Origin of the sequence: Enterococcus sp. AZ035, assembly GCF_050548325.1 — a bacterium.
GTDB classification, from domain to species: domain Bacteria; phylum Bacillota; class Bacilli; order Lactobacillales; family Enterococcaceae; genus Enterococcus; species Enterococcus faecalis.
Genome location: NZ_CP172958.1, coordinates 1915758 through 1973428 on the forward strand (window position 1 = coordinate 1915758; position 57671 = coordinate 1973428).

Annotated in this window: 55 protein-coding genes and 1 riboswitch (2 of these 56 cut by a window edge); of the genes, 6 read left to right on the forward strand and 49 right to left on the reverse strand. The window is 37.8% G+C overall.

Annotated features, from left to right (window positions below; genetic code table 11):
* The 7 genes from IGL32_RS09155 to IGL32_RS09185 all read right to left on the reverse strand — a co-directional run.
* On the reverse strand, positions 1 to 148 hold the beginning of the coding sequence (locus tag IGL32_RS09155; protein ID WP_002382764.1) for a diacylglycerol kinase family protein. It extends 254 nt beyond the left edge of the window; the window shows 148 of its 402 coding nt (coding positions 1-148); the start codon lies at positions 146 to 148; the stop codon falls past the left edge of the window.
* Positions 132 to 611 (reverse strand): rRNA maturation RNase YbeY, encoded by a 480-nt coding sequence (gene ybeY / locus IGL32_RS09160; protein WP_002356745.1) that lies wholly within the window; start codon positions 609 to 611, stop codon positions 132 to 134. The genes IGL32_RS09155 and ybeY overlap by 17 nt, the downstream gene beginning before the upstream one ends.
* Complete coding sequence (locus IGL32_RS09165; protein WP_002356744.1) at positions 611 to 2809, reverse strand: HD family phosphohydrolase; 2199 nt, start codon at positions 2807 to 2809, stop codon at positions 611 to 613. The genes ybeY and IGL32_RS09165 overlap by 1 nt, the downstream gene beginning before the upstream one ends.
* Positions 2810 to 2837: 28 nt before the next feature.
* On the reverse strand, positions 2838 to 3752 hold the full coding sequence (locus IGL32_RS09170) for a PhoH family protein (protein WP_369810298.1): 915 nt from the start codon (positions 3750 to 3752) through the stop codon (positions 2838 to 2840).
* Between the two features lie 243 nt (positions 3753 to 3995).
* On the reverse strand, positions 3996 to 4445 hold the full coding sequence (locus tag IGL32_RS09175) for a GatB/YqeY domain-containing protein (protein ID WP_002356741.1): 450 nt from the start codon (positions 4443 to 4445) through the stop codon (positions 3996 to 3998).
* 25 nt (positions 4446 to 4470) lie between these two features.
* Positions 4471 to 4647: a 30S ribosomal protein S21 gene (rpsU, locus tag IGL32_RS09180; protein ID WP_002356740.1), complete on the reverse strand. Its 177-nt coding sequence runs from the start codon at positions 4645 to 4647 to the stop codon at positions 4471 to 4473.
* Positions 4648 to 4812: 165 nt separating this feature from the next.
* Positions 4813 to 5253 carry a Fur family transcriptional regulator gene (locus IGL32_RS09185; protein ID WP_002387080.1) on the reverse strand — a complete coding sequence of 147 codons (441 nt, stop codon included), beginning with the start codon at positions 5251 to 5253 and terminating at the stop codon, positions 4813 to 4815.
* A gap of 98 nt (positions 5254 to 5351) precedes the next feature.
* On the opposite strand from IGL32_RS09185, the gene IGL32_RS09190 reads away from it, so the two are divergent.
* Positions 5352 to 6209 (forward strand): pyruvate, water dikinase regulatory protein, encoded by an 858-nt coding sequence (locus IGL32_RS09190; RefSeq protein WP_002382760.1) that lies wholly within the window; start codon positions 5352 to 5354, stop codon positions 6207 to 6209.
* A gap of 42 nt (positions 6210 to 6251) precedes the next feature.
* Here IGL32_RS09190 and thrB read toward each other — a convergent pair whose 3' ends face one another.
* The 12 genes from thrB to guaD form a co-directional block, all read right to left on the reverse strand.
* Positions 6252 to 7115, reverse strand: a complete 864-nt coding sequence (gene thrB / locus IGL32_RS09195) for a homoserine kinase (protein WP_002379671.1) — start codon at positions 7113 to 7115, stop codon at positions 6252 to 6254.
* Entirely contained in the window at positions 7112 to 8167 is a 1056-nt protein-coding gene (gene thrC / locus IGL32_RS09200) for a threonine synthase (RefSeq protein WP_002356733.1), read from the reverse strand. Before thrC ends, thrB begins: the two co-directional genes overlap by 4 nt.
* 2 nt (positions 8168 to 8169) lie before the next feature.
* Positions 8170 to 9462, reverse strand: a complete 1293-nt coding sequence (locus tag IGL32_RS09205) for a homoserine dehydrogenase (RefSeq protein WP_002356731.1) — start codon at positions 9460 to 9462, stop codon at positions 8170 to 8172.
* A 51-nt stretch (positions 9463 to 9513) separates the two neighbouring features.
* Positions 9514 to 9822: an ArsR/SmtB family transcription factor gene (locus tag IGL32_RS09210; protein WP_002356730.1), complete on the reverse strand. Its 309-nt coding sequence runs from the start codon at positions 9820 to 9822 to the stop codon at positions 9514 to 9516.
* Positions 9823 to 9938: 116 nt separating this feature from the next.
* On the reverse strand, positions 9939 to 10721 hold the full coding sequence (gene proC / locus IGL32_RS09215; protein WP_002362189.1) for a pyrroline-5-carboxylate reductase: 783 nt from the start codon (positions 10719 to 10721) through the stop codon (positions 9939 to 9941).
* Positions 10722 to 10827: 106 nt separating this feature from the next.
* Entirely contained in the window at positions 10828 to 12552 is a 1725-nt protein-coding gene (locus IGL32_RS09220; protein ID WP_002356727.1) for a phospho-sugar mutase, read from the reverse strand.
* Between the two features lie 120 nt (positions 12553 to 12672).
* Entirely contained in the window at positions 12673 to 14124 is a 1452-nt protein-coding gene (locus IGL32_RS09225) for a PLP-dependent aminotransferase family protein (RefSeq protein WP_033917866.1), read from the reverse strand.
* A gap of 134 nt (positions 14125 to 14258) precedes the next feature.
* Positions 14259 to 15287 carry a permease prefix domain 1-containing protein gene (locus IGL32_RS09230; RefSeq protein WP_002397145.1) on the reverse strand — a complete coding sequence of 343 codons (1029 nt, stop codon included), beginning with the start codon at positions 15285 to 15287 and terminating at the stop codon, positions 14259 to 14261.
* Positions 15284 to 15616, reverse strand: coding sequence for a PadR family transcriptional regulator (locus tag IGL32_RS09235; RefSeq protein ID WP_002397144.1), 333 nt, complete (start codon positions 15614 to 15616; stop codon positions 15284 to 15286). Before IGL32_RS09235 ends, IGL32_RS09230 begins: the two co-directional genes overlap by 4 nt.
* Positions 15617 to 15777: 161 nt before the next feature.
* A complete protein-coding gene (guaC, locus tag IGL32_RS09240; RefSeq protein WP_002362192.1) occupies positions 15778 to 16755 on the reverse strand; it encodes a GMP reductase in 978 nt (325 codons plus the stop codon).
* Between the two features lie 141 nt (positions 16756 to 16896).
* The gene (locus tag IGL32_RS09245; RefSeq protein ID WP_156210122.1) at positions 16897 to 18228 is read right to left on the reverse strand and encodes a nucleobase:cation symporter-2 family protein; all 1332 of its coding nucleotides are present in this window, start codon (positions 18226 to 18228) and stop codon (positions 16897 to 16899) included.
* A 3-nt stretch (positions 18229 to 18231) separates the two neighbouring features.
* Positions 18232 to 19617: a guanine deaminase gene (guaD, locus tag IGL32_RS09250; protein ID WP_002388316.1), complete on the reverse strand. Its 1386-nt coding sequence runs from the start codon at positions 19615 to 19617 to the stop codon at positions 18232 to 18234.
* A gap of 219 nt (positions 19618 to 19836) precedes the next feature.
* Between guaD and IGL32_RS09255 the strand changes: the two genes are divergently transcribed.
* Both IGL32_RS09255 and IGL32_RS09260 read left to right on the forward strand, forming a co-directional pair.
* The gene (locus IGL32_RS09255) at positions 19837 to 20463 is read left to right on the forward strand and encodes an MBL fold metallo-hydrolase (protein WP_002356716.1); all 627 of its coding nucleotides are present in this window, start codon (positions 19837 to 19839) and stop codon (positions 20461 to 20463) included.
* A gap of 40 nt (positions 20464 to 20503) precedes the next feature.
* Positions 20504 to 21214, forward strand: a complete 711-nt coding sequence (locus tag IGL32_RS09260) for a histidine phosphatase family protein (protein WP_002359733.1) — start codon at positions 20504 to 20506, stop codon at positions 21212 to 21214.
* A gap of 49 nt (positions 21215 to 21263) precedes the next feature.
* Here the strand turns inward: IGL32_RS09260 and IGL32_RS09265 are convergent, their stop codons facing one another.
* From IGL32_RS09265 to IGL32_RS09285, 5 genes are all read right to left on the reverse strand, one after another.
* Positions 21264 to 22112, reverse strand: coding sequence for a MurR/RpiR family transcriptional regulator (locus tag IGL32_RS09265; RefSeq protein WP_002385762.1), 849 nt, complete (start codon positions 22110 to 22112; stop codon positions 21264 to 21266).
* An 87-nt stretch (positions 22113 to 22199) separates the two neighbouring features.
* Positions 22200 to 23654 carry a PTS transporter subunit EIIC gene (locus IGL32_RS09270; RefSeq protein ID WP_002356713.1) on the reverse strand — a complete coding sequence of 485 codons (1455 nt, stop codon included), beginning with the start codon at positions 23652 to 23654 and terminating at the stop codon, positions 22200 to 22202.
* Between the two features lie 22 nt (positions 23655 to 23676).
* Positions 23677 to 24567: an N-acetylmuramic acid 6-phosphate etherase gene (gene murQ / locus IGL32_RS09275; RefSeq protein WP_002362196.1), complete on the reverse strand. Its 891-nt coding sequence runs from the start codon at positions 24565 to 24567 to the stop codon at positions 23677 to 23679.
* Positions 24542 to 25651 carry a MupG family TIM beta-alpha barrel fold protein gene (locus IGL32_RS09280; protein WP_202569291.1) on the reverse strand — a complete coding sequence of 370 codons (1110 nt, stop codon included), beginning with the start codon at positions 25649 to 25651 and terminating at the stop codon, positions 24542 to 24544. The genes murQ and IGL32_RS09280 overlap by 26 nt, the downstream gene beginning before the upstream one ends.
* Before the next feature lie 150 nt (positions 25652 to 25801).
* Positions 25802 to 26362, reverse strand: coding sequence for a PTS sugar transporter subunit IIA (locus IGL32_RS09285; RefSeq protein ID WP_002389987.1), 561 nt, complete (start codon positions 26360 to 26362; stop codon positions 25802 to 25804).
* A 115-nt stretch (positions 26363 to 26477) separates the two neighbouring features.
* Between IGL32_RS09285 and IGL32_RS09290 the strand changes: the two genes are divergently transcribed.
* Positions 26478 to 27308, forward strand: coding sequence for an undecaprenyl-diphosphate phosphatase (locus tag IGL32_RS09290; protein WP_002356708.1), 831 nt, complete (start codon positions 26478 to 26480; stop codon positions 27306 to 27308).
* A gap of 38 nt (positions 27309 to 27346) precedes the next feature.
* On the opposite strand, the gene IGL32_RS09295 is transcribed toward IGL32_RS09290, so the two are convergent.
* From IGL32_RS09295 to IGL32_RS09305, 3 genes are read right to left on the reverse strand one after another with little or no spacing between them, the layout of a single operon-like run.
* Entirely contained in the window at positions 27347 to 28132 is a 786-nt protein-coding gene (locus IGL32_RS09295; protein ID WP_033786435.1) for a ChbG/HpnK family deacetylase, read from the reverse strand.
* Positions 28133 to 28151: 19 nt separating this feature from the next.
* Positions 28152 to 28775 (reverse strand): DUF47 domain-containing protein, encoded by a 624-nt coding sequence (locus IGL32_RS09300; protein ID WP_002356705.1) that lies wholly within the window; start codon positions 28773 to 28775, stop codon positions 28152 to 28154.
* A 12-nt stretch (positions 28776 to 28787) separates the two neighbouring features.
* Positions 28788 to 29822, reverse strand: coding sequence for an inorganic phosphate transporter (locus tag IGL32_RS09305; RefSeq protein ID WP_002356704.1), 1035 nt, complete (start codon positions 29820 to 29822; stop codon positions 28788 to 28790).
* Positions 29823 to 30032: 210 nt separating this feature from the next.
* On the opposite strand from IGL32_RS09305, the gene rpsT reads away from it, so the two are divergent.
* A complete protein-coding gene (rpsT, locus tag IGL32_RS09310; protein ID WP_002356703.1) occupies positions 30033 to 30284 on the forward strand; it encodes a 30S ribosomal protein S20 in 252 nt (83 codons plus the stop codon).
* Between the two features lie 86 nt (positions 30285 to 30370).
* Here the strand turns inward: rpsT and IGL32_RS09315 are convergent, their stop codons facing one another.
* Positions 30371 to 30928 (reverse strand): acyl-CoA thioesterase, encoded by a 558-nt coding sequence (locus IGL32_RS09315; protein WP_002382741.1) that lies wholly within the window; start codon positions 30926 to 30928, stop codon positions 30371 to 30373.
* A gap of 168 nt (positions 30929 to 31096) precedes the next feature.
* Here IGL32_RS09315 and IGL32_RS09320 point away from each other — a divergent pair, with 168 nt between their 5' ends.
* Entirely contained in the window at positions 31097 to 32038 is a 942-nt protein-coding gene (locus IGL32_RS09320; protein ID WP_002391574.1) for a ketopantoate reductase family protein, read from the forward strand.
* 51 nt (positions 32039 to 32089) lie between these two features.
* Here IGL32_RS09320 and holA read toward each other — a convergent pair whose 3' ends face one another.
* The 21 genes from holA to IGL32_RS09425 all read right to left on the reverse strand — a co-directional run.
* Positions 32090 to 33118, reverse strand: a complete 1029-nt coding sequence (gene holA, locus IGL32_RS09325) for a DNA polymerase III subunit delta (protein WP_002362655.1) — start codon at positions 33116 to 33118, stop codon at positions 32090 to 32092.
* A gap of 57 nt (positions 33119 to 33175) precedes the next feature.
* Positions 33176 to 35440, reverse strand: a complete 2265-nt coding sequence (locus tag IGL32_RS09330) for a DNA internalization-related competence protein ComEC/Rec2 (protein ID WP_161633476.1) — start codon at positions 35438 to 35440, stop codon at positions 33176 to 33178.
* Positions 35441 to 35474: 34 nt separating this feature from the next.
* A complete protein-coding gene (locus IGL32_RS09335; protein WP_002378554.1) occupies positions 35475 to 35978 on the reverse strand; it encodes a ComE operon protein 2 in 504 nt (167 codons plus the stop codon).
* Between the two features lie 122 nt (positions 35979 to 36100).
* Positions 36101 to 36778, reverse strand: a complete 678-nt coding sequence (locus tag IGL32_RS09340) for a helix-hairpin-helix domain-containing protein (protein ID WP_430600034.1) — start codon at positions 36776 to 36778, stop codon at positions 36101 to 36103.
* A 62-nt stretch (positions 36779 to 36840) separates the two neighbouring features.
* Positions 36841 to 37911 (reverse strand): SepM family pheromone-processing serine protease, encoded by a 1071-nt coding sequence (locus IGL32_RS09345; protein ID WP_002394720.1) that lies wholly within the window; start codon positions 37909 to 37911, stop codon positions 36841 to 36843.
* Entirely contained in the window at positions 37898 to 38389 is a 492-nt protein-coding gene (coaD, locus tag IGL32_RS09350; RefSeq protein WP_002356693.1) for a pantetheine-phosphate adenylyltransferase, read from the reverse strand. Before coaD ends, IGL32_RS09345 begins: the two co-directional genes overlap by 14 nt.
* 1 nt (position 38390) lies before the next feature.
* Positions 38391 to 38984, reverse strand: a complete 594-nt coding sequence (gene rsmD, locus IGL32_RS09355; protein ID WP_073339922.1) for a 16S rRNA (guanine(966)-N(2))-methyltransferase RsmD — start codon at positions 38982 to 38984, stop codon at positions 38391 to 38393.
* A 59-nt stretch (positions 38985 to 39043) separates the two neighbouring features.
* Positions 39044 to 39394, reverse strand: coding sequence for a YlbG family protein (locus IGL32_RS09360; protein WP_002359714.1), 351 nt, complete (start codon positions 39392 to 39394; stop codon positions 39044 to 39046).
* Positions 39384 to 39818 carry a YlbF family regulator gene (locus IGL32_RS09365; protein WP_002356689.1) on the reverse strand — a complete coding sequence of 145 codons (435 nt, stop codon included), beginning with the start codon at positions 39816 to 39818 and terminating at the stop codon, positions 39384 to 39386. The genes IGL32_RS09360 and IGL32_RS09365 overlap by 11 nt, the downstream gene beginning before the upstream one ends.
* Entirely contained in the window at positions 39815 to 40939 is a 1125-nt protein-coding gene (locus IGL32_RS09370) for a CAP-associated domain-containing protein (protein WP_002356688.1), read from the reverse strand. Before IGL32_RS09370 ends, IGL32_RS09365 begins: the two co-directional genes overlap by 4 nt.
* Before the next feature lie 16 nt (positions 40940 to 40955).
* A complete protein-coding gene (locus IGL32_RS09375; RefSeq protein WP_025193359.1) occupies positions 40956 to 44384 on the reverse strand; it encodes a pyruvate carboxylase in 3429 nt (1142 codons plus the stop codon).
* Positions 44385 to 44416: 32 nt separating this feature from the next.
* On the reverse strand, positions 44417 to 45625 hold the full coding sequence (locus IGL32_RS09380) for an FtsW/RodA/SpoVE family cell cycle protein (protein WP_002356686.1): 1209 nt from the start codon (positions 45623 to 45625) through the stop codon (positions 44417 to 44419).
* 3 nt (positions 45626 to 45628) lie between these two features.
* Entirely contained in the window at positions 45629 to 45934 is a 306-nt protein-coding gene (locus IGL32_RS09385; protein WP_002356684.1) for a YlaN family protein, read from the reverse strand.
* Between the two features lie 226 nt (positions 45935 to 46160).
* A complete protein-coding gene (gene recQ / locus IGL32_RS09390; RefSeq protein WP_002356683.1) occupies positions 46161 to 47930 on the reverse strand; it encodes a DNA helicase RecQ in 1770 nt (589 codons plus the stop codon).
* Between the two features lie 317 nt (positions 47931 to 48247).
* Entirely contained in the window at positions 48248 to 50083 is a 1836-nt protein-coding gene (gene typA / locus IGL32_RS09395) for a translational GTPase TypA (RefSeq protein WP_002356682.1), read from the reverse strand.
* Positions 50084 to 50303: 220 nt separating this feature from the next.
* Positions 50304 to 51086, reverse strand: a complete 783-nt coding sequence (locus IGL32_RS09400; RefSeq protein WP_002379684.1) for an inositol monophosphatase family protein — start codon at positions 51084 to 51086, stop codon at positions 50304 to 50306.
* Positions 51087 to 51365 (reverse strand): UPF0223 family protein, encoded by a 279-nt coding sequence (locus IGL32_RS09405; protein WP_002356679.1) that lies wholly within the window; start codon positions 51363 to 51365, stop codon positions 51087 to 51089.
* A 49-nt stretch (positions 51366 to 51414) separates the two neighbouring features.
* Positions 51415 to 52680: a voltage-gated chloride channel family protein gene (locus tag IGL32_RS09410; protein WP_002356676.1), complete on the reverse strand. Its 1266-nt coding sequence runs from the start codon at positions 52678 to 52680 to the stop codon at positions 51415 to 51417.
* 76 nt (positions 52681 to 52756) lie between these two features.
* Positions 52757 to 52826, reverse strand: a riboswitch (Fluoride riboswitch).
* A gap of 50 nt (positions 52827 to 52876) precedes the next feature.
* Positions 52877 to 54127: a glycosyltransferase family 2 protein gene (locus IGL32_RS09415; protein WP_002379685.1), complete on the reverse strand. Its 1251-nt coding sequence runs from the start codon at positions 54125 to 54127 to the stop codon at positions 52877 to 52879.
* Positions 54124 to 54267 carry a hypothetical protein gene (locus tag IGL32_RS09420; RefSeq protein ID WP_002356674.1) on the reverse strand — a complete coding sequence of 48 codons (144 nt, stop codon included), beginning with the start codon at positions 54265 to 54267 and terminating at the stop codon, positions 54124 to 54126. The genes IGL32_RS09415 and IGL32_RS09420 overlap by 4 nt, the downstream gene beginning before the upstream one ends.
* Before the next feature lie 28 nt (positions 54268 to 54295).
* A protein-coding gene (locus IGL32_RS09425) for a SpaA isopeptide-forming pilin-related protein (RefSeq protein WP_156210121.1) crosses the window boundary here: on the reverse strand, positions 54296 to 57671 show its 3' portion. 1160 nt of this gene lie beyond the right edge of the window; the window shows 3376 of its 4536 coding nt (coding positions 1161-4536); the start codon falls outside the window, past its right edge; it ends in the stop codon at positions 54296 to 54298.

A 57671-nucleotide genomic window follows, 5' to 3' on the forward strand; every position in this document is an offset into this window, starting at 1 on the left:
AACCAAACACAATGGCCGTGACGCCAAACGCTACATGTTTGCGCATATTACGTTCTTCTCGAAAAACTGTTTTGATTCCTTGCCAGGCAAATTCTAATGAATTAATAAAATGTTTATTTTTTCCTGTTTGCTCATCTTTTAAGGCCATACGCATCTAAAATCTCTTTCTGTAAACCAAACATTTCTTTTTCATCTTCAGGTTCCATATGATCGTACCCATTCAAATGTAAAAAGCCATGTACTGCCAAAAAGCCCATTTCTCGCTCCAATGTGTGCCCATATTCAACTGCTTGTTCTGCTGCTCGCTCTGTTGAAATAATTAAATCACCTAGATTCCGTGGTAGCTCTGCCAACTCTTCATCATCAAAAATAATTGGCAATTCGTCTTCCCCTTCATCCTCTAAAGCAAAACTGATGACATCTGTAGGCATATCTTTGCCCCGATAGTCACGATTAATCACTTGGATACCTGCGTTATCTGTAAAAGTCACCGACATCTCCGTATCTTCGGCAATTTCTAGAAAACCCGCTGCAAATTGCAGCAAGTTTTCGATTTCTTTGATTTCTTCTGTTGGTACTTTCTCGGTTTCATCAATGAAAGTAATATCCATTAGTCATCTCTCTTTTCTTGTTCATCTTTCATTTCTTCTGCTTCAGCTTTCATTTTTGGATACTTAATCCGTGAATGGAAGGTACTGCATAATCCATTAATTAATGATTTTTCAATGATGCGAATCTCTTTCATCGTTAACCCGCATTCATCTAATTGGCCATCTGAAATTCTATCTTGAATCACATTATGCACAAAGGCTTGAATTTTTTCGTTGGTGGGATGATCCATCGCCCGCACAGCAGCCTCACAAGTATCAGCAATACTCACAATCCCTGCTTCTCGTGTTTGCGGACGTGGTCCAGGATAACGGAAGTCTGATTCTTTAATTTCAGGATTGCGTTCTTTTGCTTTCACATAGAAAAATTTCATCAATGTTGTGCCATGATGTTGACGACAAATGTCAATCACCATTTGCGGCATATTGTACTCTTCTAAAATTTTGGCGCCATCAATTACGTGGCCAAAAATAATTTGTTTACTATCTTCTGGTAATAAAAAGTTATGTGGATTTTCTGCACCAGCAGGTAAGTTTTCCACAAAGAAATTGGCGTGTTTAATTTTGCCAATGTCATGGTAATAACAAGCAACTCGTGTTAATAGCGACCGCCCGCCAATCTCAGCAACAGCGTTAGCGCTCAAACTAGCCACCATCATGCTATGATGATAGGTACCTGGCGCTTCTTCTAACAGTTGTTTTAACAACGGATGGTTCGGATTACTTAATTCATTCAAGACAATCATACTATCATCGGTCACTAATAATTCGATATATGGATGCAAGCCCATTGTTGCTAAAAATGAAAGTACCGTTCCTGCACTTGCACAAATTAAAGCTGTCCACGTTTTACCATCTGTTAAACTCATCCCTTGATAAATCATTAAGACAACCGCCATGAAAACAGGAAAGACCACTACCCACATTAAAGCTGGGAAAACTTGCTCACTCATCCGTTTCCGTTTAACAACTGTTGCTAGAAATCCTGAGAATAAGTACATAATCAGAATAACCGTCAACGAGTTTGTGCCAATAGAATTATAAAAGATAAATAACGCAAAAACGACTTGGAAAATGGCAGCGATTATCCCTGAACGACGATTCACAAAATGATTTAGAATTAGCGGTGCAAAGGCTGCTGGATAGAACAAGGGAATATACATCAACTGCTCTGTTTGGAAAATCTGGAAGAATTTCATTAAAATAACACTGATTAGCATAGCACCCGTGTAAAAGATAATAAACGAGCGTTGTCGCGAAGGCTCAGTCACTTGTTTTGTAAAGAAAATCAACACTTCAACTTGAAGTAAAATAGCCAATGCTAATGCCACCATCGGAAAAATAGAGGTATTTTGACTAGTCATTCCTAGTAGCTCAAGTTTTTCGACCGCTTTTGCATCAATTTGAGTACCTTCACGAACAATAATTTCGCCTTGATAAATCATTGCGGGTTGAACAGCATTCATCGCTTTTTGGCGTAGCTCTTCTGTTCGTTTTTCATTGGCAATATCGTTTACCACAATCCCTTGGTTAACAATGTAACGAATGACTTGTTGCATGGTACTCGTAATGTCTAAGTATTGAATTTTACCGTTAGCTTCTTGGCGAATTTTATCCAAATCAGATTCTCGAACGTGATTTTGCATCGCATCATCCACCAACATCAAACTTTCTGAACGAACCTTATCTAATTGCTCAGAGGTTAATGTAAAGATTGTTTGATAAAAAACATTAGGAAAACTTTGATAAAACGTAACTTCATCTTGCGGTAAAGATTCAAACAATGATTTTAAGCTAGCTACTCGTTCTTCCACGGTCGGCGCAGGAATCGTTTCTTCCTTTTTGGCCTTCGCTTGCTTGTTGCTGTACTCTTTGTCTACTTTTTCATTCGCAGAATCAATCAATTTAAATAATTTATCAATACGATTATGTTGGACAGATGCCGTATCTTCTTGATAAATATATTCGGGTGTGACAGCTTCTGCTGCCAATTTTTTTCTTTGTTCTGTTTCGTAGGTATTCTCGATATTTTTATTTGCACGAATGGTTTTCTCGGCCAGTTGACCTTCTTTAATTTCTACTCTTTTCTGATGGACGCTGCCAAACATAATCATAAATAAAAGAAGAGAAAAAACGGCTAATAAAATAGGTAAATAGGCTTTACCTAAACGATCCCCTAACTTTGTAAGTACTTTTTTCAAAAGGCACTTTCACTCCTTCCCTAACTGCTTAGGAATGCTTTTGTTGTTCTTTTTCATAGGCTTGAATAATTTGTGCTACAACAGGATGACGCACAACGTCACTGGCTTCAAAATTTACAAAGGCAATTTTTTCAATGTCTTTTAACGTACGCTCGGCGTTAACTAAACCACTTGTTACACCACGTGGCAAGTCAATCTGACTAGTATCTCCATTAACAATCATTTTTGAACTAAACCCTAAACGAGTTAAAAACATTTTCATTTGGGCAACCGTGGTATTTTGTGCTTCATCTAGAATGACAAAAGCATCATCCAATGTACGACCACGCATATAAGCAAGCGGGGCAATTTCAATAACGCCGCGTTCCATTAAACGATTTGTATGATCCATACCAAAAATTTGATACAAGGCATCGTAAACTGGACGTAAATAAGGATCGACTTTTTCTTTTAAGTCACCTGGTAAAAAGCCCAAGCTTTCGCCAGCTTCCACCGCTGGACGAGTTAAAATAATTTTTTGTACTTCGCCTTTTTTTAAGGCTGCTACTGCCATCACCACGGCTAAAAAGGTTTTTCCTGTCCCCGCAGGTCCCACCCCGAAAATGACGTCATGAGTTTTAACTGCATCGATATATTTTTTTTGACCAACATTCTTAATTCGGATGGCCCGACCATGATGGTCCTTCATAATTTCTTCTTCATACATGGCAATAAACGCCTCTAAATTTCCAGCTTTGGCCATTTTTAAAGCAGAAACGACATCTGGCGTATGCACTTTGATGCCTCGTTGAATTAATGTTTGTAGCGCTCTTAACACGGAAGCGACTAACTCTACCTCTGATGATTCGCCAATTAACTGAATAACTTCGCCACGACTATTAATCGTTACGTGAGTATTCTCTTCTAAAAATTTGATATGTTTATCATGTGTTCCTAAAAGCATGTGTGCATCATCAGAATCAGTAAGTATTAATTCCAAAGATTTTGACTGATTATCTGTCAAAAAACGTCCATCTCCTTTATTATATAGTCCTTTACAATGATACCACATTCTTATCTGTTTAAAAAGAAGTCGTACCTGATTTGACTTTGAAAGTCAAAAAAGAGAAAACCGTAAAAAGCTACCGGTTTTCTCTTTTCATAAAAAAAACTAGGACAGTATCCTGTCCTAGTTTCGATAACGCTCTTAGTTTTCTTGTAATAATTCTTTCACAATTGCGTTAACTTGGTTGCCATCGGCTTTGCCTTTGACTTTCGGCATCATAGCGCCCATCACTTTACCAAAATCTTTTGGTGAAGTGGCGCCAGTTTGCGTCATTACCTCTTGAACTAGTTGACGAATTTCTTCCTCCGTTAGTTGTTGAGGCATATATTTTTCAACAATTGCTATTTCAACTTTTACTTTTTCAACAAGATCGTCGCGTCCCGCCTTTTCAAACTCTGATAAAGAATCTTTTCTCTGTTTCATCTCACGAGACAATACAGTGAGTTCTTCTTCTCCGTTCAATTCACGGCCCGCTTTAATCTGATCATTTTGAATGGCAGTCTTTAACATACGAAGTACGGCTAAAGTTTCTTTGTCTTTAGCTTTCATCGCTGTTTTAATGTCGTCATTCAATGTGGTTAGCAATGACATACCACCAACTCCAATTCATTCAAAACTAGAATTTTTTACGTTTTCTAGCTGCTTCAGATTTTTTCTTACGCTTTACACTTGGTTTTTCGTAGAATTCACGTTTACGTGATTCTTGTAAAGTACCCGCTTTTGAAACGGAACGTTTGAAGCGACGAAGAGCATCATCAAGAGATTCGTTTTTACGAACGACTGTTTTTGACATGTTATTCCCTCCCTCCGAGCTTAAAAAGTAACCGTTTTTCTTATTTGTGGGAAAAACCCACAAATTAAAATACTGTCCTTGTTATATTATAGCTAAAGCATAAATAACCGTCAACCACTCTACTGATAAAATACGAAATTTTTGTTTGATTTTTCGTCTTATTCGCTATTTTTCGCAACAATCGGCACAACGACCAAGTATTTCAAAGCGATGTCCTTCAATTGAACAACCTTTTAACTGTTCTTCAAAAAAATTCATCGGACACATGTGAATTTCTTCCGTTTTGCCACAAACCGTACAAATAAAGTGATGATGATGTTCCACCTCTTGGCAACAACGGAAGCGAAACTTTTGCTCGCCATTTAATTCTGTTTTTTCCAGCAATTCTAAGCGCTCAAAGTCATGCAAGTTACGATAAACCGTATCATAACTGACTCCTTTAAAGGTTTCATTCATAAATTCATATACTTCACGTGCAGAAACATACCGATTTCGCTTAATCAAATAGCTCATCAGTAATTCTCGTTTTTTAGTATATTTTAATCCACTGGCTTTCATGGTTTCTAAGGCTTGTTCAATATTGGTTTTTACTGGTGCCATCGCCATTTCCTCCCTTACCAACCTAAATCAGAATCATTACGAAATAGATTCTGGACTTATGGTATAATAAAATTATTAAAAATGCAAGAAAGGACTTACCCTCTATGACTATTTCTGAAGAAAAAAAATGTGTGACGATTTTTGTCATCTCAGATTCTGCTGGCGAGACCGCTTCAAAATTGGCGGCTGCTTCAATGGCCCAGTACCCCACTGTTGATTTTACTTTGATTAGACGAACATTCGTTAAAGACGAAGATAAACTGGTGCAAGCGTTAGAAGATGCCAAAAAAGCAGAGGCCATGGTACTGCATACTATTATTAATGATCATCTCGTGGCGATTGCTAATCAATTTTTCAATGAGCATCAATTGTTCCATTTTGACATTTTGACACCACCAGTTGCGGAAATCGAACGATTAACAGGTGTCGCACCCATGCGAGAACCTGGTGCCTTACATCATCTGAATGAAAATTATTTTAAACGAATTGAAGCAATGGAATTTGCTGTCAAATATGACGATGGCAAGGACCCACGAGGCTTTTTAGAAGCGGATGTGTTACTTCTTGGCGTTTCCCGAACTTCTAAAACACCGCTAAGTCTCTTTTTAGCCAACAAGAACTTAAAAGTTGCTAATTTGCCACTAATTCCTGAAGCACATTTACCGAAACAATTATTCGAAATGGACCCTAAAAAAATTGTTGGCTTAACCAATGATCCCAATGTTTTAAACGGGATTCGTAAAGAACGAATGCGCGCATATGGATTGCCTGAAAATACTTCTTATTCAGATATTGAAAAAATTCGGCGAGAACTGGCTTTTGCTAATGATCTTTATCAAAAATTAGGTTGTATCGTTATTGATGTCGCTTCTCTTTCAATTGAAGAAACTGCCTCAATGATTCTTAATGCTTTGAACTTAGAAGATCATAGCTATTATTCCACGGAAACATCCGAGGATTAAAAAAAACGAGAAAAAATCACTAGTGATTTTTTCTCGTTTTTTTTAAAAGACTTGAACGCCTTCTTGATCAATATTGAAAATTTGGATGCTCGCTTTGGTAGATAATTTCTCCAAACTTTGAACAATTTCGTTGGTTCGTTCTTCTGGCGACAAGATTAGCACAGTAGGTCCAGCACCGCTTAAGAAAGAGCCATAAGCACCTTTTTGCTGAGTTAAACGACGAATTTCTTTTAAATGAGGAACCAATGAACGACGATACGTTTCATGCCATTTATCTTGTTCCATCATTTTGCCTGCTAAAGGTAAATCCCCGTTTAAAATTGCGGCAATCATAACATTGGCAATTGAGCTGGCCGCGACCGCTTCTTTATAAGTCAATTTTTCGGGCAAAACAGCGCGACTTTTTTCGGTAAATAACGGTTTCTCTGGAATAAATGCAATGACATCACACATTGGAAAGTGATGTTTGACATGGTAGACTTGGTTTTCTACATGGCTAGCCACCACGAAATCTCCTAAAATAGCTGGGGCCACATTATCCGGATGCCCTTCCATCTCTGTGGCCAAACGAACTTTTTCTTTAGGGGACAAATTTAAATGTGCTAGTCGGTTAGCTAATTCAATGCCTGCTACAATCACACTTGAGCTACTGCCTAGTCCTCTTGCAAGGGGAATGTCAGAAACCATCCGAATAACTTTTGGTGTTAATTCTGGTGCAATTTTCAATGCCGTTTGAATTAATAAATTCTCTTCATTAGTAGGAATCTCTTCTCCCAAAGTATGTTGAATTTCCCAAAATTCACTTTCACCTAAAACGTTGATTGTTAAATAAGCGGATAATGCAATGCCACATGAATCAAAGCCAGGTCCTAAGTTGGCACTAGTGGCAGGTACTCTTATTTTCATAGTGTTGCGACTCCTTTTCGTAAGTGCAGACGCATTTCTTCCACGTCACTCATTTTTGAAATAGCTACTTCTGTCTCCATTGCTGTATCAGGATCTTTCAGTCCGTTACCAGTAAAGACTGCCACGACGGTTTCACCTGCTTTGATTTTACCGCTTTTAACATGTTGAATAACTCCAGCTAATGAAGCTGCCGAACCAGGTTCAATGAAAACCCCATCTTGAGCAGCAATTTTTCGGTAAGCCGTTAAAATTTCTTGATCTGTCACGGCATCAATGAAACCACCGGATTCATCCCGTGCCTGTTCTGCTAGTTGCCAACTAGCAGGATTTCCAATCCGGATCGCTGTTGCCACGGTTTCAGGTTGCTCAATCACTTGGCCTTTCACGATTGCTGCGGCACCTTCTGCTTCAAAACCATGCATTCTTGGTAAAGTTGTTCCTTGTTTTTCATGCCATTCTTTAAAGCCTTTCCAGTAAGCGGAAATATTGCCGGCATTTCCAACTGGAATCGCTAAGACATCGGGCGCTTGACCTAATTGTTCACAAACTTCAAAAGCTGCTGTCTTTTGCCCTTCTAAGCGATAAGGATTCACTGAATTAACTAGCGCAACTGCCTCAGTTTTCGCAATCTCTCGCACCGCTTTTAATGCTTCATCAAAGTTACCTGGAATCGAAATAATGTCCGCCCCATACATAATAGCTTGCGCCAATTTTCCCAGTGCGATTTTTCCTTCTGGAATCACTACATACGCTTTAATGCCTGCTCTTGTGGCATACGCAGCAGCGGCGGCACTAGTATTTCCTGTAGAAGCACAAACAATCGCTTTGGCACCTTCTTCTACCGCTTTTGCTACAGCCATCACCATCCCGCGATCTTTGAATGAGCCGGTGGGATTTAATCCTTCGTATTTTCCATATAATTGAATACCTAATTCTTTGGATAAATTAGGTAAAGGAATCAGTGGCGTATTTCCTTCGGCTAAAGAAATCATTGGTGTTTTTTCTGTTACGGGCAAATACGCTTGATACTGTTTTAACAAACCTTCATACATGTTTACTCATCTCCTATAACCTTCATTACATTCAATAACTGAAAGGCTTCCGTATTTTGAATAGCTGTCACAACTTGTTGCATTTGTGCTTTTGATATCTGGTGTGTAATGGCAACAATTCTTGCTCGCTGTCCATCTGATTTCTGTTGAACTAATTGATCAAAGCTGACTTCTGCTTTAGTCATTAATTGCGTCAACTGCAAAAATTGTCCTGGTGTATCTGGAACATCTAATGAAAAATAGTACTGCCCAAATACATTTTCGGAACTCGTCAATTGGGTTTTATGTTGATACGAATTGAACATATGGCCAGTCGTTGCCAAGCGAATGTTTTTAGCAATCGTAATTAAATCACTGACCACACTGGTTGCTGTCGGTTTAGCGCCAGCTCCTGGACCGTAATACATTGATTCCCCCACGCCTGCACTTTTTATAAATACTGCATTGTACTCATTCCGAACAGATGCAATAGGATGCTTTTGATTGACTAGCATAGGCGCCACTTCCACCGAGATACTATTCTCATTTTGTTCAGCAGAGCCAATCAATTTGATTTCATACCCCAGTTGTTTAGCCATGGCGACATCATCTAAAGACAATCCGCGAATTCCACGAATATCAACTTGTGGTAATGAAACATTCATCCCAAAAGCAAATTGACTTAAAATAACCATTTTATAGGCTGCGTCAATTCCATCGACATCATTTGTCGGATCCGCTTCAGCAAAGCCCAACGCTTGCGCTTCTGCTAAAGCTTCTTCATAACTTTTATCAGCAGAAACCATTTGCGTAAGCATATAATTCGTCGTACCGTTCACAATCCCTAAAACTTGTTGAATATTGTCTGCCGCTAAGCTATTAGCAATTGTTCTTAAAATTGGAATCCCGCCAGCAACACTTGCTTCATAATATAAATCACAATGATGTTTTTGGGCTAACGCTACTAATTCACTCCCATGTTGCGCCAGTAAATCTTTATTGGCAGTCACAATATGTTTGCCCTTTTCTAAAGCTTTCATGATATACGTTTTGGCTGGTTCAATGGTTCCCATTAATTCCACAACGATTTGAATCTCTTTATCTTCTAAAATATCATCAATTGAAGTTGTTAAAGACAGACCGTATTCTTCCGCTTGCGCTTGTTTCGTTTCAAGATTTCGGACAAATGCTTTTTCAATGACTACATTCATTCCTGTCACTTGTGAAATTTTCTCTTGATGTTCTTTCAAGAGAGTTAAAACGCCAGTGCCTACAGTCCCTAATCCTAGTAACCCGATCTTTAAGGTATCCTTCATTTTTACCTCCATCAACAGCGCTATTCTAGTTACGCTATTTTTTCCTACTTTTTATCGATGTTCAATATGCTCAAAGGTCTGATTTAAAATATCTATTACATGATGATCATCCAATGTATAAAAAATCGTTTTTCCTTCGCGACGTGCCTTGACAACACGGCTATCTCTTAATAATTTTAGTTGATGAGAAACGGCGGACTGTTCCATTCCCAATTGTTCACTAATCGCCGTTACATTATGCTCGCCTTCTTTTAAAAGTAGCAAAATTCTTAAACGTGTTGGATCACTTAATACTTTATATAATTGACTTACTTGTTTGATTTCTTCCATTTGTTTCATTATAGTCGCCTCACTTTGCACTCATTATAACACAGAGTTTTTTAAAATAAGAACTGCGATTGTTCTTTCCTACGAAAAATATGGCACAAAGAAAGTTGGAAAAATGACAAACTTGTCGATTTTCCAACTTTCTTCATCTATTCGTGGTTGGCTTGCTGAACTGCATCCATCACGGCATAACGGAAGCCATTTTTTTCTAGAGCTACGACACCGCGAATCGTACTTCCTCCTGGAGAAGTCACTTCATCTTTCAATGCTCCTGGATGTTTTTTCGTGTCTAAGGCTAAGGTCGCCGTTCCTTTTATCATTTGAGCGACAATTTCATAAGATAAGTCTCTTGGTAACCCTTCTAAGACTGCTGCATCTCCCAATGCTTCCATAAAGATATCAACAAAAGCTGGACTACAACCAGCCACAGTACCAAAAGTTTCCAGTTGCGCTTCACGAATTTCTTTGACTAACCCTAAAGTAGCAAGAAGTTCCATTACCAGGTCCTTCGTTTGGCCTTCAATTGTTGGTGCCAAGGCTACGCCAATCACGCCCTGATTCACGCTAACTGGTGTATTAGGAATGGCATGAACAACTTTGGCTTCTTTATTGCCAAGAGCCATTTGTGCTTCTTGTATGGTATGACCTGTTGCAACAGAAATCAATAAACTTTCGTTGGAAAAATGAGGGGCTAATTCCTGAAGGACAGGTAACACGACCTTTGCTCCTGTCGCAATAAAAATAACCTTACATTCTTGGAAAAGTGCATAATCTGTGACAAGTTGAAAGCCCCACTCTTTTTGAAGTGCTTCTGCTGTTCCACTTGAGCCGCCTTTCACATATAAATGTTCCTTCTTGACTGCCTCAGCTTTCAGTAACCCTTTAATCATGGCACCGCCCATACTGCCAGCACCGATAAAGCCAATTTTCATAGCATTCCCTCCTTAGTTAAATAAAGTGTTTGCGCCAAAAGTCAATTGACTTTTGACACAAACACTAACATTCGTACTTTTTTCCGTACAGCCTGTTTCGTTTATTTTATTTTGTTAATTCATTAACGACTGCTTCAAACGCAGCAATTTTTTCAGAAGCTTCTGAACTACTTGTTGCTTTTGTTGCTAGATAGAATTTAATTTTTGGTTCTGTTCCTGATGGTCGGATAGCAATCCAACTGCCATCTTCTAAATGATATTTCAACACATCAGAAGGAGGCGTTTGTAATTGTTCTGTTTGACCATCTGCAAAAGTGCGTGTTAATTCTTTAAAATCTTCCGTTTGAGCAACTTGAATCCCGGCAAACTCAGTTGGCGCTTGTTCACGACATTTTGCCATTAAAGCTTTGATTTTACCGCTTCCTTCAATTCCGCTCATTGTTACGGAAATAGTTTTTTCTTCAAAGTAACCAAATTCTTCAAAGATATCTTGTAAGCCATCGTATAATGTTTTTCCTTGTTTTTTATAGAAAGCCGCTACTTCTGCTAATAAAACTAACGCTTGAATTGCATCTTTATCACGAACAAAAGGTTTCACTAAGTAACCATAACTTTCTTCAAAACCAAACATAAACGTTTGACTGTGGTCTTCTTCGTATTGTTGAATTTTTTCAGCAATAAATTTGAAACCTGTTAAAACATTAAACATCTTCGTATTATATTTCTCAGCAATCGCTGTAGCAAGTTCACTAGAAACGATTGATTTTAGAACCGCAGCATTTTGAGGCAACGTGCCTGCTTGTTGATGGGCTTCTAAAATATAATGAATCATAATTGAACCTAATTGATTTCCTGTTAATACTTGGTAGTCTCCGTTTGGCATCCGCACAGCAGCACCTAAACGATCAGCATCTGGATCTGTTGCAATCAATAAATCAGCGCCTTCTTTTTCCCCTAAACGAATCGCGTATTCAAAAGCTGAATGTTCTTCAGGGTTTGGTGACTTAACTGTAGTAAAGTCAGGATCAGCAACGGCTTGCTCAGGTACTAAAACAAATTTTTCAAAACCGGCTTGTTTTAATGCCTTTTCTCCTAACATTTTCCCAGTTCCATGTAAGGGAGTGTAAACTAATTTTAATTCTTTACCCATTTCGTTAATTAATTCTTGATTAATCGTAACTGTTTTAATTTCTTTCAAATACGCGTTATCGACTTCTTCACCAACAATGTTAATTAAACCGCTGTGGGCAACTTCTTCATCTGATAAGACATCAATTTTCAAAGGATTTTCGATACTACGAACATATTTAGTTAATGCATCTGCATCAGCTGGCGGCATTTGACCACCGTCTTCACCATAGACTTTGTAGCCATTATAGGCAGCTGGATTGTGAGAAGCCGTAATCATGATTCCCGCAAAAGCTTTAAAGTAGCGGACCGCAAAAGATAATTCTGGTGTTGGTCGTAAGCTTTCAAACACAAAAGAAGGAATATCATGTTTAGCTAATGTTTTAGCTGCTTCCATTGCAAATTCTGGAGACATATGACGTGAATCATAGGCAATAGCTACACCGCGACGTTTTGTTTCAGGATCTTGCGTATCCATAAAACGTGCAAGTCCTTCTGTTGCTTGACGAACCGTAAAGATATTCATCCGATTAATACCGGCGCCTAAAATCCCGCGCATCCCGGCAGTCCCAAATTCTAATGGTGCGTAAAATGCATCTTCACATTTTTCAGGGTCTGTATTTAAGTCCTTTAATTCATTTTTTAAATTTTCTGGAATATTTTCTTCATTTAACCATTGTTGGTAAACTTGTTCCCAAGACATGGAAAACACCTCATTTGTTTTTTTGTTTTTACTTTTTAAGTATAGCATTGGATATTCGTTTAGAAAAGGGAAGTTGTAGCGTTTTCTCTCAGCAAATGATTTTTATAAGTAAAATCTTACTTACTGTTCTATTTTTGTTTGTCTATTTTCAGAAAGCTGTCGTGTAATCCGTACCATTCGCTCACAAAAAAGAGGAATTTCTTCTGGTGAAATTCGGGAACAGTTCAAGCGAATACTTCCACGTTTTTCACTAAAAGCTACACTCGGTGCTACCAAAACACCTTCTCGTAAAAACACTTGCCAATCTTCTGGCTTAAGTGCCCCTTGACGCCAATGTGCCCATAAATAAAAGCCGCCTTTTACTGGCGAAACTTCCCATTCTGGCAACGATTTAAATACTTGATATACAGCTGTTGCTCGTTGTTCCACTTGTTTATTTAATAACGTAATTTTTTCAGAAAAAGAAGGATCTTCAATCGCCATTTTAGCGAGCATCTGCGGAAAAATACTCAACGAAACATCCATCATTTTTCTGGCTTCTGCAATTTGTTTCGTCACGGAGGTAGGCGCACTTAACCAACCAATTTTCGTGGTCGAACCTAAAATTTTTGACAACGAACCGATATACAAGACATTATCTGGATCTAATTTTTTTAAAGGAGGAATTTCTGTTTTCGGGATAAAACTTAGCTGCCCAAAAACATCATCTTCTAAAATAGGAACTTGATACGTTTGACAAACTTTCACGAGCTGTTCTCTTTTTCTTAAAGGCATCACTGTCCCAGTCGGATTTTGAAAGGAAGGATTAACCATAACCATTTTGATGCGATGTTGTCGGATTGTTTGTTCTAGCGCTTCAAGATCAATCCCTTCCTCTGTCATGGGCACACCAAATAAGCGCACACCAGCAGCTTGGAAAATTGGTAAGGCATAGAAGAAAGATGGATCTTCTACGGCAACACTATCTCCTTGTCTCAATAAAACTTGCAAAACTAAAAAAAGTGCTTGTTGCGCACCTGAAGTAAGCAATAAACTTTCACTTGGTAAATGAAGCTGATATTCCGTTGCTGTAATGGCTTGGATTTCTTTTCTTAACGGCAAATAACCTAATTCATCTTGTGCTTCCTCTTTTAAAAATTGTTTCCAATTTAATGCTGGAAAATCGAAACTGGGAATTAAGTCTAACGGCAACTCGCCTGTATACATATCTAAGTCAGTCGGCAAATTTTGTTTAGCACGTAACTCAATCTCTGCCACCAAGGGATGAACTTGTTTGAACACATTTTGTTCTAAATAACGATGCCAATCCGTTCGTGGCGTCATCATTACCCCCCATTTTCCTTCGTTGACAATCGTTCCGCTCCCTCTTTTTCGCACAATCCAGCCTAAGTCCACCAGTTCGTCTAATGCATGAACAACGGTTGAACGATTGACAGACAAGTACTCTGCCAGTTTACGTTCTGAAGGGATTTTTTCGCCTGGTAATAATTCGCCTGTTTGAATCTTTTGAACAATCATTTCCATAATACTGCGATAAATGGGAACATTTTGTTCTTTTTTAAGTTGCCACATAGCAATCACCTCAACAATTGGATGAGTTAAAAGTAATCCAGTTTAATGCTTTTGTCAATCGAAAATACAAGAAAAGTGAGACAGCCGTTTTGACGAATGTCCCACTTTTCTGTTTTACTATTAACAGGTTTGTCTCAATGTTTGTGTAAAAATGCTTGGATGGTGTTATAAAAGATTCCTGCGAACATAAAGATTAACCAACTAAACCGCCAATCCCCTAAAACAAAACTAATAAATAGATAGAGTGCAACAACTAAGGGCCAATAAACGGATGCAATAATTGCACCGACAGGATTTCCCACAGGTCCTTCCTCTGTTTTTGTTTGTTGAGGGGCAAAATCAGGATGACCAACATGTTCTGAATAAAAATAAGTTTCATTTAACAATTTATTAAAACTTCCTTTAATTACTCCACCAAATATAAACAAGAAGACGCCAACCGATACTAAAAAGAAGAGCCAACTAATCCCCATCGTTCCATTATAATATTGTCCGCCCATCATTTGATGCATGGAACGGCGCATCATCAGATGAAGGCCACTACTAAAGACAACAACTGGGATTAAACCCAAAATACAAAAAACTACGCCCGCTGCCATACAAAAAATAAATGATCGTTGAAAACTTTGTTCTCTTTGTGCAACTTCTTTTTTTAACTTAATCGGAATCAATCGTTGCCCCAGCTGTTTGTCCATTGCAACAAAACGATTACCAGCAACAATAAATAATGGAACGCCGATTGCCACACCTATGAAAAGACAAACTAAACCAAGACCGTTAGAAAGAACACCACGCATACCAACCAGCAAGCCAACACCCACCATGATTGCAACAACACCAAGACCAATTTGAATAGCACCTTTACGTTGGACAGCTAAATAGTCAAGTCCTTCCTCCACTGAAATTTCTGGCAAACCGTTCATTGAATCGTTTGTTTCATCCACTTGTTTATTTTCTAAATTCAATTCTTCCATTAATTCATCAATAGTACCAAATTCAGAAATAATTGTACCAATTGCTTCATTTTCCGATTTTCCTTGGCTGAGCAAATCTTCATAACGATCCTCAGCATTTGCTAATAAGTCCGCCTTTAATTGTTTTGTTTCAGGTGTTTCAACAACGCCTGAAAATAAGCTATCAATAAATTCTTCTATAATTTTCATTTTCCCATCTCCTTTACAAATGCTTCGACGACGTCTTTTGTTACTTCCCATTCTAGTAACTTTTCCTCTAAATAACACTCTCCTGCATGGGTTATTTGATAATAGGTCCGCTTTTTGCCATGCGTTATTTCTCCTGGAAATGATTCAATGTAGCCATTTTTCTCTAAACGTGTAAAAGCAGAATAAAGTGTCGTTTCTTTAATCGAATATTGTTCTTTAGAAATTTCACGAATGCGTTTAGAAATCGCATAACCATATGAAGCGCCGGATTGTAAGATTGAGAGAATAAAGGTATCGTTGTATCCTCGAATTGCATCACTACCAATCACATAAATTCCTCCCTCAAGTACTTCAACTATCGTACTACGTCTGTCGTTGTAATTATCTTAACACGATTACTACGATAGGTAAAGTAAAAAAAGCACGTAATGCAGAAATCATTTTAATTTCTGCACTACGTGCTGTCTTCTTTTCAGTCTATAGTTGAATGTTAAATGGTATCACCATTAAAAATAGAATTTTTTACAATCACATAATCAACTTTACGAATCGCTTCTAAATCACGACCTCCCGCGTATGAAATGGAAGATTGTAAATCTTGTTGCATTTCGACTAAAGTATCTGCCAACTTCCCTTTATGGCGTAACCAGATTTTTTTGCCTTCAACGTTTTTCTTTTCGCCTTTTTGGAATTCAGAGGCGCTACCAAAGTATTCTTTGTAAACAACACCATCTTCCACTTTGGTTTCACCTGGTGATTCTTCATGTCCAGCAAATAATGAACCAATCATGACCATAGTTGCCCCAAAACGCACAGATTTTGCAATGTCTCCATGGGTCCGAATTCCACCATCTGCAATAATTGGTTTCCGAGCAGCTTTGGCACACCAACGTAAAGCCGCTAACTGCCAGCCACCTGTCCCAAAGCCAGTCTTAATTTTAGTAATACATACTTTTCCTGGTCCAATCCCCACTTTGGTGGCATCGGCTCCAGCGTTTTCTAATTCGCGAACGGCTTCTGGCGTTCCAACATTGCCCGCAATAACGAACGTTTCTGGTAAAAATTTTTTCAAGTGTTGAATCATATTAATCACCGCATTTGAATGACCATGGGCGATATCAATTGTCACGTAGTCAGGAACTAAACCTTCTCGGGCTAACGTTTCAACAAAAGCGTATTCCCCTTCTTTCACACCCACACTAATTGACGTGATTAAGCCCTTTTGTTGCATTTTTTTAATAAATGGCACTCGCGCCTCTTCATCAAACCGATGCATGATATAAAAATAACCATTTTCAGCAAGGGTTTCCGCAATCGTTTTATCAATAATTGTTTGCATGTTCGCTGGAACGACAGGCATTTTAAACGAATGTTTTCCTAAAGTTACTGTAGTATCACATTCAGAACGACTATTCACGATACATTTATTGGGAATTAATTGGACATCTTCATAATCAAAAACTTTCATACTTACTGCCTCCTAGTTATTTACAAAAATAACGTAAAAACCGAACATTCGGTCATTTAACGTTCGTGTTTACAAACACCATTGTTAATTTACACTATTTACCGCCACTTGTCAAAGGCGTTTTAACGAAAATTAATCTTTTTACCCTTCTTGAACGTTTGGTAAAATGGCCTGCAATAAAATAGCAACAATTGAGGCAGTTGCCACGGGTGAACTAAATAAATATTGTAAAAATTGTGGTAGAGTTTCCAAAAACTCTTTTGGTAACAATGTCAACGCTAATGTCATAATAATCGGAACGGCAATTACATACATCTCTTTTTCATGAATTGTTACATCACTCATGACTTTCATTCCACTTACAGAAATGATGCCACAAACAACCACAAAAACACCGCCGATAACTGGTGCCGGAATGGCCGAAATCAAGGTGGAAAGTTTTCCAGATAAGCCAAATAAGACAAACCACGCACCTGCAGCCACAAAAACCTTGCGACTAGCAACTCCAGTGATTGAAATAATCCCAGCATTTGTAGAGTAACTAGTTACTGGCGTGCCGCCAATAAATGAAGAAACTAAGCAACCTAAGCCTTCACCAATTACGCCACGATTAATTTTTTCTTCGGTCAAAGGTTCAGCAACAACATGACTCACAGCAAACCAAGTGCCTGTTGTTTCCGCCATTAAAACCAGATAAATAACTAACATCGTGGCAATGGCTGACCAATCAAATTGGAAAGAAAAGTTAATTAATGGTAACTGAGGCAAACTAAACCAAGCCGCTTCACTAACGGCCGATAAATCAAGTACCCCTAATAATTGTGCCGCGATGCTCCCAAATAATAATGCCAAAATGACAGAAGAAACGCGGAAAATCCGCCCTTTTTTCAAAGCAGAACCTAAGAGTGCAAAGAAAATCAACGTACCCGCTGCTATAAATGCTAATAAAATATTTTGTCCTAATTCCCCTTTTGCGTGGTAAATATTATCCGATAAAGCGACTGGCATTAACGAAAGCCCCACCACAAAAATAATTGTTCCTCCCACAATTGGTGGAACAAATTTAGTGATTAAACGATTAAAGATACCAGTAAATCCTAATATAATAACAACAATTGCCCCCACTAAACTAGCACCTAAAACTGCGCCCCAGCCATTTCCTTGTTGGTTATTGGCAAAATAAATTCCTGCAATTGCCCCGATTGGAATAAATGAAGGGCCTTGCGCAACTGGTAATCTCATACAAAAATGAGATTGAATAATCGTGGCAAGTCCTGCTGCTATGAATGTTGCTTGGATTAAAGAAGACGTTTGTGCTGTGCTAATCCCAATAATTGAAGCAATGATCACAGGCACGACGTACACGTCCATTGCTAAGACATGCTGAATCCCTAACATAGTGGCCTGCCCAAAAGATACTGAATCTTCTGGCCCCACTGTTAAATGAAGATTATTTTGTTTCTTTTCACTCATTTTTTATACTCCTTTAGTTGCTGACATTAAATTTTTATCATGTACTTTTTCACCTTGTACCCAGACTTCTCGAATATTTTCTGGTCGTGCTAAATATAAGATTTTTTGGAAAATATCAAGCAATGATTCCCCTGGATTTTTAGGGATTCGTGCTTGTGACAAGCTTGTATTAATAATTTGAACATCCCAAGCATACCCTTTTTCTAATTTTCCAATTGGCAAACTTAGCGCTTGGCCACCGCCAGCAGTAGCTAAATAAAACGCTTCATTTACGGTAATCCTTGCTGTTTTGACACCTCGTACTTCTGGTTTTTTTGTAGCATCGACGCCATCTTCTAACATTCTAGAAGAAATAACTGCTTGCTTTAAATTATCAAAAAGACTTGGTGAAAAACCACCTGAAAGATCACTACCTAAACCAACTTCTACTTGATGTTGATGTACTAATTTTGCAATCGGTGTTACTGCATTACCAAAATAAGCATTAGAGATTGGGCAGTGCGCCACAGCCGTCCCTGTTTCATGGAATAAATTCATATCTGCTTCTTCTAAAAAGCCTGCATGTGCCATCACTGCTTTTTCTGTCAATAAACCAAAATCATTCAATGCTTGAGCATCATTTTTTCCAAAACGTTCTTGAACAAATTGATGTTCCCAATCACTCTCACTACAATGACTTTGAACATGGACTTGATATTTCGCTGCTAATTCTCCTAATCCTTTAAGTGCTTCCTCTGTACAACTAGGAATGAAACGCGGAGTTACAACGGGATACACGCCTTGTTTTGTTTGCTGCGCTAATGTTTGAATTTCTTGAATAAACCGTTCCGTTTCTTCTAATGCTTGTTGCGTTGTTTGATCACGATAGTATTCTGGATTCTCATTAAGATCATCCATTACAACTTTACCAATTAAGCCACGCTGCCCTTTTTCCGCACAAATCTCTGCCAAACGACGGCTAGCTTCATAATGAATGGTTGCAAAATAAAGGGCTGTTGTTGTCCCATTAGCTAACAATTGGGTTACCAATTCATCATAGACTTGTTGGGCAAATGCTAAATCTGCAAACTTGGACTCCAAAGGAAACGTGTACGTATTCAGCCATTCATACAATGGAATATCCAAGGCGGTCCCTGATTGTGCCCACTGAGGTGCATGGACATGTAAATCAACAAAGCCGGGTAAAAGATAAGAATCTTGGGGCAATTCTTGAAAACGTTGCGCCTCTTTTTGTTCTGCTAGCACAGTTTCATACGCTTCAGCATCTGGTTCAATTATTTCCTGAATTACTCCGGCCTCATCTATACAAAAAAGTGTTTCTTCATAAACTTTAATCTCTTGCAAATTTTTACTAGAAAAACCTGTTCCTTTTATTACAAAATGAAACATTTAATACTCCTCCTTACTATCACATGAAGATTATACATAAACTTTCGCTTAATAACTATAAAAATGTGATTTTTTTAAAAAAAATACGTGTTAAAACAAGCAAAAACCGAACATTCTAAGAATGATTTATTTTTTCTTTGAATAAACAAGAAAACTTTCTATTCTTAAGATTCTTCGGTATACTTGAAGAGAATCGTTAGAACTTTAGGAGGTCCTGAGATGATACAGATCGAACAAATTAGAACAGGTGTTATTCAAGAAAACTGTTATCTTGTTTATAATGAAGAAGCATTATTAATTATTGATCCAGGTGCAGAAGGAGCAAAACTAATTCAAGAAATTACCCGTTTAGGGAAGAAACCAGCCGCTATTTTATTAACACATACTCACTATGATCATATTGGTGCGGTAGAAGAATTGCGCCATCATTATCAAATCCCTGTTTATGTTAGTCCATTAGAACAAGCGTGGCTTTCCAATCCTATTTTGAATCTTTCAGGATTAGGCAGACATGATGATATAGCAAATATTATTGTTCAACCCGCCGAACATGAATTTAAACTAACCGATTATGAAATTGGCGGCATGAAATTTTCCGTAGTCCCAACACCTGGTCATTCAATTGGTAGCGTCAGCTTTGTCTTTGATGATTTTGTTGTTGTTGGGGATGCATTGTTTAAAGGTAGTATTGGTCGTACCGATTTACACACTGGTGATATGCAACAATTATTACACAGCATTACGACCTATCTATTCACTTTACCAGAAGAATTTCCTGTTTATCCAGGCCATGGTGATGCCACGACCATTCAACATGAAAAAGCCACAAACCCATTTTTTAATTAGAGATTTATTCACTATTTAAAGAAACTTAGGAGGAGTAGCAATGACTGAAGCAACGACACTTTATATTATTCGTCACGGAAAAACGATGTTTAATACGATTGGCCGTACCCAAGGCTGGTCAGATACCCCCTTAACCAAACAAGGAGAAGAAGGCATTTATCATTTAGGCTTAGGTCTTAGGGACATAGACTTTAAGGAAGCCTATAGTAGTGATAGTGGTCGTGCCATGCAAACCGCTCAGATTATTTTACAAGAACATCAAAACCACCAAAAGATTCCTTACCTAACCGATAAACGGATTCGTGAGTGGTGTTTTGGTTCTTTAGATGGTGGCTATGATGGTGAACTTTGGGGTGTGGTGCCACGCATTTTAGCTTTTAAAAGTTATGAGGACATGATGACCACAAAGATTACCTATCGTGAGCTAGCAAATGCTATTATTGAAGCCGATACGGCTGACTGGGCGGAGCCTTATGAAGTTATCCGTGATCGTGTTTGGTCTGGTTTCGAAGATATCGCTCATCATCGAGAAAAAAATGGTGGCGGCAAAGTCATGGTGGTTTCCCATGGACTAACAATTTCCTTTTTACTTTCCTTAATTGATGCAAGTTTGCCTATGCAGATGGCGCTGGAGAATGGTAGCGTGACGACCTTAACTTACGAAAAAGGAACATTTACCATTCAAGGAATTAATGATATTTCTTATATTGAAAAGGGAAAAAAGATCGCTGAAAAGCGCCGTTTATTGTAAAAAAAGAGAAGGTTATCTGTCAAAATGACAGATAACCTTCTCTTTTTATTTATTCTTTTAAACGTTCTACATTTTTTCTTGAGATTTGAATTTTTTCTAAGGTTTCCTTATAGTTTTTTGCTGCATAAGCAAAAAATAAAACATCAACTACATACAATTGTGCCACCAAGGAAACAGTAGCCGCACTTCTCAATGGCACGTCTTCCCCACTAGAGGTTTGAAGGACGATATCACTTTTTTCACCAATCACTGATTTTTCATCTTGTGTGATACTAACAATAGGAATCCCTTGCTGCTTCGCTAAATCAGCTAAAGTACTTGCTTCTTTATTCGTTCCAGAATTAGAAATAACAATAAAAACACTAGGCTTTTCTGTTGAGCCTAACATGGAAGCAAATAAATGATGATCCAATGTTGTAAATACCGTTCGGCCTAATCGCGTAAACTTTTGATAAATATCTTGAGCAACCAACGAAGAGGCGCCCAACCCATAGACAAAAATTACTTCTGTTTTTTCCAACAAATCAACGGCTTCATTCACTGCGACATCCTCTAATGTCTGACCGCTTCGCTCAACCACATGAACAAAGCGCGCCTGTAACTTTTGTTTAATATCAGCTGTTGATTCCCCTTTAGTAACTTCAGTGTACATTTGCTGCTTCATTTGACCAAGATTTGCAGATAATAAAAGTTTCAACTCTGTGAAGCCATTCACATCCATAGAATGACAAAAGCGAATAATTGCCGCTGGACTTGATCCTGCTTGTTTCGCTAGCTCTTGCGCATTCATTGAAATAACTGTTTCTGTATTTTTTAAAATATATTCTGCGATTTTTCGTTCTGATTTTGGTAATTGTTGTAGACGATCTTGGATAGATAAGACAATATTTTGTTGCATAAACACCCCTCCTGATACACCATTTCCTACGCAATTAAATTTTAACAAAGAAAAAGGGAGAAGCCAAGTTCTCCTTTTTTCTATTTATTATTTAGTTGTTTGCATATCTTTAGGAATCCCAAAGAATAACGTTGCTACAAAACCACCTGCGTAAGCAGCCAATAAACCTAATACATATGCAAGCCATTGGTTGTTGGCAATTAATGGAATTAAAGCCACCCCACTTGGTCCAATAGCAATTGCACCAACATTACCGAAGGCCCCAATCACCGCACCACCAATACCACCGCCGATACAAGCAGTAATGAATGGACGTCCTAATGGTAAAGTAACTCCGTAGATTAATGGTTCACCAATACCTAAAATCCCAACTGGCAAGGCACCTTTAATCATTTCAACTAATTTTTTATCTGATTTACAACGAATCCATAATGCTAAAGCTGCACCGACTTGTCCCGCACCAGCCATGGCCAGAATTGGTAATAACAAAGTCATCCCTGTTTGATTAATCATTTCAATGTGGATTGGCGTCAAAATTTGATGTAAACCAAACATTACCATTGGCAAGAAGGTTAAACCAAGAGTAAAGCCAGCAACCATGCCACCTTTTTCTAAGACAACATTGATAATACCAACTAAGCCATTAGAAATAGCTCCGGCTACAGGCATGATTAAGAAAATAGTTGCTAAGCCAATCACTAAAAGTGAAATGGTTGGCGTTACAATAATATCAATTGATTCTGGGACAATTTTATGCAATTGTTTTTCTAACAATGATAATAACCATACGGCAAAAATAACACCGATAATTCCGCCTTGTCCTGCAGATAATGTTCCCCCAGTGAAAATATTACTGATTGGTGCATCTGGATTCATTCCTGTTAACATTGTGACTGCCCCAATAACACCACCCAACGCTGGCGTTGCACCAAAAACGCTGGCACTGTTAATCCCAGTGTAAAGAGCTAAATAAGCAAAAATCCCATTTTTAATGATATTTAAGACATCAATATATTGTTGCCATGAAGCTGAAATATCACCAGCAACAACTAAGTTAGACATAACAGCTGCAATCCCGCCAATAATACCAGCCCCAACAAAGGCAGGAATCATCGGAACAAAGATACTAGAAATGGCTTTTAACACTTTTTTAAATGGTGAAGTGTTATTTTGTTTCGCTTTTTGTTGTGCTTTCATTTGAGCGGCTTTTTCTTCTACTAAATCTTTTCCAGATTTGCCTGCTGAAGCATCAGTTGCGGTGTCATGATTAAATGGTTCTCCCAATTTGACACCTGCTTGATCTACCATTTCTTGTGCAACCTTGTTAACAGTCCCTGGACCAACAACTACTTGCAACGTATCATCTTCTACGACGCCCATAACGCCATCAATTTTTTTCAATCCCTCAATATCCACTTTGTCATAATCGCGGATATCCATACGAACACGAGTCATACAATGAATGACTTTGTCCACGTTTTCTTGACCACCAACTTCTTTATAAATCCCATCAGCAATGCGTTTAATTCTTTCTTCTGCCATGTTAAAACACCCTCCTAATTCCTTAATTTAATGTATTCTTGATAAATTGATTCCCGTCAATTAATTTTTGTGTTGCTTCTTCTTTAGTACTATCAGTTAAAATCATTACAATTGCTAACTTCACATTTTCTTCTGCTTCTACAAATTTTAGTTCGGCAACTTCATAACTACAACCCGTTGCTTCCATAATAATCCGTTTGGAACGCTCCACTAATTTTTCATTGGTTGGTTTTACATCAACCATTAAGTTATTGTAGACTTTCCCAATACCAATCATGGAAATAGTTGATAACATATTTAAAATTAATTTTTGAGCTGTCCCAGATTTCAAGCGAGTCGAACCTGTTAAAAATTCAGGTCCTGCATCTACTTCAATCGGCATTTGTGCATACTTACTAATTTCGGCATCTTTATTACATGCCACAGTTGCGGTAGCTGCTCCCACCGTTGTAGCATATTCTAAACCGCCAATTACATAAGGCGTCCGACCACTGGCTGCAATCCCAACAACAATGTCATTTGCTGATAATTTTAGATCAACTAAATCTTGACGACCTAGTTCTTTTGAATCTTCAGCACCTTCTACTGCGACAGTCATTGCTTTTTGACCACCAGCGATGAGGCCTTGAACCATCTCTGGCTCGACGCCAAAAGTTGGTACGCATTCGGCTGCATCTAAGACACCTAACCGACCACTCGTACCAGCGCCCATGTAGATCAAGCGGCCGCCTTGATTGAAGCTTTTGATGATGGCTTCTACCACTGGTTCAATGGCTGCTAATTCTTGACCCACTGCCATTGCAACTTTTTGGTCTTCTTGATTCATTTTTTGTAAAGCTTCTTTGACACTCATCTCATCTAAACCCATTGTATTTTCATTTCTACGTTCAGTTGTTAAGTTTTCTAAATTCATTCTCTATCGTTCCTTCCGTGACTAGCGTAAATTGATTTCCTGCCTTGATTAACGGCAATATCGTTTGATCTTTTTCAATAATTCGTGTAATCGTATTGACTTTTTCATCTTTCGGCAAGTCCACAAGTGTGACTTGAATTTCTCCCATATAGCGACCATATTTTTCATTATCAATCGTTACGGTTCCCACTGGACGTGCTTCAGTCTGCTCTGACTCAATCGTTGCAATTTCATCTTTTCTGAACATTTCACTCGTTCTTGATAATTCACTTCGCAAAACATCTCTTGCAGCATCTAAACGATTGGTATGAGTCCCAAGTATTCGCTTCAAATAGCGGCTCTTGCTAGGTGCTACTTCTAACAGAAATTGATTGGTTTGGTGATAATAACCAAATTGAGCCATGGTTCGCTCACTAATTGTAGGATCACCAATATAAACAGCATCGACATAAGGATCAGCCATCAAACCAACGGCAGCGGCGAAAGGATTTTGCCCCCGATGTTTTTCTAATGTTGGTAAACCAGCAAAAATTGGGCCTCTTGTTTGCCCATCTCCTGGCACAAAAGTAAAAACTTGTAAGCCTAATTCTTTAAGCCAGCGGTTCTTTTCATTAAAAAATGTTGTTCCAATGCCGGTTTCAGGTCTTGGATAATAATTATGCCAAGCTTCTAAGCGAGAAAAGTCCGCTTGGTGAGCCTTTAACTCAGCCACTTCTTCCAGTGTAATGGTACTAGCATTCAATCCTATATCAATCTTATGTGAAGCATGAGCCATTTGTTCTATCGTAATGCCGTAGTCCATCCGGAGGCCAGTTACACCCAACTCGATTAAAGGCTCTAATTCATCGAAAGAAAAACCCGCTCTTTTTAACGCTTCACCTGAAATATCTACCATAATTTTCATTTTTTCTGCCTTAGCAATTGCCCCTAAATCAGTCAAGCGTTGGCGGTAAAGGGAAGTATCATCTTCTGGAATGTGTAAAGAAGTGAAAATACCATCAAATCCAAGCGCTTTCATCTTTTTGATATAAATAATTGTATCGTTTGTAATCTCTTCACTAAGAAAAACTGAAATACCATACATCTTTTTAGCTCCTCTCTAATACGCTTTCATTATAACTTGTTTGAAATAAAATTTCAACTATTTTTCTAAATATTTTTTAATTCCAAAATAAAATTTTATTTCTGTTCAAAAAAAACAGATATTCCTTTATAGAAATATCTGTCTAATGCATTAATTGGCTGTGGCAGAGCCAACTGGTGTACCAGCTGTAACCACGCCAGTTTTCTCTAACGAAAATTGTGTTACTTTATCCATGTTGGTAATAATGACAACCATTTCAGTTCCTTTACCAGCTGCTTTAATTGCTTCTAAATCAGCAATTGCGACCACCGTATCTGCAGTCACTTGGTCGCCTTCTTTCACTTTAATAGTGAACGGTGCCCCGTTTAACTCCACCGTATCGATACCCATGTGTAATAAAATTTCAAGACCGTTTGTCATTTTTAAACCAATGGCATGTTTTGTTTGGAAAACGCTTAAAACTTCTCCTTCAATAGGTGCATAAATTTCACCATTTTCTGGAACTACTGCATAGCCATCTCCCATCATTTTTTGTGAAAAAACAGGATCATTCACTTCACTAATTGGGATAACGGTTCCATTGGCAACGGCATACATTGTATTATTTTCGACAACTTCATTCTTTTTCTTCAAAAATCCAAACATTTCTCTTCCCCCATTTTTTAAAGTATCACTAGTATAGAAAAAAGTTTCATGAATTACAAGTGGCACCTTTGTATAATTCTAAAATTTATTTTAAAATAAGAATTTGCATTGGCATTTACTTTGTCAGCGGGTATACTTATACTTGATGTATTTTGCATTTATTTCAGAAAGGAATGGTGACATGCTTTTTGCTAACCTATGGAAAGCAATTATTCTTGGTATTATCGAAGGAATTACCGAGTGGCTTCCAATTAGTAGTACCGGACATTTAATTTTAGTGGATGAGTTTATTAAACTCGATCTAAGTAAAGATTTTATGGAAATGTTCAACGTCGTTATCCAATTGGGAGCGATTATGGCGGTTGTTATTTTATACTTCCACAAATTGAATCCTTTCTCACCAAAGAAAAATGGCGAAGAGAAAAAAGATACTTGGATTCTTTGGTCTAAAGTCTTAGTCGCTTGTTTACCAGCGGCAGTTATTGGTCTAAAATTTGATGATTATTTAGATGCACATTTTTATAACTTTTTAACAGTATCGATTATGTTAATTGTTTATGGGATTGCTTTTATTATCATTGAAAAACGAAATAAAAATGTTGCACCGAAGTGTACTAATCTAAAAGACTTCACTTATAAAGCCGCTTTAATCGTTGGTGCTTTCCAAGTACTGGCATTAATTCCAGGAACTTCACGTTCAGGAGCGACCATTTTAGGGGCAATCTTAATTGGGGCCTCACGTTTCGTTGCAACAGAGTTTTCATTTTTCTTAGGAATTCCAGTAATGTTTGGAGCAAGTTTTTTAAAAATCTTTAAATTCTTGGCCAAAGGAAATACGTTTGGGTCAGAAGAAATCATTATTTTATTAACTGGCTCTATTGTTGCCTTCGTTGTTTCCATCATTGCGATTAAATTCTTATTAAATTACTTGAAGAAAAACGATTTTACAGTTTTCGGTTGGTATCGTGTAATTTTAGGTGCGATTTTAATTGGCTACTGGTTATTCTCATAAAAATAAAACCGTTGCTTTCAACAGTGAAAGCAACGGTTTTATTTTTTTAAATCGCCAAACGTTATTCGCTCAATCCCCTGTTCTTCAAACCACTGACGAACACGAGGATCACAAATCGTTGCTAATTCTTTGCAGCGTAAAGTGGTATATGAAGAATTATCTAACACAAATTGATCCAAATACCCAACATCAAAATGCATCTCAGCAATTGCCGATTCCGGCATCCGTAATAAACCAAAGTCATCTTCTAAAAAATTCTCCACTGATACGCCTTCGTGAATATAAGATAGCGCCCCAGACTCTAACAAATGTGTTACCTTGAAATAACCTTGTTGCGGTGGATATTCTTTTTCCCCACTATATTTCAGGGTTGTATGAAGTCCATACTCTTCTGCTAATTCTAAAAATACTTGATCAACCACTTCATCACCAATCGAATGGCAATCAAAATGTTCAGGATAATGTCCAGTTAGTTCCTTAAAGCGCGTCAATTGCGCAATCGTTTCAAGTCGTACTTCTTCATATACGAAGGTTACTTGCTTTTGTTGACGATAATAAGAAGAGCGATGAAAATTGCCTTGTTCATCTACCAGTGAAGGAATCACACATGGGTCCGCACAAGGTTTCCCTAATAAAAAATTCGTATGCTGACCTACAAATAAGCCTGGATAATTTTTTGCTAACGCAACGGCGTGTTCTGCTGTTGGTAAATTGGGCATCAAAAGTGTCGACGTTGTTAAACCATCGACATAACTTTTGATAATGCCATGATTAATCGCTTCTGACATCCCAAAATCATCAGCATCAATAATTACTTTAACCAACAGCTCCCCCCTCTTTTCTTTACGTATTTTTGATGACAATTCCGACAATAATATTAACAGCTGATTCACAATCATTAATCGTGCGCTCAAGCTGATCATAAACATCTTTCCACTTGATAACTTTCAATAAATCTTTTTCGTTAGTCATCAAATCTTTCATGGCGCTACTGTATAATTTATCGCCTTGAGATTCAATCGTATTCACTTCATCAATCAATGAAACTAACGTTTTAGAATTCTTAAATTTTGCAAATTCCTTCGTTGCTGATTTAACGCCTTCTGTCGCTTTAACAATATAAGCAGTTAATTCTAGCGCGGGCGCAATCATTTCTTCGACAACTAAATGATCAAGTAAATAAGACAAACTATTAATGCTATCGATAATGTTATCTAAGTGATCCGTAATATCGACAATATCTTCTCGATCAATTGGCGTAATAAAGGAAATATAGAGTTCATTTAAAATTTTGCGAACAATTTCATCATTCTCTTTTTCCAATTGATGAATCGCTTCTGATTTTTTTACTAAGTTTTCTAATGAATAATTGTCTACAATTTCTTGCAAAACCTTTGCCGCTTCATAAGCATTTGTTGCTAACTGGTTTAATTCTCCAAAATAATCAAATTGTTTTTTACGTGCCATGTTTTTCTCTCCTTAAAAAATTGCAATAAATAATTTTGACATCACATAAGCGATCAGCCCACATCCTGGGAAAGTTAAAATCCATGCTATCAGCATTTCTTTCACGATACGCCAGTCAACACTTGAGATTCGCTTAGAAGCACCTACTCCCATAATCGCTGTTGTTTTTGTATGAGTAGTTGAAACTGGAATCCCAAAAGCCGATGCTAAAAATAAACAAATAGCCGTGCTTAAATCTGCAGTGAAGCCTTGATAGCGTTCAAGTTTTACCATATCCATCCCGACTGATTTAATGATTCTCATGCCGCCCACAGAAGTTCCAATGCCCATTGTAATGGAACACAGAACCATAACCCATAACGGAATCACAAAACCGCCACCTGTTTTTTCGACTAAATTATTATAAAAAAGCACTAACATGAACACGCCCATAAATTTTTGCCCATCTTGCGCACCATGTAAAAAAGCATTAGCTCCTGCACCAAAGGCTTGTCCAACTGTAAAAAATTTGTTGGCTTTTCTTCTAGGCACAGCCGAGAAAGCTTTCACAACAAGTTTGGCAATTAAATAACCGCCGCCAAAGCCCATAACGGTAGAAACAACTAGACCAACAAGCACTTTGATCCATTCCGAGCCATTGACTGCACCCAAACCACCTAATGCCATTGCCGAACCAGTCAAGCCGGCAATTAACGCATGGCTTTCACTTGTGGGAATACCAAAATACCACGCAGCAACTGCCCAAACCACAATTGAAAAAAGCGAAGCAGCCAAAGCCACCTGTGAAGCGTTTCCATTTGCGTCAAAACTAACAATGTTACTAATCGTTTCAGCTACTTGGGCATTAAAAAAGGTCATGACTAATGCACCTAAAAAGTTCATCACAACAGCCATCCAAATTGCGACATTCGGTTTTAACACCCGAGTCGAGACAGCGGTTGCAATTGCGTTCGGCGCATCCGTCCAACCGTTAACAAAAATTACACCCATTACCAAAGTAATCGTTACCAATAATGCAATACTCACAAAGACACCACCATTTTTCATTTATCTATTTTATCATAGCATGTTTTAAAAAAAATGTATGCTTTTTTCTTAAGGCTCTGGCAAATTTTCTTATTTTTTTCTTGAAATTGTCTGTTAAGGAAAAAAACTTGTCGTCTTTTATTGCAATGGAACAATGGATTAGGTATAATGATTACTGTTGAATTACATTGGCTGACCAGTGTAAAACCTAAATCATCGGAGGTGAAACAAATGCCAAATATCGAATCTGCAATCAAACGCGTACGTACAAGTGCTAACGCGAATGCGAAAAATTCATCTCAAACAAACGCAATGCGTACAGCAATCAAGAAATTTGAAGAAGCTGTAGCTGCTGGAGCTGATAACGTCGATGCTTTATACAACGAAGCTGTTAAAGCTGTTGATATGGCTGCAACTAAAGGTTTAATCCATAAAAACAAAGCTAACCGCGATAAAATTCGTTTAAGCAAATTAGCTAAATAATGTGAGATAGAAGTTAGCATTCATGTTAGCTTCTTTTTTCATCAAAAAATGTCCAAGTCTGTTTTCACAAAGACTCGGACATTTTTTTATAAAGGTGAATCAATCCACGGTAAATCCGTTGTGAGATGTTGACTAAATAATTTAGTCTCTTCTCGCAAAGCTAAACGTTGTTGTCGTCTCGTTTCATAATTGGAACAAATCAACTTTTCTTCTGCAGTTTCTGGGACGACTGCCGCTAATTGGAAGTCACTTTCGGGATTCATATGAGACGGAATGGCTACAAAAGTTGTAAAACAAGTCGCCGCTAAATAACGCTCGCCAGTTGTTAAATCTTCTCCTACAACTTTAACAAATACTTCCATCGATTTATGATGCACGCCAGAAACAAAAGTTTCAACACACACTGAGTGATTTTCTTTTAAAGGTTTTAAAAAATTCAAGTTATCTAAAGATGCTGTAACTGCCCCTCTCCGACAATGTCGTGAAACGGAAATGGATGCGGCGTCATCAATTAAAGACATTAATTTCCCACCAAATAGTGCACCAAAGGGATTTAAATCAAAGGGAAATACACGATGTGTTTGAATAACTCGTGATTCTCGACAAAATTTTTCTTTCGTCATTAACGATTCCTCTACTTTCATTTATAAACTTTTCCACGCTTTACTTTAGCTTACTTTACCATTTGATGCAATCCTTACTTTTTAGGAAACATTTAAAAAATAACAAATTTGCAAGTCCCATTTATTCATTTTTAGGAAAGTTGCTGTATAATAATAACGGTTAAAGAACTTTTAAGGAGATGGATACACATGAAAATTGCAATTGCTGGTGCCGGCGCTATGGGCAGCCGTTTAGGAATTATGTTGCATCAAGGCGGAAATGATGTAACTTTAATCGATCAATGGCCCGCGCACATTGAAGCTATTCGTAAAAATGGTTTAATCGCTGATTTTAACGGAGAAGAAGTTGTCGCGAACCTACCAATCTTCTCACCAGAAGAAATTGACCATCAAAATGAACAAGTGGATTTAATTATCGCTTTAACTAAAGCACAACAATTAGATGCAATGTTTAAAGCGATTCAACCAATGATTACTGAAAAAACATATGTACTATGTTTATTAAATGGCTTAGGTCATGAAGATGTACTAGAAAAATATGTACCAAAAGAAAACATTTTGGTTGGCATTACCATGTGGACAGCTGGTTTAGAAGGACCGGGACGTGTTAAACTTTTAGGTGATGGCGAAATTGAATTAGAAAATATTGATCCTTCTGGTAAAAAATTTGCTTTAGAAGTCGTTGATGTCTTTCAAAAAGCTGGTTTAAATCCAAGCTATAGTAGCAATGTTCGCTACTCTATTTGGCGGAAAGCCTGTGTCAATGGCACGCTAAACGGTTTGTGTACAATCCTTGATTGTAATATTGCCGAATTTGGTGCACTACCTGTTAGTGAATCCCTTGTTAAAACATTAATCAGTGAATTTGCAGCAGTCGCAGAAAAAGAAGCCATTCATTTAGATCAAGCAGAAGTCTATACACATATTGCTCAAACTTATGATCCAAACGGTATTGGCTTGCACTATCCGTCTATGTATCAAGATTTAATTAAAAATCATCGTCTCACAGAAATTGATTACATCAATGGTGCCGTTTGGCGCAAAGGACAAAAATACAACGTAGCAACACCTTTCTGTGCCATGTTGACACAGCTTGTTCACGGAAAAGAAGAACTATTAGGAGCTAAATAATAAGAAAGTACCAGAGACAATCGTTGTATGACGATTGTCTCTGGTACTTTCTTATTTTGCTTGCGCAGTCAATTTTAAAATAAATAATTGGAATAGTAATTCTTTATCCATTTGGCCCGTTTTCATGCGGTAATCATTTTCAACTAATTCATCATAAAGTCTTTCTAATCGAGACAATTCAAATCGTCGGACTTGTTGTAACGCTAACTTGACTCGATAAGGATGAACCTTTAATGTATCAGCGATATTCGCTTGTTGATAGCCCATCTTAGCCAAAATTTTTGTTTGTAGAAAAAGGCGAATCTGATTCAATAAGATTGCATTTAACTTAATGGTTTCTTCTCCTTGTAAAAGTAAATCTTCATACAATTGAACAGCTTTTTCACTGTTTCCAGAAAGTACTTCATTGGTTAAGTCAAAAACATTATGTTCCAAAGACTTAGGGACTAATTCTTGAACCGCACCTCGTGTAATTGTCTTCGTCTCAAGGGCATATAAATACAGCTTCTGTAATTCTCCCATAATTTTTGATAAGTTCAAGTCTGTCAATTGAAGTAATAAATCAAAAGCATCGGAGCGAATAGTGTACCCTTCGCTCTCAATCGTTTGAGAAATGTACTGACGAATAGCCTTTTCATCCATTGGATTGACGTCAACTACTGTGGCATTTTTTTTCAATGCTTTGGTAATTTTTTTGCGTTCATCTAATTTTTCATATGAGGCCATAAAAACAAGAACAGTTGTTGGTGATGGACTTTCCAAATAATTCAATAAAAGATTGACATCATGTTCCACACCGTTTGTTTTTCTTTCGGCAGTTAAAAAGTAAGGATTTTCCACAAAGACAAGGCGATAATCACCAAAAAACGGAATTGTTTCCGCTTCAGCAATCGCTGCACTTAAAGGTGTTTCCTCCATATCAAATGAGAAAAAGTTAAATTGATCATCCTCTTCCGTCAACAATTCTTTCATCAATGTTGTTTTAAATAATTCAGTTAAATAAAGTTCTGTTCCTATTAATAAATACACTGGAGCGATTTTTTGCTCTCGCACTTCTTTCAAAGCTTTTTGTAACTCCATTGGCTCGCTCCTTTTCTCGTTTCTCTTGTTTATCCTATCATGTTACTTCTGGAAATACTAGTCTTGTTCTTTAACAAATTTGGCTTTAGAAAGCCCTTGCCAAGGTAACCATTGATAATAAATCATTCCTTGAATATCGGTCCGATAATAATTTATTTTTTGCTCCTCCAGCGTCGCTAATGTCTCCTGATGAGGATGTTTAAAACGATTATTCAGTCCAGCTGAAATCAATGCTTCTCGCGGATTAAGCTGTTTGATAAATCTTTTAGTAGACGACGTTTTACTACCATGATGACCGACTTTCAAGATGTCGATTTTCAACTGGGGATAGCGAGCCAACACTTGTTCTTCTCCTTCGGCTTCCAAGTCACCAGTAAATAAAAAATGCCGTCCGCCTAATTGTGTGGAAAACACTATCGAGTCATTATTGCCCCCAATACTGCTCTTATTGGGCGATAAAATTTGAAGAGAAATGGGCCCATTAATTCGCTTGGGCGCTAAAATCGGCCGACAGTCTGTTCCGCTTTTTTGGAGTTGTTTCAAGACTTGGCGAAACGAAAAATTGGCTTCAGCTGCTCCTTTAGGGAAATAAAGAACAGAAATTGGAACCTTCTGCGCAATGGCTAATAAATCGCCAAAATGGTCTTCATGTGCGTGTGTGATGATCACTTCATCTAAACGTTTGACTCCTTGACTTTTGAGAAAAGGAATCACTGAATATTCCGCTCCTGATCGACTATTTTTCCGTTGCCGCCAAGCTTCTTTGTCAAAAGACAACCGACCACCTGTATCGATTAGTGTATTTTTTCTGTGAAAAGGCGCTTGGATAAACAAACTATCCCCTTGGCCTACATCGATCATTGCAACAATGCCAATTGGCGAAAGGTATTTACTATTTATCAAAACAATTAGTAGTCCGATTGAGAAAAGAATTTTTTTAGACTTGTCTGCTAAATAAATCATTGAAAGTCCGATTAGTAATAACAAACTAATTTGTATCCAAGAATTTAAATAGCCGATGGTCAGCTTCGGATTTAAGTGAACTAGCACCCACTCAAATAAGCCATTCATTGTTAAAAATAGTGGTTCGAGCAAGGCTGCTAAATAACGTGCTGGCATAATAATCACTAGAAAAAAGCTCAACGTCAAAAGCGGTAACAAGAACCGTTCAAAAATTGGTAACAAGAGAAATGTTAAGAAACTTCCTAACAAGGGCCATTCATAAAATGATTGGACTAAAATAGGTAAGGAAGCCACAGCCAATAGGAAAGAGCCTAAACAATTTTTAATGAAAGGCGAAGAATAACCAACCAATGTTTGCTCTAAAAACAGCAGAACAAAGGAAAGTAAATAACTAAATTGACCGCCGACTGAAAAAAAGAGGGTTGGCTGAACAATCAAGTGCACTAAGAGAGTTAAACTCCAACAATCGAGAGCCGGAACCTGCCAATTAAACCGTCGATTGAACGTATTGAGGTTTGTTTGTAAAAGCGCCCGCATGACACTAACTGAGAATCCTGTTAAACCAGCATATATCAGTGAAAAACTGCATTGCCACAAAAAATAACTTTCTTGCGTTCGGCGAGCAATTCTTAGCATTAGCAAGCGAAATAAACGAAGGAAAAAAGAAACATGCATCCCTGACAAACTAAAAAGATGCAAAATACCTAATGCTGAAAATTTATCGCTTATTTCAGCAAATTCTTCATTACGAAAACCTAAGAGCAACGCATTCATATACATTGCACTAGTATCAGCAAAATTTTTCTGAATATGTACCATCGCCCATTTCCGCCAGCCGCTAATGATTTCTTTAAACCGCCAAGAAAAAAAGGAACGCGGTTGTCCTATCTCCTCAATGAATAAAATAGCTTCGATTCCTTGATTCTTTAAAAATAGTTGATAATTGAAGCCATTTTTGTTGGTTTGACCTTGGGGCGAGTCTAAAATACCTACAGCGGTTGCCTGAATGGTTGTGGTTAGTTGTTGCCATTGCTGTTTTTCTTTCACACTTTTTAATTGATAAAATGCCATCACTTTCTGCCTTTTGCCTTTTACGATCCAATTGGCAGGAAATTTTACTTGATCACCATCGACTTGTATTTCATCTGGTAATATCGTTAGCTGTCCTGACAAGCGAACTTCTTTAGGCAACAAAGAGACTGGCTTTAACCACTGGAAAATCAATATGCCCCCTACTATTAAAAAACTGCACAAAAAACCTCCCAATATAACAGGAAAACTTTTTGTACAGACAATACGGATAACAGTGATAGAAAGAAGAAGAGCTCCTAATAGACTAGGTGCGAAAAAACACCACAGCCCACAACTAGTCAGCAGAGCTATGAAGAACCAATTATTCCTCAGCTGAGGAAAGATTGTCCTCAAGTGTGGCAAATTCTTCTCCCCATTGTAATTCGGCAAAATATTTTGGTACTAAAGTCACTTTTTCAACCGTGGCTCCTACTTGTTCAATTAAATTTAGGGCGTACGCATCATTACGGTAATCCTTTAAATAATAAATCTTTTTAATCCCTGCTTGTAAAATCATCTTTGTACATTGCAGGCAAGGGAAATGTGTCACATAAATTTCTGCCCCTTCTGTAGGGACGCCAAACTTCGCACATTGTAAAATTGCATTCATTTCTGCGTGGATTGTTCGAACGCAATGATTATCAACAACATAGCATCCTTCATCAATACAATGCGTTCCGCCACTGACTGAACCATTGTAACCTCCTGCAATAATTCGTTTGTCGCGAACAATGGTTGCTCCGACAGTTAACCGTGTGCAAGTACTTCTTAATGATAATAAGACGCTTTGTCCCATAAAATATTGGTCCCATGGAATTCGTTCCATAATAAACCTCCTTTATTTTTAATGACTCCTGTGTTCGATTTGCCAAATCATTTAATCTTATTACAAATAGTATGTTATCCGCATCCCATAGTCAAGAATTCTCAGGAATTTTCTGTTAAAAGTTAGCCAGTCACTGTCAACATGTCTTTTAAACGTTCTACTGTTTTCTCTCCAATACCTGGAACATTTTTCAGTTCCTCGACGGTTTTAAACGGTCCTTGTTCGTCACGAAAGCGAATAATCTCTTGTGCTTTTTTCGCACCGATTCCTGAAATCGTTTGTAGCTCTGCTTCTGTTGCCGTATTAAGGTTGATTTTTTCCTCCTGATTTTGCTGAGCAGGTGCTGATTCCTGCAGCGTTTCTAATGACTGTGGCACTGATTCTCCTTTTTTGGGCACGTAAATAATCATTTGATCTTTTACTTTTTGAGCGTAATTGACCTGGGTAGTATCAGCTTCCTCGCTCACACCTCCAGCTAAAGCTAAAGCATCCCAAATCCGCTGCTGATTTTTTAGTTGATAGATTCCTGGTACTTTCACTGCGCCTTTAATATCAACATAGATCATTGTTTCTGCCCTTTCTTTTGTAGCATCTGTGGCGACCTCTGCCGTAGTGGTCAAACTTGTCTCCTCCCACATTGTGGTGTCTACTTGTGCCTCCTTATTAACCATCAAATAAATGCCCACTAATAGAGTTATCAAAATAACTATAGACGCGCCACTACCTAGCAATAGCCATTTTTTGGGTAACTGTTTCAACCAATCCATCGTTTGTCCTCCCTTCAAAATATAATAACGCATTTTTTAACAAAAAAATGCGCCTGGACCAAAACTCACTAGTAATTTTTGGTCCAGGCGTACTTTTATTTTAATTTCTCTAGATAGTTCAAGGCATCTTGAACCGTTTTTACTGGGACAATTTTCATTTTTGTCCCAATTTTTTTCGCAGCTTCTTGTGCTTCTTGATAATTCGATTTGATTTTCGGTTCAACTTTTTTCATTTCTGAAGTTATTTCATCATCGGGTGCAAAGAAAATTTCTGCGCCGTTCTCACTGGCAGTTACAACTTTTTTGTCAATGCCACCGATTCTACCAACGATTCCTTGACTGTTCATCGTACCTGTTCCAGCAATTTCATGACCTTTACGTAAATCTTTATGACTTAATTGTTCATAGGTCTGCAAAGTAAACATTAAACCAGCCGATGGCCCACCAATATCACCCGCTTCAATAGATACTGGGATAGAAGAATCAATTTCTGTATGATCAGTCAAACCAATACCAATCCCCGCTTTTTTATCTGTTGGCAATTCAATTAATTTGCCGGTCGCTTCTTTTGTTTTGCCATCTTGAATAAATTGAACAGTGACTTTTTGATTCACTTTTTGTGCTTTAATGTAATTCATTAATTCTTCACTGCTTTTAAAAGATTTACCATCCACGCCTGTCACGGTATCGCCAACTTCAATTTTTCCTTTAAAACTTGAGTTGTCTTCCATCGCTAACACATAGACGCCTTTAAATTTCATCTCATATGGAACCTTCGCTAATTTTAAGGCTTGCTCAATTGCGGCGTTTTTTGAGGAATCCATATAGTATTGTTGAATTCGATTATATTCGCTATTACTACTATCTCCCATTAATTCTTTTTTGGACATGACTTCTTGAAAATCCGAAAAGTTTGCTTTTATGGCAGAAAAAATAGTGGCCGAACGAATGCCCACCGTTGTTAAATAAAAAGCACCTGACTGCGTATCTTTTTTTCCATCAACAGTTACAAACTCTTTTAAATTTTCTGTCGTTCCTGGTCCTTCAATATAATAAGGAATTGGGACGATAAACAAACCAATTAGCAGCAATGCCAATACCATTGGAATGAGTGATTTAAACGAAAATTTTTCTGTTTTTTTATTCATTATTTTAGCTCCAGTCATTCTTCTTTTGTTTTAACGCATGATAAATATTGGGAGGAAGATAGTCAGACACATCGCCTCCAAAACGTAAAACTTCTTTTAGTAAACTGGAGCTTACATGTGCATATGGTTCTTCTGCTAATAGAAAAACCGTTTCAATTTCTGGCGCCAGATGTTGATTCATTTTAGCAATGTCTTTCTCGTACTCGTAGTCTTTGACGTTTCTAATGCCACGAATCAAAAAATTAGCCCCTAATGATTTTGCACTTTCCACAGTTAACTGGGTTTCTTGCATGATAACACGCACATTTGGCATTTCTTTAGTTGCTTCTTCAATTAAATATTTTTTCTCTTCTGGCGTAAATAATGTTTGCTTACTTGTATTTATAAAAACGCCAATGATGACTTCGTCAAATAACTTCGCACTGCGTTCAATCAAATTTAAATGACCATTTGTCATCGGATCAAAACTTCCGGGAAATAGAGCAATTTTACGCATCTTACGCCTCCTGACGATAAATCGTTACTTGAGTGATTCCGTAAACGGTTTCTCTTGTTTTTTCTAGTGTACCAATCGTTTCCGGTAATTTGACAGTTTTATCTGTTTCACAAACGATAACGGCTTCGTTTGTTAATAACTGCCGTTCTAACATCTTTTCTAATTGTGAAACAATTTCTTGTTTGGCATAGGGCGGATCCAATAAGACCAAATCAAATTGTAGCTTCTCTTCATAAAACTGTTCTAAGGCACGATTAGCATCCATTTTTCTAACTTCAAATTTTTCTGGTTCTTTTGTAATCCCAATATTTTCTTTAATTACTTTTAGTGCAGCAAAATTCTTTTCAATACAAATACTTTTGTCCATTCCACGAGAAACGGCTTCAATCGCTAACCCGCCACTTCCTGAATATAAATCCAGCGCCATTCCACCTTCGAAATATGGACCAATCATATTAAAAATAGATTCTTTTACTTTATCTGTTGTGGGCCTAGTATTGTCGCCATCTAACGCTTTCAGGCGCCGGCCACCATATTCTCCAGAAATAACACGCATTGTTTCGACTCCTTTATCAATCATTCTTTTATAATTCATTATAACAAAAAGAGTGAAAAATGTTTGAAATTTCTCATAACATTTCTCACTCTTTTGCATTAGACATTCTCTGCTAAGCGAATCTCTGTAGATAATTCCTCTACTACATAGCCGTCGTCTTCTTGTTCTTGATAAGCCGCTTTGGTACCAATTTTTTCAGCAAAATTCATTTCGACATCTGGTCGATACGATTTATCGACACTACGAACAAAATGTAACTGATTAATTTTTTCCATGTTACTTTCAATATTTTCTTCATTCATGTAAATCACCACATATTTCATTTTTCGTGAAACATAGTGAATCAGTCCATATCGGCGTAACTGTTTTAACGGTTTTAATGTGTATACCCAAACAATTAGGCAACGACGCTCTTGAAGCGTAAATTCTTTTTCTTCTTTAGCTTGCATGGCAGCTTCCTCCACAACCTGAATGTTTCTTTCCTCGTTCAAAGAAAGGATTTCCAGCATCTACTTTAATATCTTCAGAAATTAGTTGCGCAATCTTTAAACCAATTGTATCTAGCAACGTTTGAACGTTTGTCTCAGCAAAACGATAATTTGCAACGATTTCATTTAAATCAAGCGCCCGCTTCGCTTTACGTAGGGCTCGCTGTTTCTCCCGAAAATCGGGTGCATGAATTCCATAAGCCTCTACTCGTTCAAAGGCTGACTTAGCTTCTAAAAATGCTTTTTGTAACTGAGCAACTTCCGCCGAAGCATACATAGCTTTTTTTGTTTCTTTATAGTTTTGAACAGCATCACTTTCTAAAAGTGCTGAAATTAAACATTCTGTTTGATCTTCAATTGCAAATAAATGTTCTGTTACAATCATAACTTTTCACTACTCTCCGTGATTTGCCTATTTTCTGGTCGTTTCTCTAATAAGACTAACACACCTTCATTGGAAAAGGCAACGCCCAATTCTGTCGTTTCTGACTCAGCAAAATAGCTATCATATTGCGGGTCCGAAAACCATGACAAAATAGTAAAGGTACTATCATAAACAGGTTCTTGGAAAATACCTGCTGGTTCTCTCAACGAAAGTTTGCTCGTTTTAACTAATAAAGAAAATTCGTCCTTAGTCAACTGAAAGGGATGGATGGCTGTATGTTCCTCTCTCGTTTGTAACAATTCTGCTTGTCGATTTGCCGACAAAATTGTTGGTGTATGATTAGCCAGCGTTTGATACAATGTTTGGGCATCTTTTTGGCTTTGTGTAGAAACTGAAAAAGCAGCTTGATTTTCTTGCTGTTTAACCAGATTCATGACATAAATCGCTTGGTTACTTTGAACAGGATCGAAGGTCATTGACTGCGTTATATCAACTGGCAAAGGAGAACCTTCATTTAATTGATACGGCATTTCCGTGAGCAACGTTTCTTTATTGACATAATTAACTGCCATTAAACCGCCCGTCCGCTGATTAAAAAATAACACCGCAAAACTGCCATTATCAAAAGCAACCAGTGGTCGATAGTTCATATCTTCTTCCATCAGCTCGACATCGTAAGCTTCATGATGAAAATTAAATGCAAAATTCGAATAAATCGTCATTAAATCAGACAAGTCAGCAAGCTTCATATCTATTTTAAACGGTTCTATCATTTTGTCATTGTTAAAGGCCTTAATTGCGATGACTTTATTTTCTCGAACGTTGACTTCTAAGTAATCATTCATCGTCAAACCGAACGTCCATAATTCATACGTACGACCTGTTTTAATTTTTTCTTTAGGATTGCCAAACTGGCGGATAAAGGTTTCCACATCTTTCCCTATGTATGCTGCGTAGCCAGAAGCTGGCAATTCTTCATGAGGAACAGCGGTGTGAGCGCTGGATAAGCGCCCACTTTGAGCTGTTTCGGTTGGTTTTTCAGCAGGGAAAAAAACTGGCTCTAAATATCCGATGAGTAGAACTGTTAAAAAAACAGCAGTAAAGGCCCAAAATCGCTTCATTTTTTCCCCTCTCATCTTATTTTTCTTTCACTTCTAATAACAAATCACCTGAGCTGATTGCTTCGCCTTCTTCAACATAAATGTGATCTACCGTGCCCGCAAAACGTGCTTCGATAGTCGTTTCCATTTTCATGGCTTCTGTAATCAGCAACGGCTGACCTTTTTCTACTTTATCGCCACGTTTGACCAATACTTGTAGAACAGAACCAGACATCGTTGCGCCGATTTGTTCTTTATTAGTTGGTTCCGCCTTTTGTTTAACTTGAACAGCTGACTTAATAGAGGCATCTTTAACTAAAACCTCACGACGTTGCCCATTCAAATTGAAGAACAAGACACGGTTTCCGTCAATATCAGGTTCGCCAATTTCATCTAAACGAATAATTAACGTTTTTCCTCGTTCAATTTGAACTTCCAATGTCTCTCCTTGACGAATACCATTAAAGAATGTTGGCGTATCTAATAAGGTTATATCTCCAAAGGTTTCGTATTTTTGACGATACTCTAAAAATACTTGTGGATACATTAAATAACTTAAAACTTCTTCCAATTTAGGTTGATACCCAATTTTTTCGGCTAATTCTTCTTGTACTTTCGCAAAATCAACAGGTGCTGCTAAGTCACCTGGCCGCTCTGTGAAGGCTGGTCGACCTTTTAGAATAATTCGTTGGAGCTCTTTCGGGAACCCACCAACTGGTTGACCTAAATCACCTTGGAAAAAAGTCACAACTGATTCAGGAAAACTTAGTTCTTCACCACGCGCATAAACATCTTGTTCTGTCAGATTATTTTGAACCATGAAGAGTGCCATGTCTCCCACGACTTTTGAAGATGGCGTCACTTTTACAATATCGCCAAACATCAAATTCACTGTGTGATATATTTTTTTGATTTCATCCCAACGGTGCCCTAAGCCTACCGCTTTTGCTTGCTGCTGTAGATTAGAGTATTGCCCACCAGGCATTTCATGCATATAGACTTCTGTTTGCGGGGCATTTAACCCATTTTCAAATGGTTGATAATACATGCGCACATCTTCCCAATAATGATTGATTTTCTGTGCATTATCAATGTTAATAGTTGGCGTCCGTTCACCATTGACTAAAGCATAATATAGACTGTTCATACTTGGCTGGCTAGTTGCGCCACTCATCGCACTCATTGCGACGTCAACAATATCAACGCCCGCTTTAGTAGCTGCTGAATATGTGATGATCCCATTGCCACTAGTGTCGTGAGTGTGGAGATGAATTGGTAAATCCGTGGCTGCCTTTAATTCACTAATTAAACGATAAGCAGCTTGTGGTTTCAATAAGCCAGCCATATCTTTAATCGCAATGATTTGTGCACCTAAATTTTCCAATTCTTTAGCCATATCAAGGTAATATTGAACATTATATTTTGCTCGGGCTGGATCATTGATGTCCCCAGTATAACAAATTGCTGCTTCCGCAATTTTTCCGGTATCCCGAACGACTTGAATACTTTTTTCCATTTGAGGAATCCAGTTTAAGCTATCAAAAATTCGGAAAACATCGACTCCTTGGCGAGCGGATTCTTTAATAAATTCTTCAATAACATTATCAGGATAATTTTGATAGCCTACCGCATTAGATCCTCTGAACAGCATTTGTAAAAGTGTGTTTGGCATCAACTGACGAATTTTTCTTAAACGTTGCCATGGGTCTTCGGTTAAGAAGCGATAGGCAACATCGAACGTAGCGCCACCCCACATTTCACTAGAAAACAGCTCAGGCAGGGCTGCATCAGTTAGACCAGCAATTGCTTTAAAATCTTGTGTTCTCACACGAGTAGCTAATAAACTTTGGTGCGCATCACGGAACGTGGTATCTGTCATTAACACACTTTCTTGATTCTTAACCCAATCGATGACGGCGGTTGCTCCTTGAGCGTCTAGAATATTTTTAGCTGTGATCACTTTTTCTGGAACTTCAATATCTGTCGGCACGCGCGGGGCTTCAAAATATTTTTTCTCCGTTCGTTCAATGCCAGGGAACCCATTGACCGTTACTTCTCCAATGTATTTCATCGTTTTATTGCCACGATCGCGCATACGAGGAAATTCAAATAATTCAGGTGTATTATCAATAAAGGTTGTTTTGGCTTCGCCAGATTGAAACGCTGGATAGCTCACAACATTTTGTAAAAACGGAATATTTGTTTTCACGCCACGAATCCGAAATTCTTTTAAGCAGCGTTGCATTTTACTGATTGCCTGTTCAAAAGAGAAACCATGCGTACAGACTTTAACCAATAAAGAATCAAAGTAAGGCGTCACAGCGTAGCCAGAATAAGCATTTCCTACATCTAAACGCACACCAAAACCACCTGGTGAACGATACGTATCAATTTTCCCTGTATCTGGCATAAATTGGTTCAGGGGATCTTCAGTCGTAATCCGACATTGAATAGCCGCGCCTTTTAATGTCAATTCGTTTTGTTTTGGCAAATGCATATCTTTATGCAAATCAAGCCCTTGCGCAATTTGTAATTGAGAGATCACAATATCAATATCTGTAATCATTTCTGTGATAGTATGTTCTACCTGAACACGAGGATTCACTTCAATAAAATAAAACTGATCCCCTTCTACTAAAAACTCAACCGTTCCCGCATTCACGTAGCCGACATGCGCCATTAACTGCACAGCAGCCGAACAAATGGCTGCTCGTTGTTCTTCATTCATTGATACACATGGTGCGACTTCTACCACTTTTTGGTGGCGCCGTTGAACGGAACAATCACGTTCAAATAAATGCAAGACATTCCCATGATGATCGCCTAAAATTTGTACTTCGATATGTTTAGGATTAGAAATATACTTTTCAACATAAACCTCGTCAGAACCAAAGGCTGCTTTCGCTTCACTTTTGGCTCTCTCGTAACCTTCTCGTGCTTCTTTGGCATCGTGGGCAACCCGCATCCCGCGACCGCCGCCACCTAAAGCAGCTTTAATCATGATAGGAAAGCCATGCGTTTCACCAAAAGCTACGACCTCTTCCACCGTTGCTACTGGCCCGTCTGAGCCTGGAATCGAAGCAATCCCCGCAGCTACAGCTGCTTCTTTCGCTTTAATTTTATCGCCAAAAATATCTAAATGATGTGTTTTAGGTCCAACAAAAATGATTCCTTCTTCTTCACAACGTTCGGCGAAGCGTAAGTTCTCTGATAAAAAGCCATAACCAGGATGAATGGCATCTGCTCCCGATTTTTTGGCAATTTGGATAATATTTTCAATGTCTAAATAGGCTTCAATTGGTTTTTTCCCTTTACCAACTAAATACGCTTCATCTGCTTTGAAACGATGAACAGAATACTCATCTTCTGCAGCATAAATCGCTACTGTCTGGATATCTAATTCTGTACAAGCTCTAAAAATTCGAATCGCAATTTCGCCACGATTGGCAACTAATACCTTTTTCATAACGTCACTCCTACCATCAATTTCCTTCAAATTTATTGGTTCTGTTCTAAAGATAAATAGTACTCATTTTCTAATTTCTGACGTGTTTCATCTGCACTGATATTCAGGACAAAGGCCACAGCAATCGAAATAATCAGCAAACTATTCCCACCTTGACTCAAGAACGGGAAAGTAATTCCTGTTAATGGAATAATCCCAGTAATCCCACCAACATTAATAAAGACTTGAATTAATAACATTGTACCAATTCCAATACACATTAGTGAATTAAAAGGTTTCTTCGAGCGTACACCGACTAAAATAATTCGCGCAATCATAAACATCAACAATCCTAAAATCGCTAGACCGCCGATAATGCCTAACTCTTCTAAAGTAATCGCAAAGATAAAGTCCGTATGTGCTTCTGGTAAAAAGCCTTTTTTCTGAACACTATTCCCTAGACCTTTGCCAAACCAGCCGCCATTACTGATTGCATAATAAGAATTAGCTAACTGATGGCCTAAGTTCCGTTCATCTAAAAATGGATTTTTAAAAACAGCAAAACGATTATAAATATATTGATAACGCGCTGGGAAAATTTTTCCTTTAGACATAATTAATAACTGAATAGCCGTGATACTACCTAAAATGCCCAAGCCACCGACCAAGTAGGTATACATATAATTAATCCCACTTGCTAAAACCATCACGATGGTAATTAATGTTAGAATGGCCGCATTCCCGAAGTCAGGCTGGATTGCAACTAGAGCAATTAATACAAAAACGAGCATCAACGGGCGCCCGGCAGCTTGTTTAAATTGATCCATGCCTCCATTAATTGTCTTTTGTCGCCGTGCTAAAATATAAGACAGATACCAGACAACCATGATTTTTAAATACTCAGCTGGTTGCATCGAAAACCCACCAATCTCAATCCAACCACGTGCGCCGTTAATTTCTTTCCCGATACCAGGAATCCGAACGGCTAAAACCATAACCGTAATTACTGCAATGGCAAACATGATAAAACTTCGATTCTGGAAAACGGATGTTTTCATCTTATAAATAAAAAACATTGCAACTAACCCTACTACCCAAAAGGCAACCTGGTTAATAACGAATGACGTAGGTGAAAAACCTTTCATTACTTGTAATGCGGATGTGGAACTATATACCATAATCAATCCCACGATACTTAAAATTAAATATGGAATAAAAATACTATAGTCTAGCAAATGCCGTTTCTTTACTTTGTTTGGCAAAGCTTAACCCTCCTTGCCAATCTCGTTTTTTTCTTGTGTTTCTTCATAAACATCTGTATATAATTGATTCAATTCGCGTTCTAAATCACTTAGTAAGCGATGTCCTTCATCATTAGTTAAAATCCCCAAACGGGTCGCATAGGTCACTTGTCTTGAAAAACCATACATTTGTGTATCCACCACTTCTTCAAATGCTTTACATTGAGAAATGCACAAACTGTTTTTTTGATTACGAATAAGCATTTTAATGCGTTCTGCATCGTCTTCTAATAATTGAATGGCAAATTTCTTTGAAATTCCTTCGTCCATTTGTACAGAACCTCCCTATCTTAATTAAATAATTATAACATAATTCTCAGTTAGATACATGATGATTTCAGAAAATTTCCTTTAAGAAATTTTCTAAAACCAAGCGATATATTAAGTAAGAAATCTCTTTATATAACAAGCTTATTTTATCAATACAACAACAAATACATTAAAAGACTTTTTTCTTATTTTCTGCTTTTAATTTTAAATAAAATAACAAACTATATCATTTTTTTGTCTCTTGATATTCTTTAATTACTTCTAAAAAGGCGGTGCCATATTTATCTAATTTATTTTGGCCGACCCCTTTTATTTGCAATAATTGAATCGTTGTTTGCGGTAATTTTTCACACATTTCTTTAAGTGTACTATCGGAAAAGACTACATATGGCGGCACGCCTGCCTCTTGAGCCATGTCCATACGTAATTCGCGCAATCGCTCAAACAAGGCATCATCCACTGCTACTTTTCGAACTTTTTGGTCTTCTTTTCGGAAGACTTTCCGTTCCCCTAAAAGCACCTGAACACCTTCTGTCGAGACTGATAACAACGGAAATTGCCCATCAGAAGGAATTAAATAACGTTCTGCTGTCAAATAATCAATCAGCTGTGTGACTTCTTTTTGCGTGCGACCTTTCATTAGTCCGTATGTTGGCAAACGATCAAAATGCCATTGATCAATTTTTTGATCTTTTGAACCAGTCAAGACTTTACCAACTAAGCCCTTACCGAAACGTTCTCCCATACGTTTTACACAAGACAAGACTTTTTGGGCATCGACCGTAATATCGACTAATTCTCGATTATCCAGACAATTCGAGCAGCGACCGCAGTCCGTCCCTTCTTCACCAAAATAGCGTAAAATATATTTTTGTAAACACATTTGTGCATTCGCATATTGTGACATTTCCCGTAATTTCAAGTACTCTTTCTGCTTATAATCAATGGTCATTTCAGATTGTTCAATAAAGTATTGTTGAATTTGCAAGTCTTGTGGAGCAAACATTAACACAGCATCACTAGGTAGACCGTCACGACCAGCTCGGCCCGCTTCTTGGTAATAAGATTCAATATTTCCTGGTACTTGTGCGTGAATGACAAAACGAACATTACTCTTATTAATCCCCATACCAAAGGCATTTGTTGCTACCATCACTTGCACTTGATCATACAAGAACGCTTCTTGATTTTCACTACGTAACTGTTCACTCATGCCCCCATGATACATCCCAGCTGCAATTTTTTTACTTTCTAATAAATGATAAATTCGTTCAACTTCCTTCCGCGTGCTTGCATAAATAATACCTGATTGTCCAGTATTCATCTTTAAATATTCCAAAAGAAAAACGTCTCTATTTTGATCTTTCACGACTTGAAAAGATAAATTTTCTCGAGCGAATCCTGTTTTGATTTCATTTTCTGATGGAATTCTTAATTGCTTGACAATATCCTCCGCTACTTGTGGCGTTGCTGTTGCTGTTAGTGCAATCACAGTTGGTTGCTGTTGAAATTGATCGATAATCTCTGCTAAACGCAAATAGCTTGGACGAAAATCATGCCCCCATTGTGAAATACAGTGTGCCTCATCTACTGCCAATAAATCAATCGGTACATGTGTCAGCATCTGTTGAAAATCATAAGATTCTAATCGCTCTGGCGCAACATACAATAGCTTGACTTCTTTGTTAACCGCTAATTGAATACGATGATTCATTTCTTGATAGGAAATGGTACTATTGATATATGTAGCTGGAATCCCCATTAAATTCAGGGCATCTACTTGATCTTTCATTAAAGAAATTAATGGTGAAATCACCAATGTTAAATTATCCAGAAGTAAGGCTGGCAACTGATAACAAATCGATTTGCCTCCACCTGTTGGCATAATGCCTAAGACATTTTCTTGTCGCAATACATGACGAATAATCGTTTCTTGTCCTGGCCGAAAATCATCATAGCCAAATGTATCTTTTAATAATTCTTGTAATGCACTCATTTATTGCGCTCCAATCTTTGTTCTACACGTCATTTTAACACGCTAATCTAACAGGAACAAGGTGTGTTAAAACAAGACACAATCGTGAAACACCAATTAACGTGAAACATCAAAAAGAATGAAAAATTGTGAAAGCTTGCTATCAAAAGCTTTCAAAAATAACGACATTTGCTTGTTGTGGATAACGAGTAGTTATCCACACATAAAAAATATCCTTATCTTAAAAAAACGCATTAATCCGTTTTTTTCATAAAAAAAACCAACTATTTTCGTAGTAAAACGAGCATAGTTGGTTTAAATGTTTATTTGTCGAAAAATTATTCAGCTTTTTTCTTTTTCTTGCTTGCTTTTTCGCGTTCGTTTTTGTTAAGAATTTGTTTTCTTAAACGGATGCTTTCTGGTGTTACTTCACAGTATTCATCTTCATTCAAGAATTCTAATGATTCTTCTAACGTTAATTTTTTCGGTTTTTTGATGACTGATGTTTGGTCTTTCGTTGCCGAACGAACGTTAGTCATTTGTTTAGCTTTTGTGATGTTCACAGTTAAATCGTTGTCGCGGTTGTTTTCCCCAACAATCATTCCTTCGTAAACTTCTGTCGTTGGTTCAACGAAAACTGTACCACGTTCTTCAATACTCATGATTGAGTAAGTCGTTGCTTTACCAGTATCGATTGAAACTAGTGCACCTTGATGACGGCCACCAATCGTTCCTTGAATCATTGGTAAGTATTGATCGAAGGTGTGGTTCATAATACCATAACCACGAGTCATTGATAAGAATTCTGTTGAATAACCAATTAAGCCACGAGCTGGTGCTAAGAAGATTAAACGCATTTGTCCGTTACCGGCATTAATCATATCTTGCATTTCGCCTTTACGTAAACTTAGGGATTCAATCACGCTACCCATGTATTCTTCAGGTGTGTCAATTTGAACACGTTCAAATGGTTCACATTTAACCCCATCAATTTCACGTTCAATAACTTCTGGACGAGAAACTTGTAATTCATAGCCTTCACGACGCATGTTTTCAATTAAAATTGATAAATGCAATTCGCCACGGCCTGATACAGTCCAAGAATCTGGGCCAATTGGATCAACACGTAAAGATACGTCTGTTTGTAATTCAGCCATTAAACGTTCTTCGATTTTACGAGCGGTGATGTATTTTCCTTCACGTCCCGCAAATGGAGAATTGTTAACTAAGAAAGTCATTTGTAAGGTTGGCTCATCAATGTGTAGAATTGGTAATGCTTCTTGATTGTGAACATCTACAACTGTTTCCCCAACGAAAATGTCTTCCATTCCAGAAACGGCAATTAAATCGCCCGCTTTTGCTTCATCAATTTCCACACGTTGTAGGCCAAAGAAACCTAAAATTTTCGTTACACGGAAATTTTTCACGCTGCCATCTAATTTCATCAACGCAACTTGGTCGCCGACTTTCATTGTGCCACGGAACACACGGCCAATCCCAATACGTCCAACGTAATCGTTGTAGTCTAGTAATGAGACTTGGAATTGAAGTGGTTCGTCTGAATTATCAACTGGAGCTGGCACATGTTCAATAATTTTATCAAAAATTGGGGCCATTGTTGGCTCTTGATCTGCTGGATCATCTGATTCACTTGAAGTTCCGTTTAAAGCAGAAGCATAAACAACTGGGAAATCTAATTGATCGTCGTCTGCGCCTAATTCGATGAATAACTCTAAAACTTCATCTACTACGTGTTCAGGACGAGCAGAAGGTTTGTCAATTTTGTTAACAACCACGATTGGTGTTACTTTTTGTTCTAATGCTTTTTTCAATACGAAACGTGTTTGAGGCATTGTTCCTTCATACGCATCGACAACTAAAACAACACCGTCTACCATTTTCATGATACGTTCTACTTCACCACCGAAGTCCGCGTGTCCTGGTGTATCTAGAATGTTGATACGTGTACCGTTATAATCTACGGCTGTATTTTTTGCTAAGATAGTAATTCCACGTTCACTTTCAAGTGCATTGGAATCCATTGCACGTTCTTGTAATTGTGTGTGTCCATCTAAAGTGTCAGATTGTTTTAAAAGTTCATCTACTAAGGTTGTTTTACCATGGTCAACGTGGGCGATAATTGCCACGTTACGAATATCATCTCTGTATTTCAATTTAATTGCTCCTTATCTATATACGCTTATGTTACTTAAGTCCATAAAAGCCGACTGCTTATTATAGCAAACTTTTTTCATTAAAAAAAGGCTTTCGCCTGCAAAAATAATGAAAGTTTTAGAAATTATTCGGCTTTTTCTGAAAACAAGGACATTTTTTTACAAATCTTTCTCTTTTAAAAGAGGAAGAGCCTTACCTTTCAGCAACGCTCTTCTTTGATTATTCCGATTCATTTAAATACCGGGTAAATACTTCATCATAGGTTTCAGGAGTTGCTGCAATAAAGTATTCACGACCCGCAAAAGTTAATGGTTTTCCTGTAATACCAGAGTATTTAAACCCAAATTCTTCCAAAAGTACTAAGCCTGCTGCATAATCCCAAGGACTTAGATTAGATAAATAGCCATGATGGTTGCCTTTTAACATGGCAATAATTTCCAAACCTGCACAACCGCTAATACGCACGCCCATACTTGCTTGTCCGATTTCCGTTGCGTGATGAATATTTTTTCCATGCATGTAAGCATTCATGCCCCATAATCCATCTGCCAAGGCTTTCATAGTAGGCGCTTTTAATAATTGATTATTCCGATAAACGCCAAGCCCTTTGCCGCCCCAATAAAGTTCTTCTCGCATCACATCATAGATAAAACCTAATTTACCAATGCCGTCTTCATAAACAGCTAACATAATACAAAAATTTTCTCTTTCCATCACGAAATTCATTGTGCCATCAATCGGATCGATGATCCACACGCGACCAGCAAAACTTTTTAAAGTATTGTAGCCTTTTTCTTCCCCTAAAATTTGATCTTCGGGAAAATTTGTTTGAATTTTATTCATTAAAAATTCTTGGGTTTGTTCATCCATATTTGTCACTAAATCGGTGCGGCCATTTTTCTGTTGAACGGTTAACTCTGATTCCAAGTTCATTCGAATCACATCGGCTGCTTCAAAAAGCCAACTTTGAATTGTTTGAACAAATTTTTGCGTTTCAGTCATCTAATCATCCCCCAGCTTTAATTTACCGCTTCCCTGTTTTTTAGCTTGTTGAAGCGTACGATATAACGAATATCCTGAAGCATTTTCAAATTCACGACCTAAGCGTTTTTCTTCGCCGATACTTTTAACGACCGTTTTAAATTGTTGATAAGTTGTTAAAAATTTGTCAACAGGTAAGCCTGTTTCGTTGGCTTGCTCAACTGCTGTCCACATATTTGTGACAATCACCATTTCCTCCGTCGTCCAATCTAAATCTAATGGATATTGATAGTCTTTCATGTCTTCACCTCATCTTCTCTAGTTTAGCATATTTTCATAAAAAAACATCTTATTTACGTCGATTTTTTAATGCGTTAAAGAGAGGATATTCTGCTGTTCCTTTACGATACAAACTTTGTTGTGAAGCATAAATACCGCTATTTCCTGAACACATAAAACTGATTAAGCAGACCATGAAAAAATAGACCGCCGCTTCACTACCAAATAGTTCAATGCCCATAATGAAGCAAGCAATCGGCGTATTCGTGGCGCCAGAAAAAACACCAATAAATCCTAAACCTGCTAAAAAAGGAATTGATAGATGTAACAAAGGGGCCAAAGAACTCCCTAACGTAGCCCCAATTTCAAACAATGGCGTCACTTCTCCTCCTTGGAATCCGGCACCCAAGGATAACACCGTAAAGAATAATTTCCCAACAAAATCAAAAGGCTGCGCATTGCCTGCAAAAGCATCTTCTAATAAAGGTAAACTCAAGCCTAAATAACGCTGGTTGTTTAAGACGAGCACAAACAGAACGACAATGGACGCCCCAAGAAACGCACGAAGGTAGACATTAGCAAACCAATTTGCATAGGTCTTTTTTAAAAAGACAATGGAACGACTAAAAACCCAACCTGCCAAACCAAAACAAATCGATGCCAAAAATAATTTTACAAATAGTTCAACCGACCAAGTCGGAATTTTGCCCATCGGATAATGCGTATGTGTTACACCAAAACTTTCAGTTACAAAATTAGCAAATAAGCCTGCAAAAAAACTTGGGAAAAGTGCCTCTGCACGAACTTTTCCAATCGCCAAAACTTCTAATCCGAAAACGGTTCCCGCTAATGGTGTGCCAAAAACAGAACTAAAACCTGCACTAATTCCGCTGATAATAATTACTTGTCGTTCCAAAGCGGACAGTTTAAAGACTTTTCCTACAGCATTCGCGATTGCGCCCCCCATTTGCACCGCCGTCCCTTCACGACCAACAGAACCACCAAATAAGTGCGTAGTAATCGTGCCAAACAATGTTAAAGGAATTAAGCGCAAGGGAATATCTTCTTCCCCGCCATTGCCTTGTTCAATCACTAAGTTATTTCCTCGGCTAGCATTTTTCCCAAAACGCGTATAGAAATACGTAAAAACGACACCGCTAATGGGGAGGATAAAGAGTAACCAAGGATTTGCTAAACGAACATCTGTTACATAGGTGAGACTCTTTAAGAAAAAGGCGGATAACGCCCCCATAAATAAACCAATAATTGCGGTAATGAGCAACCATTTTGCCATATAACCGCCGATTGATAGTAGTTGCTTTGTTTCTTTTTTCACTTTACATGCTCCTTTACAATTTTCTTATCGCCAATCCTAGCGTACAGAAAAAGCCTACCAAAGGGTACACTTCTCCCGTTTGGTAGGCGTCATTAATTTATTCGTCCAATAAATAGTTCGTGGTGAACACCATCACCATGTTGCTATTAAACTATTAAAAATAATACCACGCAACTCTGGAAAGTGCAATAAAAAATCAATTGCGTTCCGTTTTTATCCACGTGCTATTACCTTTGATAAACCGATAATAAGCCATCACCACACTAACGAATAAAATTAAGTACATGTAGGAAATAGTAAAAGGCAAAATAATCAGCCCCAGTTTTGCAGGTACTTTTAGTTGAAAATTTTTCAACTCGCGATAATAGTTGATTGTAAAAAAAATGCCGAAAACTAACGAAATACTGACGGCCAAAACAAAACTAATGACAAGCGATAACGAAAAGCCTAACCTATACAAGTGTTGCAGTTGAAGCCCAGTTAAGACAAAAACGAGCATCCCCGCTACGAGATTAATAAAGGGTTGCGCTAAAAAATAATAGATTCCACACTTCTGCCTTAGCGTTAATGACTTTGATTTAATCACCCTGGGTAAATACGCTAGACAATCTAAATTTCCTTGAACCCAACGACTTCGTTGACGAATAAAACGTTTCACATCTCTCAGTGCTTCTTGAGCCATAAAGGCCTCGTCAATATAAGCAATCGATAACTCTTTCAGCATTAATTTAATGGTTAACTCATAGTCATCCAACAAAGCATTTCCCCAAGGCTGATAGCCTAAGTGTTCGGTAATCATTGATAACCGAAAAAACTGACCATTGCCACCAAGTCCGATGGTTTTTGTTGCTCGACGCGCCTTTTGAATAAAATTATTAATCGTAAAAAACTCAACATCTTGTGCAATAAACATAAAATTTGTGACATCTTTCATTTTGATTCTTGTTTGCGCAGCACAGACTGTTGTATCTGTGAAAACAGCAGTTAGCTCATTGACAATATTTTCACTAAAAAAACCATCTGCATCTACCACACCCACTAAAACTTGATCCCAAGAATAGTGTCCTTTTTCTGCATCTGTTAATACAATTTGGAAAGCGTGGTTCAAAGCGGCGCCTTTGCCTTGTTGCGCATTGGGAAATTGACGAGACAGAACTTGGATTGGACCAGCAATACTGTCCATCATTGCTTTGGTTTGGTCCGTTGATCCATCATCAATCGCAATTATTTTTTTCTTAATTGGTAAAGCAACCAGTTTTTTTAATGTTTCTCCGATGACTTTCTCCTCGTTTACACACGGTACAAGAAAGTAGCAGAAAAATTCTTCTGCTACTTCGACTTCTCTTCTTGTTTTTTTTCTTGTTCGAAAACTGAGAAATAAACTTGTAAATAAATAGGTTAAGAAGATGAACATAATTACTTTGTATAACTGATACAAATAAATCATGTAATTTGACCTCTTTTAAAAAAATAACGGTATAGAATGTAGGCAGTGACAATCGAAACTAGAATAACGCCAATTAAATCAACCACAAAAAAGGCGCCTGTTGAAATTACCCCAAGTTTCGGTAAAGCTGATTGGCTCATTAAATACCCCTTTCTCTCTATTTGTTTTTTACCAACACACCACCACGATGACCATCACACACCCCCTATAATAATACTTTGGAGGATTATAGTACACAGGTGGATTATAGTACGTAACTGGTGGAATATATCCTGGCCAATATGTTGGTGGTGGCGGATTATAAACCGGTATTTTTCGGTTTTCTCGAACAATTGCAATTGTTTGACCCGCATGATTTTGCGTCAGACTGACGCGTGTTGGCGTAGTATTTCGTGAATAACCAGCCGGCGCTTGAACTTCTCTAATTTCATATACCCGGTTGACAGATAGCCCACTAATAGTGACTGTACCATCCCAACCTGTTGTTACTCTTTGTGTATAGCCATTAGTTGTATCTTTCCATTCAAAAACAGCGCCCGCTAAACGTGCTTTTGTTTCAACATCTTGTTTAATAATTCTGATAGCACCATAGTTTGCTTTATTGTTTAACACTAACGTATACGTTTTTGTGCCTTGACCTCGTAAATCAATCCGATGGACCCTACTATCCAACGCATACCCAGTTGGCGCTTGTATCTCGGTGATTTCATAAATACGATCCGACGATAATCCTGGAATCAGTACTTCACCATTTCCATTTGCTGTAAATGTTGCCGTATAGTTATTGGTAGTATCGCGAAATCTGAATTTCGCTCCTGCTAAACGTTTTCTTGTATCCGTATCTTGCTTAATAATTTTGATGGCGCCTTTTTGTGCTTGATTATTTAAGACTAATGTATAGGTTTTACCACCTTGTCCACGTAAATCTACTTTATGAACACGTCTATCTATGATATAACCATTCGGCGCTTTGATTTCTGTGATCTCATAGATACGATCACCGGCTAATCCAGTAATCAGTACTTCACCGTTCCTATTCGCTGTAAACGTTGCAGTATAATTATTGGTTGTATCTCGGAATTTAAATTGTGCGCCTGCTAAACGTTGTTTCGTATATCCATCTTGCTTAACAATTTTGATGGCACCTTTTTGTGCTTGATTATTTAAGACTAATGTATAGGTTTTACCACCTTGTCCACGTAAATCAACTTTATGAACACGTCTATCTATGATATAGCCATTCGGTGCTTTGATTTCTGTGACCTCATAGATACGATCACCGGCTAATCCAGTAATCAGTACTTCACCGTTCCTATTCGCTGTAAACGTTGCAGTATAATTATTGGTTGTATCTCGGAATTTAAATTGTGCGCCTGCTAAACGTTGTTTCGTATATCCATCTTGCTTAACAATTTTGATGGCGCCTTTTTGAGCTTGATTATTTTTGGTGAACGTGTAGGTTTTGCCAGCATAATTCGCAGGTAAAAGAATTTTATGCACCGTTCTGTCAAGTATATAACCATTTGGTGCTTTTATTTCTGTAATTTCATAAATCCGGTTGACGGAAAAATTATACAAAGTTGCTTCACCATTAGCATTAGCAGTTACTACGCCTGTATTCCCATTCACTGTGTCACGCCATCTAAATTGTGCGCCTACTAAACGTTGTTTTGAGTAACCATCTTGTTTAATTAATTTTAAATTGCCACGTAGCGCAACATTTTCAATGGTATAATAACCAATCTTGTCAGCAAAATTAGTCCTTAGGTTAACTCGGTAAGTCTTGTTATTTAAGATATAGCCGTTTGGTGCTTTAATTTCTGTAATTTCGTATACACGATTGACTGGCAAATTCGTTATCAGGGCTTGTCCGTTTTTGTCAGCTACAACTGTTCCTTCTTTTCCTGTCACCGTATCACGCCATTTGAACTCTGCACCTGCTAGACGTTTTCTTGAATCTTTGTCTACTTTGATTATTGCTAGACTACCTTCTTGCGCTGTATTTTCAATGGTATAATAACCAATTTTATCTGCAAAATTAGTCGTTAAGATAACTCGGTAAGTCTTGTTATTTAAGATATAGCCATTTGATGCTTTAATTTCCGTAATTTCGTATACACGATTGACTGGCAAATCTGTTATCAGTGCTTGACCATTTTTGTCAGCTACGACTGTTCCTTCTTTTCCTGTCACCGTATCACGCCATTTAAACTCCGCACCTGCTAGACGTTTTCTTGAATCTTTGTCTACTTTGATTATTGCTAGACTACCTTTTTGCGCTGTATTATCAATAGTTACTGTCACTACTTTATTAGCTTGTGCAGTTGTTAGAGTGACTTTATGCACAGTTTTATCTAATACATACCCCACTGGTGCTTTCGTTTCTGTGATTTCATACGTACGATTGACTGATAAGTTGGGAATTGTGATGGTTCCATCGGTTCCAACTGTCACTATTCCTGTTTTTCCTGTCACTGTATCTTTCCACTGAAATTCTGCGCCTGTTAAACGTTTTTTACTGTCTTTGTCTTGTTTAACAATTTTGATGGAGCCTTTTTGCGCTGTATTTTCAATGATTACTGTCACTACTTTATTTGCCTGTGCAGTTGTTAAAGTGACTTTATGCACGGTTTTGTCTAGTACATAACCTGTGGGTGCTTTTGTTTCTGTAAGTTCATACGTACGATTAACTGCTAAATTGGGAATTGTGACCGTTCCGTCGGTTCCAACTGTCACTGTTCCTGTTTTTCCTGTCACTGTATCCTTCCACTGAAATTCTGCGCCTGTTAAACGTTTTTTGCTTTCTTTGTCTTGTTTAACAATTTTGATGGAGCCTTTTTGCGCTGTATTTTCAATGATTACTGTCACTACTTTATTTGCCTGTGCAGTTGTTAAAGTGACTTTATGCACGGTTTTGTCTAGTACATAACCTGTGGGTGCTTTTGTTTCTGTAAGTTCATACGTACGATTAACTGCTAAATTGGGAATTGTGACCGTTCCGTCGGTTCCAACTGTCACTGTTCCTGTTTTTCCTGTCACTGTATCCTTCCACTGAAATTCTGCGCCTGTTAAACGTTTTTTGCTTTCTTTGTCTTGTTTAACAATTTTGATGGAGCCAATTTGTACTTGCTGCTTATTCTTCACCCGATATGTTAAAGTGTAGTCGGCTTTTCCAGCAAATGAAACAGGATGTTTAGTTTCGTCTAATTCATAGCCATTAGGCGCCTTCGTTTCAACTAAATAATATTCTCCATCAGGTGATAAATTTGAAAATAACAGCTCGCCATTTTCATTCGTGACACCTTTTTCTATTAGATTATTTTTTTGGTCATACAACGAAAATTCAGCACCTGCTAAACGTTTCACCTCATTATTTTCATCTACTTTTTCTACTTTTAACTGGTTTTCTAAACGCGTATTTTCTTTTTTCAAGCGAATCGTCTGTGTTTGTTCTAACTTAATTTCAAATGGAACTGGTGTTGCATCTAACTTGTAACCAGTTGGTGCTTTTGTTTCAATGAATGCATACTGACCAGCTTCCAAA

Bases quoted from the DNA above. Each gene is read 5' to 3' on its own strand.
- proC (WP_002362189.1), bottom strand. From the start codon at position 10,721: ATGAAAATTGGCTTTATCGGTGCTGGCAGTATGGGCGGTGCCATGATT.
- ybeY (WP_002356745.1), bottom strand. From the start codon at position 611: ATGGATATTACTTTCATTGATGAAACCGAGAAAGTACCAACAGAAGAA.
- IGL32_RS09205 (WP_002356731.1), bottom strand. From the start codon at position 9,462: ATGAAGGATACCTTAAAGATCGGGTTACTAGGATTAGGGACTGTAGGC.
- rsmD (WP_073339922.1), bottom strand. From the start codon at position 38,984: ATGAATTATAAAAGAATGATTGATAAAGGAGTCGAAACAATGCGTGTT.
- IGL32_RS09280 (WP_202569291.1), bottom strand. From the start codon at position 25,651: ATGTATGGTATTTCAGTTTTTCTTAGTGAAGAGATTACAAACGATACA.
- thrC (WP_002356733.1), bottom strand. From the start codon at position 8,167: ATGTATGAAGGTTTGTTAAAACAGTATCAAGCGTATTTGCCCGTAACA.
- IGL32_RS09320 (WP_002391574.1), top strand. From the start codon at position 31,097: ATGAAAATTGCAATTGCTGGTGCCGGCGCTATGGGCAGCCGTTTAGGA.
- IGL32_RS09345 (WP_002394720.1), bottom strand. From the start codon at position 37,911: ATGACTGGAGCTAAAATAATGAATAAAAAAACAGAAAAATTTTCGTTT.
- IGL32_RS09170 (WP_369810298.1), bottom strand. From the start codon at position 3,752: ATGCTTTTAGGAACACATGATAAACATATCAAATTTTTAGAAGAGAAT.
- rpsT (WP_002356703.1), top strand. From the start codon at position 30,033: ATGCCAAATATCGAATCTGCAATCAAACGCGTACGTACAAGTGCTAAC.
- coaD (WP_002356693.1), bottom strand. From the start codon at position 38,389: ATGCGTAAAATTGCTCTATTTCCCGGAAGTTTTGATCCGATGACAAAT.
- holA (WP_002362655.1), bottom strand. From the start codon at position 33,118: ATGGAGTTACAAAAAGCTTTGAAAGAAGTGCGAGAGCAAAAAATCGCT.
- IGL32_RS09185 (WP_002387080.1), bottom strand. From the start codon at position 5,253: ATGGCGATGGCACCAGTAAAAACCAATATTGAACAAGCCTTAGAAACC.
- IGL32_RS09305 (WP_002356704.1), bottom strand. From the start codon at position 29,822: ATGAAAAATGGTGGTGTCTTTGTGAGTATTGCATTATTGGTAACGATT.
- IGL32_RS09190 (WP_002382760.1), top strand. From the start codon at position 5,352: ATGACTATTTCTGAAGAAAAAAAATGTGTGACGATTTTTGTCATCTCA.
- guaC (WP_002362192.1), bottom strand. From the start codon at position 16,755: ATGAAAGTTTTTGATTATGAAGATGTCCAATTAATTCCCAATAAATGT.
- IGL32_RS09335 (WP_002378554.1), bottom strand. From the start codon at position 35,978: ATGGAACGAATTCCATGGGACCAATATTTTATGGGACAAAGCGTCTTA.
- IGL32_RS09405 (WP_002356679.1), bottom strand. From the start codon at position 51,365: ATGAAAGACTATCAATATCCATTAGATTTAGATTGGACGACGGAGGAA.
- IGL32_RS09340 (WP_430600034.1), bottom strand. From the start codon at position 36,778: ATGCGTTATTATATTTTGAAGGGAGGACAAACGATGGATTGGTTGAAA.
- IGL32_RS09420 (WP_002356674.1), bottom strand. From the start codon at position 54,267: ATGAGCCAATCAGCTTTACCGAAACTTGGGGTAATTTCAACAGGCGCC.
- rpsU (WP_002356740.1), bottom strand. From the start codon at position 4,647: ATGTCAAAAACAGTCGTTCGTAAAAACGAATCTCTTGATGATGCTCTT.
- IGL32_RS09385 (WP_002356684.1), bottom strand. From the start codon at position 45,934: ATGGACGAAGGAATTTCAAAGAAATTTGCCATTCAATTATTAGAAGAC.
- IGL32_RS09270 (WP_002356713.1), bottom strand. From the start codon at position 23,654: ATGGCAGAAGAAAGAATTAAACGCATTGCTGATGGGATTTATAAAGAA.
- IGL32_RS09225 (WP_033917866.1), bottom strand. From the start codon at position 14,124: ATGTGGCAACTTAAAAAAGAACAAAATGTTCCCATTTATCGCAGTATT.
- IGL32_RS09290 (WP_002356708.1), top strand. From the start codon at position 26,478: ATGCTTTTTGCTAACCTATGGAAAGCAATTATTCTTGGTATTATCGAA.
- IGL32_RS09365 (WP_002356689.1), bottom strand. From the start codon at position 39,818: ATGATTGTAACAGAACATTTATTTGCAATTGAAGATCAAACAGAATGT.
- IGL32_RS09260 (WP_002359733.1), top strand. From the start codon at position 20,504: ATGACTGAAGCAACGACACTTTATATTATTCGTCACGGAAAAACGATG.
- guaD (WP_002388316.1), bottom strand. From the start codon at position 19,617: ATGTTTCATTTTGTAATAAAAGGAACAGGTTTTTCTAGTAAAAATTTG.
- IGL32_RS09230 (WP_002397145.1), bottom strand. From the start codon at position 15,287: ATGAAAATTATAGAAGAATTTATTGATAGCTTATTTTCAGGCGTTGTT.
- recQ (WP_002356683.1), bottom strand. From the start codon at position 47,930: ATGAGTGCATTACAAGAATTATTAAAAGATACATTTGGCTATGATGAT.
- IGL32_RS09415 (WP_002379685.1), bottom strand. From the start codon at position 54,127: ATGATTTATTTGTATCAGTTATACAAAGTAATTATGTTCATCTTCTTA.
- murQ (WP_002362196.1), bottom strand. From the start codon at position 24,567: ATGAATTTAGAAAACTTAACAACTGAACGTAGAAATGAAAATACAATG.
- IGL32_RS09245 (WP_156210122.1), bottom strand. From the start codon at position 18,228: ATGAGTGAAAAGAAACAAAATAATCTTCATTTAACAGTGGGGCCAGAA.
- IGL32_RS09265 (WP_002385762.1), bottom strand. From the start codon at position 22,112: ATGCAACAAAATATTGTCTTATCTATCCAAGATCGTCTACAACAATTA.
- IGL32_RS09175 (WP_002356741.1), bottom strand. From the start codon at position 4,445: ATGTCATTGCTAACCACATTGAATGACGACATTAAAACAGCGATGAAA.
- IGL32_RS09300 (WP_002356705.1), bottom strand. From the start codon at position 28,775: ATGGCACGTAAAAAACAATTTGATTATTTTGGAGAATTAAACCAGTTA.
- IGL32_RS09255 (WP_002356716.1), top strand. From the start codon at position 19,837: ATGATACAGATCGAACAAATTAGAACAGGTGTTATTCAAGAAAACTGT.
- thrB (WP_002379671.1), bottom strand. From the start codon at position 7,115: ATGAAAATAAGAGTACCTGCCACTAGTGCCAACTTAGGACCTGGCTTT.
- IGL32_RS09400 (WP_002379684.1), bottom strand. From the start codon at position 51,086: ATGACTGAAACGCAAAAATTTGTTCAAACAATTCAAAGTTGGCTTTTT.
- IGL32_RS09375 (WP_025193359.1), bottom strand. From the start codon at position 44,384: ATGAAAAAGGTATTAGTTGCCAATCGTGGCGAAATTGCGATTCGAATT.
- IGL32_RS09315 (WP_002382741.1), bottom strand. From the start codon at position 30,928: ATGAAAGTAGAGGAATCGTTAATGACGAAAGAAAAATTTTGTCGAGAA.
- IGL32_RS09370 (WP_002356688.1), bottom strand. From the start codon at position 40,939: ATGAAGCGATTTTGGGCCTTTACTGCTGTTTTTTTAACAGTTCTACTC.
- IGL32_RS09220 (WP_002356727.1), bottom strand. From the start codon at position 12,552: ATGTCTTGGGAACAAGTTTACCAACAATGGTTAAATGAAGAAAATATT.
- IGL32_RS09360 (WP_002359714.1), bottom strand. From the start codon at position 39,394: ATGCAAGCTAAAGAAGAAAAAGAATTTACGCTTCAAGAGCGTCGTTGC.